The sequence below is a fragment of the Collinsella sp. CLA-SR-H006 genome (assembly GCF_040097075.1).
Lineage (GTDB): Bacteria > Actinomycetota > Coriobacteriia > Coriobacteriales > Coriobacteriaceae > Collinsella.
Genome location: NZ_JBBNPD010000009.1, coordinates 57672 through 111459, shown reverse-complemented (window position 1 = coordinate 111459; position 53788 = coordinate 57672). Strand labels below are relative to the sequence as shown.

42 protein-coding genes, 4 tRNA genes and 1 pseudogene (1 of these 47 running past the window's edge) are annotated in these 53788 nt (G+C 59.2%); 20 read left to right on the top strand and 27 right to left on the bottom strand.

The genetic code is table 11. The features are described 5' to 3' along the window. The 3 genes and pseudogenes from AAA069_RS06620 to AAA069_RS06610 form a co-directional block, all read right to left on the bottom strand. Positions 1-485 (bottom strand): annotated as a pseudogene (locus AAA069_RS06620) (hypothetical protein); the annotation flags it as partial. 566 nt (positions 486-1051) lie between these two features. Then, positions 1052-1738 carry a hypothetical protein gene (locus AAA069_RS06615; protein ID WP_349127890.1) on the bottom strand — a complete coding sequence of 229 codons (687 nt, stop codon included), beginning with the start codon at positions 1736-1738 and terminating at the stop codon, positions 1052-1054. 397 nt (positions 1739-2135) lie between these two features. Continuing rightward, positions 2136-3104 carry a DUF2971 domain-containing protein gene (locus AAA069_RS06610; protein WP_349127889.1) on the bottom strand — a complete coding sequence of 323 codons (969 nt, stop codon included), beginning with the start codon at positions 3102-3104 and terminating at the stop codon, positions 2136-2138. Positions 3105-3928: 824 nt separating this feature from the next. On the opposite strand from AAA069_RS06610, the gene AAA069_RS06605 reads away from it, so the two are divergent. From AAA069_RS06605 to AAA069_RS06595, 3 genes are all read left to right on the top strand, one after another. Further along, positions 3929-4120 carry a type II toxin-antitoxin system RelB/DinJ family antitoxin gene (locus tag AAA069_RS06605; protein ID WP_195568782.1) on the top strand — a complete coding sequence of 64 codons (192 nt, stop codon included), beginning with the start codon at positions 3929-3931 and terminating at the stop codon, positions 4118-4120. 487 nt (positions 4121-4607) lie between these two features. After that, entirely contained in the window at positions 4608-5432 is an 825-nt protein-coding gene (locus AAA069_RS06600; protein ID WP_349127888.1) for a SatD family protein, read from the top strand. Next, on the top strand, positions 5426-6160 hold the full coding sequence (locus AAA069_RS06595) for a DUF3307 domain-containing protein (RefSeq protein WP_349127887.1): 735 nt from the start codon (positions 5426-5428) through the stop codon (positions 6158-6160). The genes AAA069_RS06600 and AAA069_RS06595 overlap by 7 nt, the downstream gene beginning before the upstream one ends. Positions 6161-6452: 292 nt before the next feature. Here AAA069_RS06595 and AAA069_RS06590 read toward each other — a convergent pair whose 3' ends face one another. The 6 genes from AAA069_RS06590 to AAA069_RS06565 form a co-directional block, all read right to left on the bottom strand. After that, positions 6453-6734, bottom strand: coding sequence for a hypothetical protein (locus AAA069_RS06590; protein WP_349127886.1), 282 nt, complete (start codon positions 6732-6734; stop codon positions 6453-6455). A gap of 381 nt (positions 6735-7115) precedes the next feature. Next, positions 7116-9602, bottom strand: coding sequence for a glycosyltransferase family 2 protein (locus AAA069_RS06585; RefSeq protein WP_349127885.1), 2487 nt, complete (start codon positions 9600-9602; stop codon positions 7116-7118). Beyond that, positions 9603-10670, bottom strand: coding sequence for a glycosyltransferase (locus tag AAA069_RS06580; RefSeq protein ID WP_349127884.1), 1068 nt, complete (start codon positions 10668-10670; stop codon positions 9603-9605). It lies immediately after the preceding gene. Between the two features lie 12 nt (positions 10671-10682). Then, complete coding sequence (locus tag AAA069_RS06575) at positions 10683-11801, bottom strand: glycosyltransferase family 2 protein (protein ID WP_349127883.1); 1119 nt, start codon at positions 11799-11801, stop codon at positions 10683-10685. A gap of 74 nt (positions 11802-11875) precedes the next feature. Further along, positions 11876-12916: a glycosyltransferase family 2 protein gene (locus tag AAA069_RS06570; protein ID WP_349127882.1), complete on the bottom strand. Its 1041-nt coding sequence runs from the start codon at positions 12914-12916 to the stop codon at positions 11876-11878. Positions 12917-12922: 6 nt separating this feature from the next. Continuing rightward, positions 12923-14026, bottom strand: a complete 1104-nt coding sequence (locus AAA069_RS06565; protein ID WP_349127881.1) for a glycosyltransferase — start codon at positions 14024-14026, stop codon at positions 12923-12925. A 256-nt stretch (positions 14027-14282) separates the two neighbouring features. On the opposite strand from AAA069_RS06565, the gene AAA069_RS06560 reads away from it, so the two are divergent. Continuing rightward, positions 14283-15302 (top strand): glycosyltransferase, encoded by a 1020-nt coding sequence (locus tag AAA069_RS06560; protein WP_349127880.1) that lies wholly within the window; start codon positions 14283-14285, stop codon positions 15300-15302. 24 nt (positions 15303-15326) lie between these two features. Here AAA069_RS06560 and AAA069_RS06555 read toward each other — a convergent pair whose 3' ends face one another. From AAA069_RS06555 to AAA069_RS06545, 3 genes are all read right to left on the bottom strand, one after another. Further along, positions 15327-17123, bottom strand: a complete 1797-nt coding sequence (locus AAA069_RS06555) for an AAA family ATPase (protein WP_349127879.1) — start codon at positions 17121-17123, stop codon at positions 15327-15329. Between the two features lie 202 nt (positions 17124-17325). Next, positions 17326-19140, bottom strand: a complete 1815-nt coding sequence (locus AAA069_RS06550; RefSeq protein WP_117746664.1) for a hypothetical protein — start codon at positions 19138-19140, stop codon at positions 17326-17328. Between the two features lie 139 nt (positions 19141-19279). After that, entirely contained in the window at positions 19280-19711 is a 432-nt protein-coding gene (locus AAA069_RS06545) for an Rrf2 family transcriptional regulator (RefSeq protein ID WP_055310594.1), read from the bottom strand. Between the two features lie 219 nt (positions 19712-19930). Between AAA069_RS06545 and sufC the strand changes: the two genes are divergently transcribed. Genes sufC through sufU form a run of 5 tightly spaced genes read left to right on the top strand, consistent with a single transcriptional unit; the run spans position 19931 to position 25176 of the window. Then, positions 19931-20731: a Fe-S cluster assembly ATPase SufC gene (gene sufC, locus AAA069_RS06540; protein WP_349127878.1), complete on the top strand. Its 801-nt coding sequence runs from the start codon at positions 19931-19933 to the stop codon at positions 20729-20731. 12 nt (positions 20732-20743) lie between these two features. Next, entirely contained in the window at positions 20744-22156 is a 1413-nt protein-coding gene (gene sufB, locus AAA069_RS06535) for a Fe-S cluster assembly protein SufB (RefSeq protein ID WP_022094821.1), read from the top strand. Further along, a complete protein-coding gene (locus AAA069_RS06530; RefSeq protein WP_343000587.1) occupies positions 22156-23427 on the top strand; it encodes a SufD family Fe-S cluster assembly protein in 1272 nt (423 codons plus the stop codon). The genes sufB and AAA069_RS06530 overlap by 1 nt, the downstream gene beginning before the upstream one ends. Then, positions 23424-24749 carry a SufS family cysteine desulfurase gene (locus AAA069_RS06525; protein ID WP_230318691.1) on the top strand — a complete coding sequence of 442 codons (1326 nt, stop codon included), beginning with the start codon at positions 23424-23426 and terminating at the stop codon, positions 24747-24749. Before AAA069_RS06530 ends, AAA069_RS06525 begins: the two co-directional genes overlap by 4 nt. Next, positions 24742-25176 carry a Fe-S cluster assembly sulfur transfer protein SufU gene (gene sufU / locus AAA069_RS06520; protein WP_055286548.1) on the top strand — a complete coding sequence of 145 codons (435 nt, stop codon included), beginning with the start codon at positions 24742-24744 and terminating at the stop codon, positions 25174-25176. Before AAA069_RS06525 ends, sufU begins: the two co-directional genes overlap by 8 nt. Positions 25177-25254: 78 nt before the next feature. On the opposite strand, the gene AAA069_RS06515 is transcribed toward sufU, so the two are convergent. Then, positions 25255-26064, bottom strand: a complete 810-nt coding sequence (locus AAA069_RS06515) for a transposase (protein ID WP_196032570.1) — start codon at positions 26062-26064, stop codon at positions 25255-25257. A gap of 403 nt (positions 26065-26467) precedes the next feature. Between AAA069_RS06515 and AAA069_RS06510 the strand changes: the two genes are divergently transcribed. The 4 genes from AAA069_RS06510 to dinD all read left to right on the top strand — a co-directional run bounded on the left by AAA069_RS06510 (position 26468) and on the right by dinD (position 31092). Continuing rightward, positions 26468-27202 carry a hypothetical protein gene (locus AAA069_RS06510; protein ID WP_117816822.1) on the top strand — a complete coding sequence of 245 codons (735 nt, stop codon included), beginning with the start codon at positions 26468-26470 and terminating at the stop codon, positions 27200-27202. An 18-nt stretch (positions 27203-27220) separates the two neighbouring features. After that, positions 27221-28225: a GGGtGRT protein gene (locus AAA069_RS06505; protein ID WP_006235553.1), complete on the top strand. Its 1005-nt coding sequence runs from the start codon at positions 27221-27223 to the stop codon at positions 28223-28225. Between the two features lie 321 nt (positions 28226-28546). Next, positions 28547-30073, top strand: coding sequence for an FAD-binding protein (locus tag AAA069_RS06500; protein ID WP_349127877.1), 1527 nt, complete (start codon positions 28547-28549; stop codon positions 30071-30073). A gap of 158 nt (positions 30074-30231) precedes the next feature. Continuing rightward, positions 30232-31092: a DNA damage-inducible protein D gene (gene dinD, locus AAA069_RS06495; RefSeq protein WP_349127876.1), complete on the top strand. Its 861-nt coding sequence runs from the start codon at positions 30232-30234 to the stop codon at positions 31090-31092. 259 nt (positions 31093-31351) lie between these two features. Here the strand turns inward: dinD and AAA069_RS06490 are convergent. The 3 genes from AAA069_RS06490 to AAA069_RS06480 form a co-directional block, all read right to left on the bottom strand. Further along, positions 31352-31427 (bottom strand) — tRNA-Lys (locus tag AAA069_RS06490). A gap of 43 nt (positions 31428-31470) precedes the next feature. Next, a tRNA-Lys gene (locus tag AAA069_RS06485) sits at positions 31471-31546 on the bottom strand. A gap of 22 nt (positions 31547-31568) precedes the next feature. After that, positions 31569-31645 (bottom strand) — tRNA-His (locus tag AAA069_RS06480). Positions 31646-31811: 166 nt separating this feature from the next. Here AAA069_RS06480 and AAA069_RS06475 point away from each other — a divergent pair. Beyond that, on the top strand, positions 31812-32993 hold the full coding sequence (locus AAA069_RS06475; RefSeq protein WP_349127875.1) for an aminotransferase class I/II-fold pyridoxal phosphate-dependent enzyme: 1182 nt from the start codon (positions 31812-31814) through the stop codon (positions 32991-32993). 141 nt (positions 32994-33134) lie between these two features. Next, a complete protein-coding gene (locus AAA069_RS06470) occupies positions 33135-34028 on the top strand; it encodes an ROK family protein (protein WP_349127874.1) in 894 nt (297 codons plus the stop codon). A 113-nt stretch (positions 34029-34141) separates the two neighbouring features. Here the strand turns inward: AAA069_RS06470 and AAA069_RS06465 are convergent, their stop codons facing one another. The 4 genes from AAA069_RS06465 to argS all read right to left on the bottom strand — a co-directional run bounded on the left by AAA069_RS06465 (position 34142) and on the right by argS (position 41269). After that, on the bottom strand, positions 34142-34591 hold the full coding sequence (locus tag AAA069_RS06465) for a VanZ family protein (RefSeq protein WP_349127873.1): 450 nt from the start codon (positions 34589-34591) through the stop codon (positions 34142-34144). Between the two features lie 7 nt (positions 34592-34598). Next, complete coding sequence (locus tag AAA069_RS06460; RefSeq protein WP_349127872.1) at positions 34599-35999, bottom strand: hypothetical protein; 1401 nt, start codon at positions 35997-35999, stop codon at positions 34599-34601. Positions 36000-36312: 313 nt separating this feature from the next. Further along, positions 36313-38616, bottom strand: coding sequence for a transcription termination factor Rho (gene rho, locus AAA069_RS06455; protein WP_349127891.1), 2304 nt, complete (start codon positions 38614-38616; stop codon positions 36313-36315). A gap of 799 nt (positions 38617-39415) precedes the next feature. After that, positions 39416-41269, bottom strand: a complete 1854-nt coding sequence (gene argS, locus AAA069_RS06450; protein WP_196032812.1) for an arginine--tRNA ligase — start codon at positions 41267-41269, stop codon at positions 39416-39418. Positions 41270-41611: 342 nt separating this feature from the next. On the opposite strand from argS, the gene AAA069_RS06445 reads away from it, so the two are divergent. Both AAA069_RS06445 and AAA069_RS06440 read left to right on the top strand, forming a co-directional pair. Further along, positions 41612-42097: a CarD family transcriptional regulator gene (locus AAA069_RS06445; RefSeq protein WP_006235480.1), complete on the top strand. Its 486-nt coding sequence runs from the start codon at positions 41612-41614 to the stop codon at positions 42095-42097. A 108-nt stretch (positions 42098-42205) separates the two neighbouring features. Beyond that, the gene (locus tag AAA069_RS06440; protein WP_161145052.1) at positions 42206-42805 is read left to right on the top strand and encodes an HD domain-containing protein; all 600 of its coding nucleotides are present in this window, start codon (positions 42206-42208) and stop codon (positions 42803-42805) included. A 70-nt stretch (positions 42806-42875) separates the two neighbouring features. On the opposite strand, the gene AAA069_RS06435 is transcribed toward AAA069_RS06440, so the two are convergent. Next, positions 42876-44162 carry a glutamate-5-semialdehyde dehydrogenase gene (locus AAA069_RS06435; RefSeq protein ID WP_349127871.1) on the bottom strand — a complete coding sequence of 429 codons (1287 nt, stop codon included), beginning with the start codon at positions 44160-44162 and terminating at the stop codon, positions 42876-42878. 112 nt (positions 44163-44274) lie between these two features. Between AAA069_RS06435 and AAA069_RS06430 the strand changes: the two genes are divergently transcribed. Then, a complete protein-coding gene (locus AAA069_RS06430) occupies positions 44275-45693 on the top strand; it encodes an alpha/beta fold hydrolase (protein ID WP_349127870.1) in 1419 nt (472 codons plus the stop codon). Positions 45694-45792: 99 nt separating this feature from the next. On the opposite strand, the gene proB is transcribed toward AAA069_RS06430, so the two are convergent. The 5 genes from proB to AAA069_RS06405 form a co-directional block, all read right to left on the bottom strand. Further along, positions 45793-46920, bottom strand: coding sequence for a glutamate 5-kinase (gene proB / locus AAA069_RS06425; protein ID WP_035137237.1), 1128 nt, complete (start codon positions 46918-46920; stop codon positions 45793-45795). A 103-nt stretch (positions 46921-47023) separates the two neighbouring features. Then, a complete protein-coding gene (locus tag AAA069_RS06420) occupies positions 47024-48529 on the bottom strand; it encodes a nicotinate phosphoribosyltransferase (protein ID WP_226790524.1) in 1506 nt (501 codons plus the stop codon). 84 nt (positions 48530-48613) lie between these two features. Then, on the bottom strand, positions 48614-49072 hold the full coding sequence (locus AAA069_RS06415; protein ID WP_006235473.1) for a hypothetical protein: 459 nt from the start codon (positions 49070-49072) through the stop codon (positions 48614-48616). A 64-nt stretch (positions 49073-49136) separates the two neighbouring features. Next, positions 49137-49209: transfer RNA gene (locus AAA069_RS06410), tRNA-Ala, on the bottom strand. Positions 49210-49360: 151 nt separating this feature from the next. Then, complete coding sequence (locus tag AAA069_RS06405; RefSeq protein WP_006235472.1) at positions 49361-50299, bottom strand: radical SAM protein; 939 nt, start codon at positions 50297-50299, stop codon at positions 49361-49363. Positions 50300-50823: 524 nt separating this feature from the next. Here AAA069_RS06405 and AAA069_RS06400 point away from each other — a divergent pair. Both AAA069_RS06400 and trpS read left to right on the top strand, forming a co-directional pair. Further along, positions 50824-52023 carry an MraY family glycosyltransferase gene (locus AAA069_RS06400; RefSeq protein WP_055310678.1) on the top strand — a complete coding sequence of 400 codons (1200 nt, stop codon included), beginning with the start codon at positions 50824-50826 and terminating at the stop codon, positions 52021-52023. Positions 52024-52182: 159 nt separating this feature from the next. After that, positions 52183-53232, top strand: a complete 1050-nt coding sequence (gene trpS / locus AAA069_RS06395; RefSeq protein ID WP_349127869.1) for a tryptophan--tRNA ligase — start codon at positions 52183-52185, stop codon at positions 53230-53232. 393 nt (positions 53233-53625) lie between these two features. On the opposite strand, the gene AAA069_RS06390 is transcribed toward trpS, so the two are convergent. Beyond that, a protein-coding gene (locus tag AAA069_RS06390; RefSeq protein WP_217107928.1) for an MGMT family protein crosses the window boundary here: on the bottom strand, positions 53626-53788 show its 3' portion. Its footprint extends 158 nt past the window's final position; 163 of the gene's 321 nt are visible here — the last part of the coding sequence; its start codon lies beyond the right edge, outside the window; it ends in the stop codon at positions 53626-53628.

Below are 53788 nucleotides of genomic sequence, written 5' to 3'. Positions count from 1 at the left end.
GTCGTGCCGGCGGTGCCGCCGTTGCCGACGGCGGCCTGCCAGCCGACGTTGGAGACGTGGGCCTCGACGGATATGGCGTCGGCGCCGAGGGGCTCGCCGGTCGAGGCGTCGGACAGGACGAGGCGCAGCGCCTCGAGGGGGAGCCCCCTGCCGGTCGTGCCGGCGACCTCGCCGCCGGCGACGGCGCCCATCCAGCCGATATTGGAGACGTGGGCCGAGTATGAGAGCGAGACGGGCGCGGCCGCCTCGGACCGGGCGGGCTCCGCCTGGGCGCCGTCGGCCTGCGAGGCCTCGGGCTGGGAGGCGTCGGCCTGCGCGGGCTGGGCGCCGGGGCCCCCGTCGGCGGGCTGGGCCCCGGCGGCCGGGGCCTGCGCGTCGCCCGGGGCGGCGGGGGCGGCGTAGGCCGCGGGCCCGCACAGGGCCAGGGCGGCCGCGACCGCCAGCGCGGCGGCGGCCCCGGAAACTCGTTTCGTGGAGCGTCTCATGGAAAATCCCCCTAATCTAGCAACGGTTTAGAGTCTACTAGATTGGGGGGACGGGAGCCAAGCCATGGTGCGCCGAACTGTTAGCCACAAGATCACCTTAGGCGCCAATGGCCTCATCCGTATAACCTTTGAGTTCCAGATGACCGACATCAATCCACGCTCAGTCGACGCCCGAAACACCTGGCTCGCAGCACTCAACGTTGCCTACAAACATGCTCTCCGGGTCCGCGGTAAAAGAAGGCCCGCCCAGCAAAACGCACGGACAGACCATAGCAGCAGGCAATTCGACGCAAATCGTTTGAGCAGGCGGCGCGCGGAAGGAGCGTATAGGGCGGTTTTCTGTTGGCTGTCAGCCGCGATATCCTCATGGAAACCTAATTGTCGCCGGAATTAAAGCCCCAGGCGCGGGCTCGATATCCTCTCGGATATCTAATCGTCTTGGACTTTTACCTGCCCAAACACAGTACAGCTTTTACGTGCTGTCACACGGAGCAAGGCTCAAAAAGTGTTATCTACAACTCAAGCCTCTAAAGCAGGCTACGCACGGGCCTGAAGGAAATTGAGGTCTAAATAGGACCCTTATCAGTCTTGCTGCGCATCAGGTTCACAAAACTGACAGCAGATTTGCTGGCCTTATATAGCTGATCATCAGATTTCTGAAGGTCATTCTCGCTTAATGAATCAAATTCAAGAACTTCTTGCCCGGCGTATATCAGCCAGCCGTTCTGCGCGAGAGATTCTTTCTCGACATCATTGAGATGTATGTCACCACGTAAATCTAAGGAGCAAAGCGCCTGCAAATCAGTAGAAGGAGTATTTGCAACCAAACCAGCAAGCCTCAAATACTCGTTGTATCCTATGCTTTCCTCAATGAAGGCCGAGAACAGCTTACTTAGATAATCCACCTTTCGTCTGTCTTCAACTTTATTGATCAAATTCAAGGTAGTTTCAAAATTTTCGATCAACTTCTTCTCGTTCTTAGCAAAGAACGAACGACGCTGTTCGTCATCGACGGAATCCAGTCCGACAAGAAAGCGTTCAACCTTATTAAAAAAGAGCTGATCAGGGATTGAAGCCACCGCTTTGACGGCCCTGAAGAATGAAATGCCGTCCAACGTTTCATCAAACACGATGCTTACTGCATCCATCGGCAGCCCCAATGAATCTCCGATACTTTTACAGTTTTCCAAAATAGTCACGATATTTGAAACAATAGATTCCATATCATAATGCGCTCGACTCAACTCATCCATACGCCGCTCCTATAAGTCCAAAAATTTATATCCATTAGATTTCACTGAAGATATGGTTTATTGAAAATCATCCATCCATCGGGGAGCGCCGCCAGCTTTGACGCCCTACAGCCCTATGAATTAAATTCAAACAGATATAACACCACCAAAAACCAATAACGAGGCTAAACCTTCCACCGCACTCGCGGCTCTTGAGCGTACTATGCCGGATCTTGGGATTGCTTCGCGCCGAAGCGAGAAGTACTCGCTCTCGGAGGATAGGTTTGCCCCAAGCCACGGATCAACCCAAATTATCTTTCGAAATGCCCCAGTAGATATAGCAATCGCCAACTCAGGAGTCTACTAGTACACGATTCAGCTGACAAACAAATGTCTATACGGCACTATTAACGGATAACTAGCACTGTTCATCTACAGGAATATCCAGTTTATTCGCCGCGCAAATGCAAAGCTCTTTATCCTCTTGAGTCATCCTGCTCCCAAGAATAACTCGCAACGGCTTGCATGGGCGTTGTACATAATTCATCTCAAGCTCATCTGGCTCTGGTACAAGACGGGCACGATATTCGTTCTCCCGCTCAAACACACTGCCCTTTCTGTAAATTGCCCGTAGATCACTAAGCATGTCATCACTGCTCACATTAAGACCAAGCATCCTAGCAGCAGTCCAAGCAATTTGAGGGTCGCAATTAAATGGTTCGTCATCATATAAAATTGGTAATAATTCAGTGCGCATTCCGTTAGCTATGTTGCAATTGCGAATAGCTTCTCTGTCGTAAGCAAGAACGAAACCCGCTTGGCTTTCGGAATATACATTCCACATATTCGAATCGCTAGGATTGTCCGTTAGGCACAAAATACGACAACAATTTCGGCAGCTATTCTGATGAACTGGGGCAACAAATCCTCCAACAAATAAGCGCAAATTTTTAACAGCCGAGCGAAAAAGACTAACTTTTCCCTCATCGGATAGTATCTCGAACTCATCTATTTTTGCTGGATTAAAAGGAGCCCCCAGAACCCCTAAAACAAACGCAAGTCGTCTAAAATCAATTTGATTTATTATCTTTAACGCTTGTTCATCATCATTGAGATTACTTTCGATTTCATCTATACCATTCCAGTTATAAATCGGTACCGAGTCGCACTGATCGCTGAAAACCTTTGGATGAGAAAATGTAACAGTCGCGTTTTCTAGATCGGCAAAAGCGTATTCACTTGGAGGTCGATAGCGGTAAAGCATTCGCGGGACGAGAGAAGTCGATAGCGCTTCCAGCTCCTTCTTTGCGGAAACAATGGAGGCGCCATCGTTTTGCTTGACAACGAGATTAGCCAGCGTCTCCCGATATGTTTCTTTCTGTGTCAAGCTTAGCACCATGCAATATCGCTTCCCGATCTAGCTAAATTAGATGCAGTTGATTTTATCCAGTGCAAAGATACTGAATGCACATACGAAGCAGAAGTCATGTCTATCAACTACCAAAAAATGATTCCGATTGGAACGTACCGGAAATCGTAAAAGCTGCCAACGGATATATTTATAATAGCCTGAGATGACTAGAGATGAAAACATATAGCTATCAAGCAATCTTATCCTCCGATGAAGACGCCAGCTATGCCATCAAATTCCCTCCCTGTCAGGTCGTTTTACCAATGACGGAGCGCCGCAGAGGCTGCAGAAGCAGTCGAGTATGCAGAAAAGATTTATATGAGCGCGTCAATTAAAAAAGCTCTGTTAGACCAGGATTGACACACATCTGTCCTCACGGCGCCATATCGTTAGCCTCGTAGACCGCGGGGCAGCATGAACGCCGAGGACCTGGCAATCGCCTTCAAACGGGACATGGCGAAGCTGAGCGGGACCGAGCGCCGCCGCGCGATTGAGTCCGTCAGGGGCGTAATCCGCACGGCGGCGTTCGACGACGCGGCCGGCTCTGCCTACGAGGTCGAGCGCAGCCGCGTCTGCCTCAAGACCGCCTACACCATGCGCCATAGGCTGATCGAGTGCCTCTCGGCCCACTGCCCCCATTCAGGGTCAGGCGGGGCTGCGGCGGCGAGCTCGATGAGATCCACTTCCCCGAGTCGTTCAAGGGCAAGGGCAGCCGCGCGAAGGGGTTGTTCGCGATGCCGCATCGGCAGCGTAGAGACGGTAGAATGGTCGCACCGCGATATACGAGGAGGGATGCAGCCATGCCGTCGAACATACCGGCCACGACGATCCGGGTCGACCCGGAGGTCAAGAGGGAGGCCACCGTCATCCTTGACGAGCTCGGCCTGTCCATGTCCACCGCCGTCAACGCGTTCCTCAGGGCGCTCGTCCGGGAAGGCGGGATGCTGTTCGAGATGAAGGTAAAGGCGCCGGCAATCGACTTGAAACGGTAGACCCTTCACGATTAACCCGACCGATCTTGAGCACATCGCCCCCCCCTGCCGGATTCAAACCCTGCAAGGGGGCGATAACTTTGCATTTTCAAAATACGATTGGGCTGAATGTCGATACTGGTCTAACAGAGCCTTAGTTTTTTAGATATTGCGTCAATGTCCATTTCGTCTCTTTTAGCGCTGAATACGATGTATCGGGTTCATTTTCTCATGCCTTATAAGGAATATATGAGACGGCTGAATTCGTAGATGCCTGTTGTAAATGAATGTATGTGAGAAAGCTAACAACTACTTAATAAGAGTTGCGTTTGGCATCAGACAACGAAAACCGTTGCATTTTGTCTCTTGCAACTAAAAGGGTTGCGTTTGGTATATGGCAACGAAAACAGTTGCATTATGTCTCATGCAACTAAAAGGGTTGCTTTTGGTGTCTAGCAACGAAAACAGTTGTTATAATGCGTAAAAAGTAGCAATTGAGGAGCGACAGATGACGGATTATTCAGTGCTGATGCTGGACATAAAGCAATCGAGAAAGCTAAACGAGGCTCAGAGGCAGAGCGCTCAAGATGACCTTCTTGGAGCGTTGAATTGTGCGAACGCTTTGTTCTACGACTCGTTGGAAAAGCCGCTCATGTTTAGCGCGGGGGATGAGATTCAGGGTATGTTTCGAGACCTCCCTAGCGCATTTCTTGCCTATCGCTATTTACGGATTCTCGTGCAAACGGTTGAGTTGCGCGGGGGGATAGGGATTGGCTCCTGGACGACTCGAACGGAATCCTCTCTTTCAACTGAGCAAGATGGAACGGCCTATCATCGGGCTCGGGCTGCGATCGACGCCGCAGAGAAGGATAGATTTAAATCGCTCAAAATATTTGACGAAAAAGGGTGCTCAAATTTATATGAAGCTGCAACAGCTAGCAGCATTGGGATAATCGAGAGACGAAACAAGCCTCAGAAGAGAACGTGTGAAATCGTTGAGTTGACTTGTCCTTTAATATTTGATTTGTGGGCGAGAAAACCAGGACAAACCAATCGCTACAAAGAGGCAATAGCTCAACGGCTGGCGAATACGGGACTCGATTTTCAAAATGATATCGAACCAAGAATAACCGGCATGGAAAAGCCTTTCGACGCGGTGCAGGTGGAGCTTGAAAAGAGCCTTATGGGGATTCCTGGGCTGCTTGAGATTGCGACGGGCGCGTCACGCCAGGGAATCGAAAAAAGCATGCGGAATGCGAGCATCCAACTGGAGAGAGAGCAAGCTGCACTTGCTGTATACGTTTTGAGCAGGGAGGGTGCAGAAAAATGCTGACTCTAGGAATTGTGCTCATCGCTCATTGCATCTTTGATTTCTATCTACAGTCCACAGGGATGGCTGTTCAAAAAGAGACCGATAATAAAGTACTGGTTCTGCACTGCGTGATTTACTGTGTCGGAATTAGCTTGGTTGTTAACGCGATTTACGAAATTGGATGTTTGCAGAACTTAATTATCTTTGGGGTGCTGATAGCCTCGCATTATTTTATGGATGGTCCAGCGAGGCTCTATTTGTGTAAAGGCGGACGATCGCCAATTGCTCGTTTTGCTATTGACCAGATAGCTCACGTTCTAATTTTGACTGCGCTCGATTTCTTCCTATTATTTTGCGCAAGGACGAGAGGCTTCACAGTGGAATTAATCCAAGTTCATTCAGTCGAACTTGCTTGGACGGGAAGCTTTGTTGCGGTCTGCCGTCCTGCGGGGATAGCCGTTTCGAAAATGCTTGAATCTGCAAGAGGACAAAATAGCGATGAAAAAGGCGATACCGTTCATTCAGGAAAGTGGATTGGAATTTTTGAGAGACTGATAGCGGTCGCTTTATCGTTACTAGCTCAATATTCGGCGATCGCATTTGTTTTTACAGCAAAGAGTATCGCTCGGTTCAAGGAGATTGAGAACAACCAGGGATTTGCTGAAGTATATCTTCTGGGAACACTAGCCAGCGTTGTTTTTGCAATGGGCTCAGCGCTTTTATTCAGCTATTTGTTTAGTCTCTGTTAGACCAAGATTCACACGGACGAGTCGTCGCCCCTCCCAATAATCCCAGAAGGGCTGCGGGGCGACCTCCAGGGCGTCCCGCGTGCTCTCGTATGTGCCGCCCGGGAGCTGGGCCTCCGGCGATCCTGAGCACATCGCCCCCTTGCCGGATTCAAACCCGGCAAGGGGGCGATTATTTTGCAATTGAAAGAAGATGGCTGGGCAGAATGTCAATCCTGGTCTAACAGAGCCAATCAAAACCTAATAACAACTCGACCTAGAACCGTTCGAGAATTTCGTCGGCATTCTCTCGCAGCTAGATATCTAGGTCCGGCACGGCAAACTGCACGTAGCCCCTCTGTGGCGCCTGAATAACCTCTCTTTGTAGCAATTTTGCCCTAATGGAGCTGACCTCATTGGTCTTTTTACCCATGCGCCTAGCAATCTCGGATGATTTGGACTGTCGTTTGTCCTCGCACATCGCCAAAAGGTATTTGATATCGTTAGGCCCCAGTCCAGAAATCACGGGCTCGTGAACAACATCGTGAAAACGAGCCTCTGCCAGCGCAATGCCTTCGGCAACATCGCGCTCGCTCACAATGGCACTTTTGGCACGATGCAAGTTGGCGCGCTACCAAATGGAATAACCGACCAGTTGCACCAGATAGACATACCCCTTAGTGGCCTTAGCGGCTCTCGACAGAAGATTGTCCTCTATGGTCAAAACAGTCGCGACAAAGCTATCGCCCATAGAGAGCGCTACCTTCACTTGTTTGCCTTTCTAGGGAATCGATTAATGGTCAATCATCGTTTAAGTTATTATCGCGGACTATATCGAATAATATCGAACTGTATAAGCGTGTATAAACTTATCGCGAAAGTATCGATCTTTCGTAATTTGTCTTAATAAGTAGTCCAACGTTGCTTTCTTCCAAGCTCATAGCGAAAGAAAGTTAAGGACTTCCTAAAAACCATTGCCTTAGACCGAGAAATACTCGCTTTCAGCGGATAAGTTCGGCCCCAACCACGGATCGCCCGTCAAGAAGAACTCCGGCCAGCGCTGCATGAACAGCGCCTGCTCGCGCTTCCAGCGGCGCAGCTTTTCCTCGTTGGCCTCTTCCCTGCCGCGCGAGGTGAACTCGTAGTGGTACAGCTCGGCATAGGGCGTAAAGATGGTGCGGTAGCCCGCCTCCCATACGCGCAGGCAAAAGTCTGCGTCGTTAAAGCCAACGGCGAATTCCTCGTTGTAGCCGCCGACGCGCTCAAATACGTCGCGTCGCACCATCTGGCAGGCACCCGTTACGGCGCTAAAGTTGCCCGGGCGCACAGCGCGGGCAAGATAGCCCTCGCGCTTTGCCGAGAAGTCCTGGTTGGCATGGGCAAGTGCGCCACGCACGCCAACCAAAATGCCGGCATGCTGCACCAGATGATCGGCAAAGTAGAGTTTGGCGCCCACCACGCCCGCATCGGGACGCTGCAGATAACCCATCATCTCTTCGATAAAGTCGGGGCTTATGACCTCGGTATCGTTGTTGAGCAGCAGCAGATAGTCGCCCTTGGCATGCTCCACGCCAAAGTTAATGATCTGGGAGTAATTGAACTCGCCCGGCCAGTACACAACGCGCGCGATGCCCCTGCCTTCGGATGCCGCAGCCACGCGCTCTGGCAGGGTTTCGTAATACGCAAACGTCTCCGGGTCTTCGCTGTTGTTCTCCACCAAAACGATCTCGTAATTGGTATACGTTGCCTTCTGGGCAATCGACATCACGCAGGCGTCGAGCGTCTCAATGTGATCCTTGGTCGGAATCACAATGCTCACCAGCGGCGCAGGCTTCGGCAGCGCATAGTGCATGCGGTAGACAAACGGCGTCTCGGTATCCTCAACCGTTCCGCAAATACCCAGCGCGTTAAAGTGGCGCTGCAGCGCAAGACGACCGGCTTCAATAGCATACGGCTTGCTATCGGCAGAGCCATCGGCGGTCGATCCCGGATGCACGCGCCAGTGATACAGTACGTGCGCAACATGTTCAAACCGCGCGCCCGCCGCAAGGCAGCGGAGCGTCAGGTCGTAATCTTGGGCGCCCGCGACGTCTTCCGGCGACATGCCAATGCGATCAATAAGCGCCTTCTGCACCATCAGGAAATGCGTCACGCAGTTATGGCTATAGAGCAGGTCGACGTTGAGCTTGGTCTTAAAGACCGGCTGGCCCCACTCCCCCGTTTTCTGGAACATGTCCTCGTCGCAGAACAGGACCTGGGGACGCTCGTCCTCGGCAGCCTTGTTCAGCGCGGCAACATAGTGGAACAACGCGTCCGGTTCCAAGATGTCATCGTGGTCCAAGAACGCGATGTAGTCGCCCATCGCTTGCTCAATACCTGCGTTGGTGTTGACCACAATGCCGCCGTTGCCGGGCAGCCCAATGCGACGAACGCGCTCGTCGTGGGTGCCTGCCGCAAGGTCGGCAACCGCATCCCATTCAGGTGAGGCATCCATAAGGAGCAATTCCCAGTTGTCATAGCTCTGGGCTAGCACCGAGTCCAGTAGCTCGTGCAGGTAGACCCGATCAGTCTTGTAGCACGGCACCACAATGCTCACGAGCGGCCTATAGGCAAAGGCCGCCGAAGCGACACGCTGGCACGCCAGATCGCCCGGCTTTGCGCGATGCTGCTCAAACCAACGTCGATAAGCTGCGTCGTCAGCGCGTGCATCCTTCATGCGGTTCCAGCTGTCGTCGACCATGCCGTTGTACAGGCGACCATCCATGGCGCAAAACCCGCTCTGGATCTGCTCCGTAGGATCGCTCACAATCGAGACAAAATCTCGTATATCCCGAGGCATCTCAACGCTCAGATACGTTTTATTGACGCGGCATCCGTTGCACTGCGGTACATCGACCTGCGATTCAAACACATGCATGGTGGCATCGATGGCGTTCATATGCGTATCGAAGACCTGGAGCTCAGGTGCGCACTGGGGGTCTCCCACCCACGTAACCTCATAGCGCCACACCGCGCCGGCGTCTGCCGGTAAATAACGAACGGCATCGATCTCATAGCGACCGCAGCACTCGCCGCGCTGTGCATCGCGAACGAGCGCGCACATCGCAGCCTTTGCTTTGTAGTTAATCTTGGATTCCAGCTTGGCCACGCGGCTATCGAGGCGAATGGAGCCCAACCTTTGACCACCGGATGCAAAGACGACATCCATCGACGAGCCATCCAAAAACGGAAGCACCAGGACGGCGAGCTCGCGCTCGTAATCGGAAACGGAAGGGCAAAGCGCCAGCACACGGTCATGATCGACCGGGAGCACCAGCGACGGCACACAAGAACCGCTCGTCGTCGCGCGGGCAAACGCTTGAGAACCCTCCCGCTCAATAAGCGCGGCGACATCCTGACCGGCAAAACGAAGCAGCACAAAAAGACGGCCCTGACTGCGGCAAAGTGCCAAACGCTTGATACTCATCTACACTTCTCGCTTTCCCAGGGCGTTCGCTGCCATGCGTTTGTAGGCACCCAGGCGCCCAAACCTCAAGACGTCGTAATCGAACATGAGCTTTTTGCACCCACGGGCATTGGGGGCCTTGCTGGTAAGCGCCGCACGCACCATGGCAGCAACAGAAGGAGCGCATTGTGCGAGCGCAGCATCGCTGCCCACGGCAGAACCGGCAAGTGCCGTGGCAACGGCAGCAAACACCTTGCCGCAATCCGAACCCAGCAACCTGAGCGCATCGTACAGCACCAGGTCGCATAGGAAGTACGCCAGGTCATCGGCATACTGGACATCGAGACCGTCGCGCTGCCAGTCAGCCAGCACAGCGGAGTAAATCTTCACATGCTCCAGCAGACGCGTCTCGTCGTCATAGCGCATGGTATCCATGAGCGAACCCTTGCGCGCCACGCGGTAGTCATACAGCTTGCTCGAGATAAGCGCGGTCTTGTGCGAACGACCGTACACGGCAAAATCGAAGACCTGGTCCTCGCCATACTTAACGGTTTCGTCGAACACGATCCCGTTGCCCAGCAAAAACTCACGCTTGCAGGCAGTGCGCCATGCAAAGGGGCGAGAAGCTTCCTTAAACAGCAGGTCGGAGCTATAGCCTTCAAACGACACATCGCGCGGGCTCAGCACATAGTTAAGCCACGGATATCCCGCCTCCAGCGGATACGGATTCGCACCAAAGGTCAACACGTCGCAGCCCTCGCGCTCAAAGGCATCGACGATCACGCGGCATGCATCGGGCGTAAAACGGTCGTCTGAATCCAAAAATGCAACGATAGGCGCCGTGGACGCAGCGATGCCCGCATTGCGGGCGCTCGACAGGCCGCCGTTCGGCTTATCGACCAGCGTAAAACGCGCGTCCTTTTCGCAATAAGCGGCCGCAATATCGCGCGAACCATCCGGCGAGCCGTCGTTGACCAGCACGCCTTCCCAATCGGGCATATCCTGCGCAAGCAAGGAGTCCAGGCACCAGGCCAGACACTCCTCCACCTTGTAGATGGGAACGACAACGGAAATCTTAGGGGTAGCCATAATCACGTGCTCCTACTGCGCCGCCGGCACGTCGTCGGGATGCGGGTTATCGCCGTAGGCGCGCTGATACGTCAGCACGCGCCAAACCAGCGGCAGGCCGCCGATCTTAAAGTAGTGTTTAAACGTATTGAGCTTGCCCGGCTTCTTAAAGTCAAAGCGCGAATCGATATAGGCGCGGGGCGACTTGACCATCAGGCGCAAGTCGGTCTCGCCACGCGGATCAAACAGCGACAGGTCAAAGCGACCGGCATCCCAATCGGCCTTGAGCTCGGACGAGGCTTTCTTCCAAAACTGCTCGCGCAACTCATCGACCAGACGCTCATCATTCCAGCGGTACGTATCGACCTTCATGCGCATTAAAATGCCCTGGAGCTGAGCCTTGAGCTCAGGACGCTCGTCCAAAAAACGTTGCATCTCGGCATATTCGTCGCACACGCAAAACACCTTGTTGGGCGAATTAACGGAGCTCTTCTCGTTATCCTGGCGATAGCACAAAATGGGGTCCGCAATAAACGCGGCGCGCTCGGCGCAAGCCCAAACCTTAAAGTTAAAGCCTGCGTCCTGATACGAGGCACCCGGCGTGGGAAGGAACCGAATCTGATTGTCGTTGAGGAACTCGCGCCGATAGATAGCCGACCAAATGGAAGGTTTGCGGTAGAAGATGCCCGGGCGATCGACAGGGCGATACGCGGCGCCCGTCATATGCTCGTCGATGATCCCAAACAGCTCACGGCGCTCGCTGGGCGTGGACCAATACAGGTAAAAGTCGCCCTTCACCACATCGGCATGCTCAGCATCGGCCTTGGCGACCAGCTTTTGGAGCGAATCCTCAAACATAAAGTCGTCGGACTCAAGGATGCCCACGTACTCGCCGCGCGCCATCTCCAGGCCGCGGTTCATCGAGTCACCGTAGCCGCTGTTGGCTTTGTCGATCATCTTTACACGGGGGTCGCGCTCCATGTACTCGCGAATGATATCCGGCGAGCTATCGGTGGAACCGTCATTGATGCAGATGATCTCGATGTCCTTGAGCGTCTGAGTCACGGCAGAATCGAGGCACTCGCGCAGGTAGCGTTCGACATTGCAAATGGGAACAAGCAGCGAAACTTTAGGGGTATCAGAGTTCTGCAAGAGAACCTCCTGTTGAATAGCGTGTAACAGGGTTATTTTAGCAGCCGGGTTGCGGCGGGCGGCAACGCTTGGAATTATATAAAGCGCTCCAGGCAGGCTTTGAGACCGCGAGTCGAAAGATAGAACAGCGTGGCATCTGCCATCGAAACGCCCGAGGTCGCCGCAACGAGCTTGTGGGCAACACGGCGAACGGCGCCCTTAGCAGGCATATCCGCCCACTCCGTTCCCAAAAACGTCGTGAGGTCCATGTTGACGCGAGCCGCCACGTGATGGAAGTCATCGGCATCCAAGCGCGCCAGGTCGAACACAATTAGGTCCAAAAACCAAGTTATCAGCTCGCCGGGGCACAGGTCCAAAAGACCGTAGGCCGCCCAGTCCTCCAAGACCTCCTCGAGCATCCTCATGTGGGCGTCAAGCTTTTTGGCGCGAGCCTCGGCACTGTTGAACTCGTGCGTCGCCGATTCACTCTCCATCACGTAGTGGTAGAACTTGTCCGGCATGACGACGGTCTTGTGGGCAAGCGCATAAGCCGCAAATTGGAAGACGACGTCCTCGCCCAAAGCCAGACCGGGGGCGAAGCGAATGCCTTCGCGATTGAGCAGCTCGCGCGAAAAAGCCGCACGGCAGGCATAGGGCTGCGCATTCGAATGGAACAGCAGTTGGGGATCACGGGCGCCGAAGGTGCCAGCTTTGGGGCTCATGAGTTGCTGGACGCGTTTGGGGGCAGCATCGGCAGGTTCACAGACGCCGCCAAAAACGGCGGCCTCGGCATCCGCAGACTCCATGGCATGCAGCACGCGCTCGACCGTCTGGGCATCGATGTAATCGTCGGCGTCCACAAAAAAGACGGTCTCGCCCTCGGCAGCATCGATACCGGCATTTCGAGCACACGAGACGCCCGCGTTTTCCTGGTCAATCACCAGTACACGATCGTCGGCCTGCGCGATCTGGCGCAACGCGTTCAACGAATCATCAGTCGAACCGTCGTTGACGCAGACAACCTGAATCGAGCGCTCGGACTGGGCCAACAGCGAATCGAGGCATCGCTGAATCGAGCGCGCAGAGTTGTAAACGGGGACGACAATGGTAGCTTTAGGACACGAGGCCTCTCCCATGCCGACCTACCCCCTCAGCGATTCGATGAGGAAGGCAGCAACCACGCCTGGGCCTCCAACCGAGGCGTAATACTTAGCACGCCCCAAGGCACCATCCGTCGCAAAACTCGGATGCTCGTCAACCCAGCCCTCAGGATCTTTGAGGATGGCAGCGAGATTTGCGCGCTTCCACGGCTTGAGGTCGTCAAGCGAAAACTCCCCCGCGTCCAAGGCCGCTTGGAACTCCTTGGTCATCTGAACCAGGAACTCCTTATAGAACTTAGGCGCCAGGCGCACGTAGTTCCACATGTACGAATCGTACTTAATGAGCTGATTGAACTTGAGCATGCGCGCGACATCGCCGCTTGCGTGGCCGCGGGCATAATCCTCTCGAATCCAACGCTCAATCTCGGCATACTCGGTATTGACGCAAAAGACCTTAGCCGAAGAATTGACCGAGGAATTCTCGTTGTCCTGGCGATACGACAACACGGCATCATGCAGGTAAACAGCCTTATCGGCACACGCGATAACCTTAAAGGCGAATGACGTGTCCTGAAAGGATGCCCCTGGAGTCGGCAAGAACTTGATGCCGTTGCGCTCAAGAAAATCGCGACGGTACACGGCCGACCAAATCGACGGCTTTTGCTTAAAGAACTGCGTCGTGTCGCTCGGGTGCACCGGCTTGTCGCAGTCCTTGGCCTTAAACATCTCGTGCAGCGAACGGCGCTCCTCGGGCTTAGACCAGTAGAAATCAAAGTTCGCCTTCGCAAAGTCGGCATTATTGCTATCGGCGGCCGAGACAAGCTTTTCGAGTGCGTCGGGCGCCATAAAGTCATCGGACTCCAAGATGCCAACGTACTTGCCACGCGCCATCTCCAGGCCGTGGTTCATCGAGTCGCCGTAGCCGCTGTTGGCCTTGTCGATCATCTTGACGCGCCCATCGCGCTCCATATACTCGCGGATAATCGCCGGCGAGTTGTCGGTCGACCCGTCGTTAATGCAGATGATCTCAATATCCTTGAGCGTCTGCGCCAGGGCGGAATCGAGGCACTCGCGCAGGTAGCGCTGAACATTGTAAATGGGAATAAGCAGCGACAGAACAGGGCTGCCAGAGGCGTTAGTAGACAAATGTGCTCCTTAGGAAATACCTGTCGTTTCATGGTATCAAAGGGTCAGCGCGCCAGCAGGCGTTTATATAATCTATGGAGCCTCTTGCGGGCAAAGCAGCCCCACGTCATGCGGCGGGCCCATGGCAGGTTCCTGCGTTTTATTCAAAGCTTGCCGCTAAGGTGCGCCGAGCCTTTACAATAGGACAGTCCCAAGGACGTATTCGATAGCTTCCGTGCAGCGCTCGCCCGCCGCGCGTGAAAGGATATATTGCCCCATGCCTTCAACCCTTCCCGCTCCCATCGATAAGCTCGCCATCGTCGTCGTTACGTACAAGCGTCAGGAACTCCTGGCCAACTTGTTCGACTCCATGACCGAGCTCACGGCAACGCCCTGGCGCATCGTGATTGTCGATAACGAGAATTCGCGCGAGACCGAGGCCATGTGCACCGCATTCAACGAGCGCCTGGCCAACCTATGGGGCATCGACACCGATCAGCCCGATTCACAGGGTAACACCGACCGTGTCATCTACGCCCCGCAGCTCGAAAACGGCGGCGGTGCGGGTGGCTTCTCCGCCGGCACCAAATGCGCCTACGACCTGGGCGCCCAGTGGTTCTGGGTCATGGACGACGACGTGCTCGTCATCCCCGAAGGTATCGAGCGTCTTGCCAAGTGGACCGACCGCTACGATGTCATCCAGGGTTCGCGCCTGGACTTTGACGGCGGCGCCTTCTTTTGGCAGTACCAGCTCATCCTCTCGCTCGGCATCCCCAACCCTGTCGCCAAGTGGGACTTGGGCCCCGAGGGCTACCGCGCCATGAACCAGCTGTGCTTTGAGGGCGGCATGTTCTCACGCCGCGTAGTCGACAAGATCGGCCTGCCCGATGCGCGCTTCTTTATCTACGGCGACGATGCCTGCTACGGCTACGTAGCCAGCCAACACTTCCCCGCCGCCGTGGTCGCCGACGTGGTGCTCAAGCGCGCCCGCGCCGTCTCCAACTGGGATATCGCCGGCAAGCGCCAGCTCAACTCCACGAGCGACACCAACCGCTACTACATCATGCGCAACCGCGGTTATCTGGCCCGCTACATGCAGATCTATGGCGACTATCACCCCATGCTGTTCCGTCTGGGCAACGCCGCGACCTTCTGCAAGGAGTTCATTCGCCTGGCCGCCGTTGACAAGTGCTTTAAGACCGGTATTCCGGCGCTGCGCCGTGGCATGAAGGACGCCCGCAAGATCGTCAAGGATCCTAACTGGAAGCCCATGCCGCCTATGAAGAACACCGAGTAACGGAAGCCGGAAACACCTCGGCGCTTAAAGCCGCTGGCACACCGCCGTCACGCGCCGCCCATCAAAACCGAACCCCCAGCGCATGCGACCCACGCCGGGGCGCGGCACACGGATATCGTCGATGCCGTCGCGCTCTATGTCGAGTAGCGACTGCACGGCCAGCAATTCCAACCCCAGCGCATCCACATCGGGGTCATACATCATATTGATCGTTATAAGCGGGCGCTCGTCCAGCATGCCAATCGTGTCTGCTACGTCGAGCACAGTGCCCGTAGGGAAAACCTGGATGTCCCAGCGACTCGCGCCACACTTTCGCCTCGAGGCAGGATTGGCATAGCCCGGCAAGCCAAAGCAGAGCCCCTGCAAGAGCAGATGATATGGCAGCGGCGTATCCGGGTCGATCTCACCGATTCCCGCATCCCCCAGGATGCGACTTAGCGCCCGCCTCACGGTATCCTCGTTCCCACGGCACAGCCCGTCGCGAAACGCATCGACGTCTCGAATGTCTTCGGCAGCGCACTCAAACCACTCAACAATCACTAGACGCAAGGCCTGGCGAAGCTCGTTATTGGGCAATCGCAAAGCACGGAGCCGATCGCCATGCTCTGGCTCCTCAGTCATATCCGTCGTGAGAAAACCGGACAGATACAGCGCTGTCCACATGCCATCGTCAGGCGAGACATCTGGCTCTGCAGTGCCCAAACAAAGCGGGACCTCAGCACACCCATGGGCCTCGAGCAAATCAAACAAGACCGAAAGGCGGTCGAGATTCCACCCGGCAACTACCCTACTCAGGCAATCCGCATACCCATACAGATCGGCGCGCACAGGCGCCGTGCAACCTCGGTCCAGAAAACCGATCACACGCGCTGGACTCGAGCAATAGGCCCTACCAAACCGATATCCCTCGAGCCATTCACGCGCATCATCCAGGCATTCCTCGCGTCCAGCATGACTCAACAGAGCCTGGACCTCGGCATCCGAAAAGCCGAACCAACGGTCACACCACGCCGACAGCGGCGTCGTCAGACAATACGAGCAGCCGCGCGAAGAAAGCGCCGCTTCGGCAGGACCGGGGCACTCCCCCATCAGACACGTCAGCCGCAACGAATCGCGCGCAGTGGCAATGGCGTCGAACAGCACGCGATCGAATAGCCCTGCCGGATCGGCGTCGGAAGCGTCCCTCGCGCTCGCACGGCGAGACCACGCCGCATCGTACCCATCAACGAGCAATACAACCTGCTCATCGCAGGCCATCTCCAGCAGCTCAATGAGCACGCCAAGCACCGAGGTGACCTCGTCCTCGCTCGCCACGCCACGCGCAACGCGTTCGATGTGACGCACCTTGTCTCGAGCTAAATCCGGAGCCTCCAAAAGCGCCAGCAGACGGGCGCACTCGCCCGAAAGGGCATCGCGCACGACGCCGGCAATAGCGGCGCCACGCCTCGCAGCGCCAGAAAAGTCCAGCGATATCACCGGATAGCAAGCGTACTCATCCCGATAGCGCCCGCCGTCTGCATCCCAAATCTGAGCATCGGCAAACAAACGCTGACCAGCGCGACCGACCGCTGGACGCTCCAGAAAAGCCCTGAGCATCGACAAGTTCATGCTCTTGCCAAAACCCACGGGTCGACAGCACACCACAGCGGACGCGTCGCAGTCCAACACATCGGCAATAAACATGGTCTTGTCGACCAGCGTGCAGCAACCAAGAGCCTCCGCATAGTCGTGCATGCCAATGGGCAAAACCGCATCGTCGGCACAGCCGATCAAACGCACGCCAAAGCCGGCAGCACAACCATTATTTGCCTGTTCAGACACCAAAACGTTCCCCCTAAATCGCAGCACGATGCCAATTGTAATGACCGCATCGCATGTACCGATGTCGCCGCGCAAACATATCGGGCAACGGTAGTAACAAGAGGTATGAGGGGGCACAATTAATCGTTGCACAACAAAACGGGGCCCGATACATTCGCACCGGACCCCGTCCCGACTATTTAGTTATCTGGCAACTGAGAGCCTACTCCCCCGAGTCGTCCTCCCCAGAAGCCTTCTTCTGCTGATCGAGCTTATGCTTACCACTTACGATAGACGTAGCGCCCAGTGTGGCCAAGCTCGCGCTGGCAAGGCTCGCCATAACGATAAGGTCGCCCGTCTTGGGCATATTACCGCCCGAAGTCTTAGTCGTTGTAGTGGTGGTTGTAGTGGTCACCGTCTTGGAGTCATTTTGCTCCTGGTTCTGTTTGTCGGTGTTGCCCTTACTGCTGTCCTCGCCCTGCTGCTTTCCGTCCTCGGTCTTGTCCTTGTTTTTGTCCTTCCCCTCAGATTCAGACTTCTTACCCTCGTCCTTCTTCTGAGTGGACTTGTCGTCCTTCTCCTCAGAGCTAGAACCCTTATCAGATTCGGTCTTCTCGGAAGCCTCATCCTTGGAGTCGCCCTTTGCGGCCTCGGTCTTTTCCGTGGAAACCTGATCAGAGTTGTCCTTGTTCTGAGTCGAGCCATTATTGACGCCAGCCATCAGCGAAGAGCCCAGCGTAGAACCAAGCTGCACGGAGAAAGAGGGCTTCTTATCCGGCGAAGCAACGGGAGCGTCCGGCGCCTTATTCGAGTCGTCCTTGGAAGCATCGGAATCAGGGGTTGCGTCAGAGCCAGAGCCGTTGTTAGAGCCAGTGTCAATGGACGAATCACTCGAGCCGGTAGATGAGTTAGAGGTGTCAGCGTCGGTCGAACCAGAAGCGTCGCTGCCCGTATTGCCGGCAGAGCTTGAAGACGAATCGCCCGCAGCAGAGCCGTTCGAATCGGAGCCGTTCGAGGTAGAGCCGTCGTTGGTAGTGCCACCAGCAGAGCCATTACCGTCAGCATCGGTCGAGGGCGCATCCATCCTATCATCGTTGGCATCGTCACTCGAGTCGTCATTCGAATCAGGTGTCGGCGAGGGCGCCGGCGTAGGCTCGGGCTGCACGGGCGTCGCAGCGGCAGCCTCATCCTCGGCGATAAAAACCAAGCAGTCCTTCAGCTCATTCTTATAACGATTCTTCCAGCCCTCATGATACTGGGGCTGACTCGAAAACTTAGTGGCGACATTGTTGACCACACTATTGGAGAGCGCCGTCACAAACTCGCGGTCGGACATATCGTTGGAAAGATTCGCCCAGCGGAAAAAGTCCCTGCAGCCACCAGTGCCGCACATGTTGGTAATGCTCCACACCATGCCCTTGACGCAATCGGCGCGGCCCGAAATATCAATACCCAGGCCGCTCTTGAGCCACGCCTCGGTCACCGCATAGTACGAGTTGTACGCATACGCATCCTGCAGAGCCGAAAACTCAGCAGGATCGGTGTTATAAGCACCCTGGAAGGCCTCCTGTGCAATACGGCCCAGCTCGGTAAGCTGGCCGTTCTCGTACATGGCATTGCTCGCGTTGGAAATCTCGCTGCCGCGATCAATCGCATCCTTGAGCATGCCGTACTTGGCAGAATCGTAGTTGTAGACCTGCTTCATAAACGGAATGAGCGACCAACGACGGTCGAACTGGTAATAGCCCAGCGCGTTGTAGCCGTCACCATACGAAAAGCCCTGGTTATAGTTGCCATGGCTCTCGTACTTGGTAAAGTACTTCATCTCGGGAGTCACGTTGACAAACGAAACGCCCTGGACCGACCTCAGCACGCCCGAGAAGGACTGCTGGGTGTAGAGACCTTTGTCGATATCGGTGGCATCCGAGGCAACGCCCGGCGTGGGCTCCTCGGCGGCGGCGGGTGCCGGCGCGGAAACGGCGCCAAACGAAAGCGCCAGCGTCAGGCCCGCGACAATCGCGGAATGCTTGGGCTGCATAAAATCCTCCCTGCATTGGTGTAGTTAAAGTTCAGTTTGCAAAGATAAAAATAAGTATTGCAGCTCGCCCGTTGTTACACAACAACCCCTCGGTAAACGGCAACAACCCTCCGCGAAATCTTAAGGAATTGCGCTCAACCTACAGCTTAATGTCAAAGTTGATTTCGGGGACGGCGGCCAGGTCGGCCAACGTCACGCCGTCGACGTACTTTTCGATCACGTCGTCCAGGCCGCGCCAGAACTTGACGGTCGAGCACAAATCGCTGCGGGTGCAGCTGTTGTCGATGCCGTCGCACGCCACGGGCGCCGTGCTGCCCTCGACGGCGCGCAGGATGTCGCCGGCACGCACCTCGGCTGGATCCTTGGCCATCATGTAGCCGCCGCCCTTGCCGCGCACGCTCTTAAGCAGGCCCGCCTTCATAAGCGGACGAACCAGCTGCTCCAAATACTTTTGTGAGATATGCTCACGGTCGGCAACCTCGCGCAAGGCAATCTTGCCCTCGGCGTCGCCCAGCGCCGCGATATAGATCATCAGCCGGAGGGCATAGCGGCCCTTAGAAGAAATGAGCATACCTACCCTCCCATCGTTACTGGGACAAAACCAGGCTTGTTTGTCCCAAATCCTATGCACGCGGGGCAAACAAACCTGGTTTTATGTCCCTCATCTAAAAAGTCGAGTGGATTAGTCGGGTTTTCCCTTGACTAACGCCGAACCCATAGTAACTTTATTCCGAGAAGATTCCTAGGGTTTAGTACACCTATGAGTACACCATATACAGAGAGGGACAGCATGAGCGCAAATCCGCTGCTTTCCATCGAAGGTCTGACCGCCTCCGTGGACGAGAAGACCATCCTCCACAACGTCAACCTCAACGTCGCCGCCGGCGAGACCCACGTGCTGATGGGACCCAACGGCGCCGGCAAGTCCACCCTCGGCCACCTGGTCATGGGCGACCCCATCTACACGGTCAACGACGGCCGCATCGTCTTTGATGGCCAGGACATCACCGAGCTCACCACCGACAAGCGCTCGCGCGCCGGCCTGTTCCTGAGCTTCCAGGCCCCGGTCGAGATTCCGGGCGTGCCGCTGTCGAGCTTTTTGCGCGCCAGCATCGCCGGCCGCCCCGGCCTGGAGATGAAGGGTAAGGAGTTCCGCCGCCGCGTGAAGGAGCTCGCGGCCGAGCTCAACATGGATACCGCCTATCTCAACCGCGAGCTGGGCGTGGGCTTCTCGGGCGGCGAGAAGAAGAAGGTCGAGATGCTCCAGCTTTTGCTGTTGCAGCCCAAGCTCGCCATCCTGGACGAAACCGACTCCGGCCTGGACGTCGACGCCCTTTCCACCGTCAGCCATGGCATGGACGCCTACCGCAAGAGCTGCGACGGCTCCATGCTCATCATCACGCACAACACGCGCATCCTGGAGCACCTGGATGTCGACCGCGTCCACGTTATGGTCAAGGGCCACATCGTGCGCGAGGACGACGCCTCGCTGATCCCCTGGATCGACAAGAACGGCTTTGAGACCTTCGAGCGCGAGGCCGCCGAGCAGCGCGCCCAGGCCGAGGCCGCCGCTGCCGAGCAGCAGGCGTAAAGGGGCAACGCAATGACCAAGAACCGCACCGAGGTCGCGGACATCGACCGCAGCCTCTACGACTTCACCTATGGCGAGGAGGGATTCGAGCGCCTCGACGCCGGCATCACGCCCGACATCGTGCGCGAGATCAGCGCCAAGAAGGACGAGCCGCAGTGGATGCTCGACCTGCGCCTCAAGTCCCTCGAGATCTTCAACCGCTTCCCCGACCCGACGTGGGGTCCCTCCATCGAGGGCCTGGACATGGACAACATCGTCACCTACGTCAAGCCCAACACCGACCAAAAGCACGACTGGGAGTCGGTGCCCGACGACATCAAGAACACCTTTGAGCGCCTGGGCATCCCCGAGGCCGAGCGCAGCTACCTGGCGGGCGTTGGCGCGCAGTACGACTCCGAGCTGGTCTACCACAACATGCAGGACACGGCGTCCAAGATGGGCATCGTCTACTCCGGCATCGAGGAGGCCCTGCACGATCCGCAGTGGGAGCCGCTCATCCACGAGAAGTTTATGACGCTCATCCCGCCCACCGACCACAAGTTTGCGGCCCTGCACGGCGCCGTGTGGTCGGGCGGCTCTTTTGTCTACGTGCCCAAGGGCACCAAGCTCGATTTTCCGCTGCAGAGCTACTTCCGCCTCAACGCCAAGGGCGCCGGCCAGTTTGAGCACACGCTCATCATTGTCGAAGACGACGCCGACCTGCACTTTATCGAGGGCTGCTCCGCGCCCAAGTACAACGTGGCCAACCTCCACGCCGGCGCCGTCGAACTCTTTGTGGGCAAGCGTGCGCACCTGCGCTACTCGACCATCGAAAACTGGTCCAAGAACATGTACAACCTCAACACCAAGCGTGCGCGCGTGGACGAGGACGGCGACATCGAGTGGATCAGTGGCTCCTTCGGCAGCCACGTGGGCTACCTCTACCCCATGAGCGTGCTCAATGGCCGCCGCGCCCGCTCGAGCTTTACCGGCATCACCTTTGCCGGCGCCGGTCAGAACCTCGACACCGGCTGCAAGGTCGTGCTCAACGCGCCCGAGACCTCGGCAACGGTCGAGACCAAGGGCATCTCCAAGAGCGGCGGCATCCAGACGTTCCGCAGCTCCATCGTGGCCACGCCCAAGGCCGAGGGCTCCAAGGCAACCGTGAGCTGCCAGTCACTGATGCTCGACGACCAGAGCCGCTCCGACACTATCCCCGCCATGGACATCCGCGCCAAGAACGTCGACATCGGCCACGAGGCCACCATCGGCCGCATCGGCGACGACAAGGTGTTCTACCTGATGAGCCGCGGCATCTCGGAGGAAGAGGCCCGCACCATGATCGTCAACGGCTTTGCCAACCCGGTCTCCAAGGAGTTGCCGCTGGAGTACGCCGTCGAGATGAACAACCTGATCAAGCTCGAGATGGAAGGAGCGATCGGATAATGAATCAGACCACGAACACCGCTGCTACCACCCTTGAGCAGGTCAATGCGATGCCGGCTGCCACATGGGGCTGGCTGAAGATGAATCAGACCAAGCTCGAGCTCTCTGACGAGCTTGCTGCCGCTCCCGCCGAGACCATTGAGGTTGAGGGCTTGGACGAGCAGTTTGCTGGCGTGGCAGACGCGTTCGACGCCGCCATGGACGCCATGGCCGAGCGCTTCCCCGAGCGGCGCGCCTCCGCCCCCGGCGACGCCGCCGACCGCGCCCGCATCACGCCCGAGACCGAGCTTGACGTGCCCGCCACCTCTGTCTACCAGGCCGGTGCCATCAAGCTCGAGGAGGAGCTCTCCCCTGCTGAAGCCTTCGAGACCGGCATGGGCGAGGCTGCCTACGCCTACTTGGCCGAGCACGCCACCAAGCGCATCGTCATCGATGTGCCCGCATACAAGCACGCCACGGTTACCGTGCGCGTGAGCGGTGTCGATGCAGCCGCGGCCATCGCCGCCATCGACGTCGTCGCCCGTCCCCAGTCGACGTTCGATCTGCTTATTGCCCTGGACTCCCCCGTTGCCGGCCAAGGCGTCGTGGGATCCGTGCTACGCGTGTGCGCCCATGAGTACGCCACCGTCAACGTGACCTGCACGCAGACGCTCGACGATAGCTGGATCGCGCTCGACGACACCGGCCTGTTCCTGGACGAGGGCGCGCGCGTCAACGTGCAGCACACCGTCCTGGGTGCCGGCGCCAGCGCCACCGGCCTTGCCGGCGACCTGCTGGGCGATACCGCCAAGGTCACCATCGATACTGACTACCTGGGCGCCCGCGAGCAGGTGCGCGACTTTAACTACGAGCTGCGCCACCGCGGTCGCAAGACCGAGTGCGAGATCGACGCCAACGGCGTGCTGACCGGCACGTCCAAGAAGGTCTACCGCGGCACCATCGACCTCGTGCACGGTTGCAAGGGTGCAACCGGCACCGAGCGCGAGACGGTGCTTTTGGCCAACAAGGGCGTCGACAACAAGACCGTCCCCGTCATTCTCTGCGACGAGGACGACGTCGCCGGCAACCACGGAGCCACCATCGGCCACGTCCGCGACGAGCAGCTGTTCTATCTCGCCTGCCGCGGCCTTGACCAAAATGCCGCCGAGGACCTGTTCATCCGCGCCAAGCTGGAGGACGCCGCGCTTTCCGCGACCGACGAGCGCACCCGCGCCGCCGTCGTCCGCTTGGGCAACAACCTGATCGACAACTTTGAAGAGGAGCTCGCATGATCGACACCGAGCACGTTAAATGCGATACCTGCACTGCCCCCGAGCCCATGGAGCTCGACGCCAGCGACGAGGCTTCGCGCGGCTGGCCCACCGTAGACATCGAGACCAACCCCTACAAGGCGCAGTTCCCGCTCTTCCAGCAGCACCCCGAGATCGCCTTCCTCGATAGCGCCGCCACCGCGCAGCGCCCTGCCTGTGTGCTCGACGCCGAGCGCGACTTCTATCAGCGCATGAACGCCAACCCCCTGCGCGGCCTGTACTCGCTGTCCGTCGAGGCAACCGACGCCATCGCGAAGGTCCGCCAGCAGATCGCCGACCTCATCGGCGCCTCACAGGCCAACGAGGTCGTCTTCACCCGCAACACGAGCGAGTCGCTCAACCTGGTCGCCAAGAGCTTTGCACCCACGGTGCTCGAGCCCGGTGACGAGGTCGTCATCACCATCATGGAGCACCACTCCAACCTGATTCCGTGGCAGCAGGTCTGCCGCGAGACCGGCGCCAAGCTCGTCTACCTCTACCCCACCAAGACCGGTCAACTCACCACCGAGGAGGTTCTGTCCAAGGTGGGCCCCAAGACCAAAATCTTGGCCGTGGGTCAGGTGTCTAACGTGCTGGGCGTCGAGAACCCGGTCAAGAATCTCGGCAAGCTCGTGCACAAGTACGGCGGCTATCTGGTCGTCGACGGCGCGCAGTCGCTGCCGCACATGCCGGTCGATGTGGCCGATCTGGGCGCCGATTTCTTTGCCTTTAGCGCGCACAAGGCCATGGGCCCCATGGGCATCGGCGTGCTGTGGGGCAAGATGGACCTGCTCAACGCCATGCCGCCCATGCTCACCGGCGGCGAAATGATCGACTCTGTCACCGAGCAGGAAGCCGTCTGGGCGCCCGTCCCCGAGAAGTTCGAGGCCGGCACGCAGGACGCCGCCGGCATCTTCGCCACGGGCGCCGCCCTTGATTACCTGGTCAACACGGTGGGTTACGAGAACATCCAGGCCCGCGAGCAGGCACTCGTCCACTACCTGATGGGCGAGCTCATGCAGCTCGACTTTGTCCAGATCATCGGCTCCATCTATTGGGACAACCACCACGGCGTTGTGAGCTTTAACGTCAAGGGCATCCACCCGCACGACGTCGCGAGCATCATGGACATGGACGGCGTCTGCATTCGCGCCGGCCACCACTGTGCACAGCCGCTGCTCACCTGGCTGGGCGTCGAGAACCTCGCCTGCTGCCGCGCCAGCGTGGCCTTCTACAACGACAAGGCCGACATCGACAAGTTCATCGCCGGCCTACATCACGTTTGGAGCACGTTCAATGGGTAATCTGTACACCTCCACCACATTTATGGAGCACAACTCGCACCCCGACTATAAGTACGAGATGGATGCTCCCACGCACGAGCACGACGGCATCAACCCCAGCTGCGGCGACGAGCTCACCTTGCAGCTGCGCGTCGAGAACGGCGTGATCGAGGAGGCCTCCTTTACCGGCCACGGCTGCGCCATCAGTCAGGCCAGTGCCGACATCATGGCCGACCTCATCACCGGCGAGACCGTCGAGGAAGCTCACCGCCTGGCAGAGCTCTTCCTCGCCATGATCCGCGGCGAGCAGCTCTCCGAGGAGGACCTGGAAGACCTGGACGAGGCCGCCCAGCTCCAGGACATCTCGCACATGCCCGCCCGCGTCAAATGCGCCGAGCTCGCCTGGCGCACCCTCGACGGCATGCTCGAGGGGCAAAATAATCAGTAGTATTTATCCCAAATCTTAAGAATTTCGTTGGCCGAATCGCTTGACTAAGAGCGGTTCGGCCATTTTTCTTTTCTGCCTTTATTTCGATCCCTCGACCTGCGCGTCCACCTGAGCATAAGCGCGCACGATACGAGAGACGGTACTTTTGCCAATCCCGGTATACCGCTCAATCTGGCGCACCGTAAAGCCGGCATTGTTCAATCCAACAATAACGGTATCGCGCTGCGCCGGCGGTTCAGTTTTAACCCCATTGAGCGGAACCCCGAGGCTCTTCGCCAACTTGTCGGCAAAGGCGTGGCGTTCCCACTCTGTATCTTTCATATCGCACAGCGCCGGCTCGCTGCCGTCGGGCGTCGAAAGCGAATAGGCAATAAAGCCCTCGGCAGAACCAAAAAGTTCAAGCACGCAAGAAGGATCAGAAAATCCCCTCGCGGCATCGGCCGCATCACAGTCGTAAGAGCGTAGATGTTCCGCAAAGCTGCTCCAGGGATAACGCTCAATGAGACCGATGCCCGCCTCCTGCGGATCGGCGTGTACGGAGCGAATAGCCTCCATCACCTGCCAGTCGGTATCGAGCGAGCGCCGGTCAAAACGGTTCTGGAACAGATGCCCTGTGCGCCCCGTGCGTTTATTGAACCGCCGCGCGTACGTCAAAAGCAACCGGTGCATCGCCGCGCTCATCCTGTCCTCGTAATCTGTAAGCACCAAATGCACGTGATTGCCCATAAGGCACCAGGCGATAACCGTCACACCCTCCTCGCAGCAGCACTCGCGCATCAGCTCCAAAAACTCCCACCGGTCTTCATCGCCCTCAAAGATGAGCTGCCTGCCCGTACCGCGGGCACAGACATGGTAAAAGCCGGTAACCGTTCTCCAAACGCGCTGCATGGCGCTCCCTTCGCCGGGATCTGCTTGCCATCCAATACAGCACGATTGAAGCGTGCCATCAAAACATTCACGCAAAACAATACACTCGCGCGGCCAAAGGCAGAAATCAGGCGGCGAACGGCACCGTTGCAACAGGTCAACCCCCGCAATGCTTACAAGAGCTGACCAATAGCTTGCCCAAGACGGACCCCCTCTACGGAAGTTCGCGACCACAGAACATAGAGTTAAACCGTTTCAATTAAAACTTCCGGACTTCTCGCTACGAAAACTGAGCCGTTCGCCGAATATTCCGTGCATTTCGCGGTATTATAGGGGCTGCATGTCATGTCCCTTTCGAAGGGTCGCCCGGCAATCGCCAGCCACGACCCCCAGACGGGACGCCAACACGATAGAGAGGAGAGGCATGCAGTACTCACAGGAAGTGGAGAACATGTGCCCCGTTGCCAAGGGTGCATACCACGGCCCCGCACCCATCCCCGAGGAGGGCAAGTGGGTCCAGGCTAAGGAGATTACCGACATCTCCGGTCTTACGCACGGTGTGGGTTGGTGCGCACCTCAGCAGGGCGCCTGCAAGCTCACGCTGAACGTCAAGGACGGCATCATCGAGGAGGCCCTCGTTGAGACCATCGGCTGCTCGGGCATGACCCACTCTGCCGCCATGGCTTCCGAGATCCTTCCCGGTAAGACCATCCTCGAGGCCCTCAACACCGACCTCGTCTGCGACGCCATCAACGTTGCTATGCGCGAGATCTTCCTGCAGATCGTTTACGGCCGCAGCCAGACCGCGTTCTCCGAGGGCGGCCTGCCCGTGGGCGCCTCCCTCGACGACCTCGGCAAGGGCCTTCGCTCCCAGGTCGGCACCATGTTCGGCACCAAGGCCAAGGGCGCCCGTTACCTCGAGCTCGCTCAGGGCTACGTCACCCGCATGGCTCTCAACGACAAGAACGAGATCATCGCGTTCGAGTTCCTGAACCTCGGTAAGTTCACCGACGCCGTCAAGGCCGGCAAGACCCCCGAGGAGGCCATCGCTGGCGCTATGGGCCACTATGGTCAGTGGGAGAACGCTGCCAAGTACATCGACCCGCGCACCGACGAGGAGACTCACTCCGTCGCCAGCGTGTTCCCGGTTCACGAGTAGAAAGGGAGGGAAATAACTATGACTGTTACGTTCGAAGGTTACGAGCGCCGCGCTGACAAGATCAACAAGTGCCTCGCCGACAACGGCATCGCCTCCCTCGAGGAAGCTCTGCAGATCTGCACCGACAAGGGCTTCAACCCGCGTGAGATCGTCAACAACACCCAGTCCATCGCCTTCCAGAACGCCGAGTGGGCCTACACCCTCGGTTGCGCTCTCGCTGTCAAGCGTGGCGCCAAGTCCGCTTCTGAGGCTGCCGCCATCATCGGCGAGGGCATCCAGGCCTTCACCGTTCCCGGCTCCGTCGCCGAGGACCGCAAGGTCGGTCTGGGCCACGGCAACCTGGGCGCTATGCTGCTCTCCGACGACACCGAGTGCTTCGCCTTCCTGGCCGGTCACGAGTCCTTCGCTGCCGCTGAGGGTGCTATCGGCCTGGCTCTGAACGCCAACAAGGCTCGCAAGAAGCCGCTGCGCGTCATCCTCAACGGTCTGGGCAAGGACGCTGCTCAGATCATCGCCCGCATCAACGGCTTCACCTACGTGAAGACCCAGTTCGACTACTTCACGGGCGAGCTCAAGGTCGTCGAGACCATCCCCTACTCCGATGGTCCCCGCGCCGCCGTCAACTGCTACGGCGCCGACGACGTCCGCGAGGGCGTTGCCATCATGTGGCACGAGAACGTCGACATCTCGATCACCGGTAACTCCACCAACCCCACGCGCTTCCAGCACCCCGTCGCTGGCACCTACAAGAAGGAGCGCCTCGAGGCTGGCAAGAAGTACTTCTCCGTCGCTTCTGGTGGCGGCACTGGCCGTACCCTGCACCCGGACAACATGGGCGCCGGCCCTGCCTCTTACGGCATGACCGACACCATGGGCCGCATGCACTCCGACGCCCAGTTCGCCGGTTCTTCCTCCGTGCCTGCGCACGTCGACATGATGGGTCTCATCGGCATGGGCAACAACCCCATGGTCGGTGCCACCGTCGCCTGCGCTGTCGCCGTCGAAGAGGCCCTCAAGGCCTAATCGCGCCCGCGCGATGCTCAGATAGTTGAGCTTTGGAGCCGCTACCCACCCGGGTAGCGGCTCTTTTTGTTTGCCCCGTCTCAAATTGGTTACTCTTATTAGAAGGTCCGATGTATCAGTTGCGGTGAAATACGGACTGAATTGCATCCATACAGGCCCAAACAGTCCGTATTCCACCGCAACTTATCAAATGGGCCGACCGAAGTGGCCGAGTCCACCTGACGCCCACCCGCCATATTTGCCCTTTACCGATTTGCCGAGTCTTTGCGGTACCATTGCCGATCACCCGTGCGACAATGCGCCGGACGAGAAAGGAATCCGATGGAATCGACTGATGTACTGGTAATTGGATCTGGCATTGCGGGCCTTTGCGCCGCCATCGAAGCGGCACGCACGGGTGCAACCGTCACTGTGGCAAGCGCCGGCAAGACTATGAGTGGATCGAGCTTCTTCCCCGGAACCTGGGGCCTGGGGCTTATCGGACCCGTTAACGAAGACGATGAACAGGACCTCATCGACACCATTCAGACCGTTGGTGGCGGCGTCGCCGACCCCGAGCTTGTCCAGACGTTTGTCCACGGCATTCCCCAAGCAATTGAATGGCTCGAGCAAGACCTGGGCGTTGAGCTCCAGCGTCCACAAAGCGCCGAGAGCGCCCAGCAAAAGCAATTTATCCCCTGCTTTGACCACAAAACGCGCATGTGGCGCGGCCTCACCCGCAAGCCCCTTGAGGACGCTCTGACGACCCAGATCGAGTCGCTCGGCATTCGCCTGCTCCCCCGCCATGAGCTTATCGACCTTATTGAGGACACGAACGGCAGAATCACCGGAACCGTGCTCTACGACCTCACCGAAAATCGAATCGTGCCCTTTGCTGCCAAGGCCACGATCATCGCAGCCGGTGGCACAGGCGGCCTGTTCGAGCGCAGCCTTACGTCGGCTGATGTGCTCAGCTCCTCGCAGGCCATCACACTCGCGCACGGCGCAACACTTACTAATATAGAGTTCATGCAGATGATGCCCGGCTTCATCGAGCCCAAGCGCAACCTTGTCTTTAACGAGAAGACCTGGCGCTACGTGCATGTAGACCAGCCGGTAGATATTGCCGACGACAAGCTGGACGACCTGCTCGAGCAGCGCTCTGGATATGGTCCCTTCACTTCGCGCCTGAATTCACGTGCAATCGATCTTGCCATCGATCAAGCAGGCGCCGAAGGCCTGGCGGTCCACTACGACTTCCCCCGCGAGGAAGTCCCTGAGTTTGTGCAGACCTTTGCCACCTGGCTGCAAGACGAGCACGGCATCGCGCCGACCGACGAGATGCGCGTGGCGATGTATGCCCACGCCGCCAACGGCGGTATCAAAATCAACAATACCGCGTATACGGGCGTTGAGGGCCTCTACGCTTGCGGCGAGGCGACAGGCGGCATGCACGGCGCCGACCGCATTGGTGGCTTGTCAAGCGCCAACGGCATCGTGTTCGGACGCATCGCGGGCGCATCGGCAGCCCTTGCAGCGCAGAAAGAGCCTGAGGCAACCCTGAAGGAGGATATCGCCCTCCCCCAGTACGGCATTGGCACAACAGATGCCGAACGCCTGACACGCAGCCTTAAGCACACGATGAGTACCCATTGCATGATCAACCGCACCGAGACCGGCCTATCCGAGGCACTACACGAGCTTGAGGGCTTGAAGACGGAGGCAACGACCTTGAGCACACAGAAAGCCCAGGACAGCGAAGTCGCAGCCCTCGCCCGCTTGCAATCGCAGATTCAACTAGCACAGGAAATGGTCAAAGCCATGCGTAAGCGAACAGAAAGTCTCGGATCGCACTATCGAGCAGACTAAGCTGAGCACCCATCTAGAGCAGAACACAACTAATCGATATCTATGGGCCCCGTGAGCTCAAAGCGACACGGGGCCCATTCGTGTCCGCGCGGGCAAATATACTCATTCTGAATACGGAGTCGGCATAGTCCTAGACGAACGAACAGAAAGGAAGAGATATGAACAGCAGGGATATCGAAAAATGGCGTGTCGAACTTGACAGCTACGCCCATGTAGAAGACGGCGTTGAGTATTGGCTTGCACGCGATTTAATGGAACCCATGGGGTACACTCGATGGGAGAACTTCGCCGAAGTTGTTAAGAGGGCAAAAGTCTCGTGCGAAACAAACAAAACTCCAGTTGATTCCCATTTTCGTGACACCACGAAAATGGTAACTGCCGGTGTCGCCGCTCGCGCGGTTAAAGACTACAAACTTACGCGCTATGCATGCTATTTAATCGCCCAGAACGGAGATTCAAACAAGCCAGAAATCGCGCTCGCCCAGGCATACTTTGCTGTGCAGACGCGCCGCCAAGAGCTCATAGAGCAGCGCTTCACAGAGATTCAGCGCTTGCAGGCGCGCCACTCGCTATCCGATTCAGAGAAACAGCTCTCGGGTATTGCGTTCAAACGCGGTGTGGACTCCAAAGGATTTGCGATCATCAAGTCGAAGGGCGATGAGGCGTTATTCGGCGGCAGAAGCACGGCGGACATGAAGCGGCAGCTTGGTGTGCCCAAGAGCGCGGCATTGGCGGACAGGTTAGCCGATGTTCTCATCAAAGCAAAGGACCTTACGAACTCGATGACGGCCTTCAACGCCGAGGAACACGATCTGTATGGTCTGGACCAGATCAAGCAAGAGCACATCGAGAACAACACAAGCGTGCGTGGTAGCCTCATCGACCGTGGAATTGTCCCCGAGAATCTACCGCCTGCCGAGGATACAAAGAAGCTCGAACGTCGCGTGAAAGCAGACGAGAAAAAGCTCAAAGAGGGCACAGACGGATTCACCGACCCCCAGGACAGGCTCGACTTGTAAAGCGTCTGTGCCCTTTCGGGTTCGGCCCCAAGCGAGGTCAACAAAAAAAGCGACCAGCCGAAGCCAGTCGCTTTAAGATGCTTTGGTGGGCCGTCAGGGGGTCAGCCTGCTGCGCAGGCGGCCGCTGCGGCGCTTCGCGCCTTGCGCGCTGCGCTGGTAAATGCTTACGCATTTCCTCAGCTCCGCGCCCTTTCGGGTTCGACCCCATGTGAGGCCAACAAAAAAGCGACCAGCCGAAGCCAGTCGCTTTAACATGCTTTGGTGGGCCGTCAGGGGGTCGAACCCTGGACCTTGGGATTAAGAGTCCCCTGCTCTACCAACTGAGCTAACGACCCAAAGCTAAAGTCCGCTGTGGCGGACTTTAGAGGAGATATCGTGTGGTGGGCCGTCAGGGGTTCGAACCCTGGACCTTGGGATTAAGAGTCCCCTGCTCTACCAACTGAGCTAACGACCCGATATCAACACGAAGCAAGAACTGGGGTGGGTAAAGGGACTCGAACCCTCGACCTACGGGACCACAACCCGTCGCTCTAGCCAACTGAGCTACACCCACCGTGTCCTGTGCGCTTCGCGCTCGACTATTATTGCAAGGAACGCCACACGATGCAAGCCCCAATTTTCAAGAATTTTGAAAAGAGTTTTTCGAGCGCGTTTCGAGCAATTCCCACCGGTTTCATAGGAGTAAACTTGCCCCACTGCAAATGCTCGAAAGGACAAGCATGAAAGAACTCTCCAACCGTACGGCGACATTTACCGATTCGGTCATCCGCCGCATGACGCGCATCTCTAATAAGTACGGTGCCGTCAACCTCTCGCAGGGCTTCCCTGACTTCGATCCTCCGGCACAGCTGCTCGAGAGCCTCAGCACCATCGCGACCGACCCCAAGCCGCTCTATCACCAGTACTCCATCACTTGGGGCTCCCAGGCCATGCGCGAGGCGCTCGCGGCCAAGCAGGAGCACTTTATGGGCATGCCGATCAACCCCAACGAGAACATCGTAGTCACCTGCGGCTCCACCGAGGCCATGATGGCCGCCATGATGACGGTTACGAACCCCGGAGACAAGGTCGTCATCTTCTCGCCGTTCTACGAGAACTACGGCGCCGACACGATTCTTTCGGGTGCCGAGCCCATCTACGTGCCGCTCAACCCGCCCACGTTCGACTTCGATCGCGAGGTCCTCGAGGCGGCCTTCCGCGACGACGAGCCCAAGGCCATCGTCCTGTGCAACCCGTCCAACCCCTGCGGCAAAGTCTTTACGCGCGAGGAGCTCACTTTTATCGCCGACCTCTGCAAAAAGTACGATGCCTACTGCATCACCGACGAGGTCTACGAGCACATCGTCTATGCGCCCCACGAACATGTCTATATGGCAACGCTGCCCGGCATGTTCGAGCGCACCATCAGCTGCAGCTCGCTGTCCAAGACCTACTCCATCACCGGTTGGCGCCTGGGCTACACCATCGCCCCGGCCGAGATTACCGAGCGCATCAAGAAGGTCCACGACTTCCTCACCGTGGGTGCCGCCGCCCCCCTGCAGGAAGCCGTCGTTACCGCCCTTAACTTCGACGACAGCTATTACGATGAGGTCCTCGACCTCTACACCGCCAAGCGCGACCTGTTCTGTCAGGGACTCGACAACATCGGTCTTGAGCATAACGTGCCGCAGGGCGCCTACTACGTCATGATGGACATCTCTGAGTTTGGCTATGACAGCGACCTCGACTTCTGCGAGGATCTCGCGTCTAAGGTGGGCGTGGGCGCCGTTCCCGGTTCGAGCTTCTTCCGCGAGCCCGTCAACCATCTGATCCGCTTCCACTTTGCCAAGCGAGACGAGACGCTTAACGCGGCGCTGGAGAACCTCAAGTCGCTACGTGATAAAATCAAGCCGCGCGGGTAAGGACGGCCCGGCAGCTAAAGTAACCAAAGAAGCCCCGCACCGCCCGCCGCGTTGCAGGGCTCCTTTTTATAGCGCTTTCTTAAATGGTTCAGAGCTCTATACTTTAGTCACGGAGCAACTCGTCCCAGAGAGAGGAATACTATGGCAGAGCAGCAGCTTATCGGAGCACTCGAGGCCGGCGGCACCAAGATGGTCTGCGCCACGGGCTATGCGGACGGTACGGTCCTAGAGCGCGAGCAGATCGCGACCACGACCCCGCAGGAGACCGTCGAGGCCGTCAACGCATGGTTTGCAGACAAGGGCATCGCCGCCCTGGGCATCGGCGCCTTTGGCCCCACTGCGGTCAACCCTGCCTCGCCCCAGTACGGCAAGATCTTGGAGACGCCCAAGACCGCATGGCGTTACTTTGACCTACTGGGCACCATCCAAAACGAGCTCAATATTCCCTGCGGCTACGATACCGACGTCAACGTCGCCTGCTTGGGCGAGGTCACCTTTGGTTGCGCGCAGGGCCTCACCGACGTGGTGTACCTGACGATCGGTACCGGTGTGGGCGCCGGCGTGCTCTCGGGCGGCCAGCTCGTGCATGGCATGATGCATCCCGAGGCCGGCCACATCCTGGTCACGCGCGACCCGCGCGACACCATTGGCGAGCATAGCGCCTGCCCCTTCCACGTCAACTGCCTCGAGGGCCTCATCGCCGGTCCCGGCGTTAAAAAGCGCTGGGACGGCAAGAGCGCCGGAGACATGGCCGATGACCCGGAGGCCATGGACCTGCTCGCAGGCTATCTGGCACAGGCGCTCATGACCTACACGCTGTGCTATGCCCCGCAGAAGATCATCATCGGCGGCGGCGTGGCCGACCACACCCCCATCGTGCCGCTCGCCCGCAAAAAGTGCGCCGAGATGCTCAACGGCTACATCGTCACGCCCGAGGTCAACGATATCGACACCTACATTGTCAACAATAGCCTCGAGGGCAAGCAGGGCATCATGGGCTGCCTGGCCCTGGGTGCCGCCACGCTTCAGCAGTAGGCGCGCCAAAGGGGCGCCGCAACGTCCAGCAATCCCATCCTACGGGATAACGCCGCCAAGCCCCGCATAAGCCCCCAAACAAAGAAAGGCCGCCTAGGACCAAGCAATGTGTCCTAGGCGGCCTTTTTGGCACATATGAGCGATCGTAGTAGATATCGGAGCACAACGCCCGTTACCGCTCCACAGCAGTCGATCATCACATCGGTGATCATGCCGGCGCGTCCCGGCACAAAGAGCTGAATCGTCTCGTCGATCGAAGGAATCAGCAGCAGGAACACCGCCGTGGGCAGCAGCACGTCAAAGGTGCGCCGGCCCTCAAAATCAAAGGCGTGCGTTGCCAAGATGCCGAGCACCATATACTCGGTAAAATGCGCGCACTTGCGAACAACAAAGTTGGTCACCCATTCATATGGAAGTCCCACGCCGTGCAGGAAACCGCGGATAGCTTCCATGACCGTTAGGCTCAGCGAGCCCGACCCCGAGCCGGGAACCAGCGAATTGCCCCAGATCAAGAGCGCCATCAGGCAGGTCACGACCGCCCATTTTCGATTGATCTTAACCATGCAGAAGTTATGCCTCCGCGCAGAGCGGCGCGAAGCTGGCGGTACCGCCCTCGATAACGCTCAGGTAGGCACGGCCCGTACGCTTGGCGGTAGAGGACTGCAGGCGCTCGATCTCTTCCTCGAGGATCTGATTGACGCGCTCGTGACGACGGTTTTCCATAATGCCGGCGGCAATAGCCTCGGCCCGCTCGATGCTCTCGCGCGAGATACGGGCAGTATCCTCGGGGAACACAGCGCTGTGACGGCCGACATAGGCGGGGGCAGCAGGCTGAGGGGCAGCGACGGGAGCGGGGGCTGCAACAGGAGCAGGCTCGTCAATCTCATCCAGAATCGCGGTGGCGGCGGCCCACATGTCCTCGTGGCCCGAGTAATCAGCCATGGGGACATCAACCTCGAGTGAGGCATCCGGAAGGTCGCCGGTGTCGATGCGATCTTGGGCATCAATCGATGCAGTGATGGCTGCAGGCTCATCGAGGTCATCGAAATCGATATCCGCGGCACCGGAGATGATAGGCATGCTGGCGAGGTTTACATTGTACGGCGCAGCCTCAGCCGCCTGCTGCTGGGCAGGAGCACCCCACAGCGAGCTTTCGGCGGCACGGCGGGCGGCAACGGCCTCCTCGTCCGCGGCCATGGCTTCATCAACGTACGAATTGTCGGCAGAAGCGTTCGCGTCCGCCGAGGTAGCGCTGTAGGCGTTATTGGCTGCCGCGTTGGCGACGAGTGCCACGAAAGCCGCCGTGCTGCCCGCAGGGGCGGCCTGGGAGCCAGACACGGCGCGTGCCGCGGCGGCGATGTCGTCGCGATTGAAGGAGCCGGTCTGCCCGCCGTTGGTGAGCTCGTCGATGGCGACTTGATAGACGTCGCGCGAGTGTGCAGGGTCGCAGCTCACCGGCGAATCGTCGTCAAGCATACTGTCGATCATGGACCAAGCCTCGTCCTCGTCCATAGCATCTGCGGCTCGAGCGATGGTAGGGACACCATCATCGGCATGACGGCGCTGGAACGCACCAGTCAGGCCGGAAAGGAATGCCGAGGTAGACTGCTCCGCCTGAGCCTGAGAATCAGAAGCCGCAGCGTAAGGAGTCGCATCCTGCTGCTGAGCTGAAATCGAGGCGGTCTTGAACTCGCTTTGATGCTGATTGAGATTGGCGGCACCGCCCATGGCATCGGGCTGGAACAGACGCTCTTCACGCTGCGCACGATACTCGGAGATGCCCAGCGAGGCGGCATAGATGCCCACGCCCGCCACCGCGCCCACGGCGAAGGGAACCGCACCCGCCACGACCGTCTCGTTCACAGACGAAAACGGCAGCGTCGCGGCATACATAACCACGGGAGCGGCAAGGCCGATCCCGCACGAAAGTCCGGCAAGGACTGCTCGTTGTGTTGCATCAGAAGAAGCCATGAGCTCTCCCCATCTTCCAGCACCCAAATCGCATCATTCAGTTGGCTGCGCGAGAGAAGATGAAGCGGGGCTATGCCCCAAAGCAACGGTATATGGTTCGTTTCATCTGCGTTATCCGTCGCGAAGCTTAAAAGCTATTATGCGAAACCGCCCTGTCGATTGCAAGCGACGATGTCGGATTGAAACGGGAAACCTGCTGCTTGCCAGTCTTATGGTCAAAAATAAGCGCGGAGCGGCGATATAGAAAAGGGCCGAGGCTCAAAGCCCCGACCCTTTATTGCATTGATGACTATCGCTGCGTGTGGATGACAACCTAGAACGTCTGCTCGTAGTCGCTGTGCTTTTTGGCCGAACGCACCAGGAACTCCTGGTTGGTGTTGGTGCCCTTAAGACCCTTGATAAACGACGCAGCTGCGCGCTCGGTGTTGTTCATGCCGGCAAGAATGCGACGCAGGCCAAAGACAAACGGACGCATCTGCTCGTCAACCAACAGGTCCTCGTTACGCGTACCGGAGGCAACGGGGTCGATAGCCGGGAAGATGCGGCGGTCGGCCAGGTCGCGGTCGAGCTTGAGCTCCATGTTGCCGGTGCCCTTGAACTCCTCAAAGATGACCTCGTCCATCTTGGAGCCGGTGTCGATGAGGGCAGAGGCCAGGATGGTGAGCGAGCCACCGTTCTCGATATTGCGGGCTGCGCCCAGGAAGCGCTTGGGCGGATACAGTGCCGCCGAATCGACGCCGCCCGAAAGGATGCGGCCTGAGGCGGGCGCCGCCAAGTTGTAGGCGCGGGCAAGACGCGTGATGGAGTCGAGCACCACCACGACATCGCCGCCCAGCTCCACGATGCGCTTGGCGCGCTCGATGACGAGCTCTGCCACACGAGTGTGGTTGTCGGCGGGCATATCGAAGGTCGACGCCACAACCTCGCCCTTGATGGAACGCTGCATATCGGTAACCTCTTCGGGGCGCTCGTCGACGAGCAGGCAGATGAGGTGCACCTCGGGGTTGTTAATCGAGATAGACTGGCAGATCTTCTTGAGGATTGTGGTCTTGCCGGCCTTGGGCGGGGACACGATCAAGCCACGCTGACCCTTGCCGATCGGCGACACGATGTCGATGGCGCGACCGGTAATGGAGTCCTTGCCATGCTCCATGCGCAGCGGCTCGTTGGGATAGACCGGGGTGAGGTCACCGAACTTGGGGCGGTTGCGAATCTGCTCGGGGTCTAGACCGTTGACGGTCGTGATTTTGGCGAGGCCGGCGCGCTTGTCGCCGCCGCGCGAAGGACGAAGCGAGCCCTCGATGACGTCGCCCGTGCGCAGACGCGCGGAGCGGATGAGGTAGGCGGGCACGAAGGCGTCGTCGTTGGACTTCATGTAGCCATGGGCATGGATGATACCGGAGCTGTCCGGACGAATCTGCAGGATGCCCTTGATGTCGCGGAAGCCCTCGGCCTTCGCGGCGGTGACGTAGATCTCCTCGACGAGCTCGGCTTTCTTCTTGCCGGTCGTCTCAATCTCGAACTCCTTGGCCTTCTCGCGCAGCTCGGCGACCTTCATGGCCGCGAGCTCCTCGCGCGAAAGCGTGGGCTCGGTGGGAGCGGCATTACGCTCCTTGTTGCGCTGCTTGCGATCGCGCTGGCGGTTGCGGCGGTCGTTGTTGCGCTCGTCCTTGCGCTCGTTGCGCTCGTCGTTGCGCTTGTGCTGGCGACGGTTGGAGCGAGCGCCGTCTTCGGCCTCGGCGGGCGCGGCGCCATCGGTTGCGGCGGCATCGGCGTTAGCCGCAGTATCATCGCTGGCCTCGGCCTTGGAATCGCCCTGCAGCTCGGCCTCGGCCTGCTGCTCGGACGCCTTGGCCTTAGCGGACTTCTTACGACCGCGCTTGGGCTTCTCGGACGCAGACTGTTCGACGTCTTGGGGCTCGGCGGCATCAGTCGATGCATCGGCGGTCGTCTCGGCGGAATCCTCGGACGCACCCTTCTTGGCAGTCTTGGCCTTGGACGTGCGCTTAGCAGCAGTACGATGGCTGCGACCAGGACGGACGTCGGCGGGCTCGACATCGGCGGGAGCGGCCTCGGAAGTCGTAGCATCCTGGACGGGTGCATCGGCAGCGGTTGCAGACTCGGCGGTCGCCGCAGCATCCCGAGCGGCTGCAGCTGCGGCTGCGGCCTTCTCTGCCTCGACGAAGGCCTTGGGCTTGCGACCGCGACGGTGCGGGCGCAAAGCCGGATCGACAACGGGAACTTCGCTGGCCTCGACAGGCGCAGCGGACTCAGCAGGCGATGCGCCCTCCCCTGCCGCGGAACGAACCGAAGCCTCGGTGAGCTCGAGGGTTACCTGATCGGCAACCTGCTCGGCCTTAGCAGCCGTGCGACGGCGTGTGCGCGGTGCCGGCTTCTCGGTCGGCTGGTCGGCGGCAGGGGTCTCGGTGGCGGCAGGCGTCTCGGGCACAGACGGAGCTGCAAGCTCGGTCAGAGCCGCGGCCTCGCGCTCGGCAGCACGACGGCGGGCGCGCACCACCTGAGCCTCGCTAATCTGCGCCAACGCACGTGCCTGCGCGACCTCATCGGAAATCGGCGCCGAGGAGTCAGCTGCAACGGTGCGCTTGACGCGCGTCATGCGCGTGGTACGGCGCTTGGGCTTGGTGACCTCCTCGCCGTCAGCAGCAGGCTTGGCCGTGCGGCGCGTACGCTTGGGCTTTGCCGGAGCAGCCTCCTCACCAGTTGCAGGCACGGCCTTCTCAGCCGTTGCAGGCGTAGGCGTCGAAGCAGCCTTAGGCGTCTCAGGAGCCGAGGCATGCGCGGGCGCCGCGACCTGGTCCGACGCAACCGGTGCAGCGGGAGCGGCTTGCGTCGTCGTTATTTCGTTTTCTTGCTGTTGATCAGACACAGTGTTTGCTCAACTTTCTTTTCAAGCCCTGTGATCACATGCTCCCTGCATAAACCTTCAGGGCGGCTAAACAGTCTAGTTCCGTTCAAAACGACGGACATCATTGATCTGTATCGAGATGATTGCGTCATATACGCAGCGTTAGTGTAACACAACCGCCGCCACCTGCAACTTAGTCATTGGGAACGCTCTTAAACGACTAGTCAAAAGGGGCACTCTTTGGTTTAACACCCACAAATCTGACTGCCTCCGCCAAAACTATGGCGGTTTACTACGATGAATCGCTCAACCGCGACCACTCCGAAACTTGTTGAACTAAAACCGCAGGTAGATGCCCTGCACTTTTTTGCGAAAAGCTGGCGTGGTTGGAATTTCTCATATTCATCGTAGTGAACCGGCATAGTTTCGTATTTCCAGCAGTTCCAAATTCGTCAATACGTCGGCGTTTGCAAAAAACCCGACCTCCGCATGGAGATCGGGCTTATAGGGCTCAGCAAAGCCGAACCTACACGGTTAAATGACCCGCAGCTTACATCTGCTCGGGAGCGGAGACACCAACAAGGGTGAGCACCAGGGCGAGCGTCACGCGGACGGCATCGCAAGCGGCCAGACGGGCACGCGAAAGCTCGGGGTCGACGGGACGGCCCTCGCTCGGCAGCACCTGGCAGGCAGCGTAGAAGCTGTGGAAGTCGCCGGCAAGCTCCTCGGCAAAGTGCGTCAGACGGAACGGGGCGCGGTCGCGAGCGCAGCTGGCGATGAGGTCGGTGAGCTCGTTGAGCTTACGCGAAAGGGCAAGCTCGGTCGGGTCGGTCAGCAGCGAGTAATCGACGTTCTCGCCGATGGCCTTCTCGGCGACGGCCTTCATGCCCATCTCGTCAGCCTGCTCGGGCGTAACGTCGGCGGCACGGCGCAGGATGGAGCACACGCGGGCGTGAGCATACTGCACGTAATAGACCGGGTTGGAGTTGTCGCGCTTCTTAACGGCCTCAATATCGAAGTCGACCATCTGGTTGGAGCTCTTGGAGATGAGCGTGTAGCGAGCGGCATCGGAGCCGACCTCGTCGACGAGCTCCTGCAGGGTCACCATGGTGCCCTTGCGCTTGGACATTCGGACGGGCTTGCCGTTACGCAGCAGGTTGACGAGCTGGCCCAGCAGAACCTCGAACTTGCCGGGATAGCCAAGAGCGTCGCAGACGCAGCGGACGCGCTCGATGTAGCCGTGGTGGTCGGCGCCCCAGATGTCGATGACGTGGTCGACGCGCTGGAACTTATCCCAGTGATAGGCAACGTCGGAGGCGAAGTAGGTGTACTCGCCGTCGGACTTGATCAGAACGCGGTCCTTGTCATCGCCCAGGTCGGTGGAGCGGAACCACAGGGCGCCGTCCTTGGTGTAGAGATAGCCCATCTTGTCGAGCTTCTCAAAAGCGCGGTCGACGGCGGAGGTGCCGGCGGTCTCGCCCTCGGTGTCCTTCACATACAGCGAGCGCTCGGAGAACCAACGATCGAAGTCGCAGTTAACGGCATGGCAAAGGTCGCGCATGTTGTCGACCATCTTTACATAGCCGCGCTCGCGGAAGCTCTCCATGCGCTCCTGCGGATCGGCGTTGACCCACTTATCGCCGTCGGTGCGCCAGAACTCGGCGGCCTCGTCGATGATGTAGTCGCCGCCGTAGGAGTCCTTGCCCAGGGTCTCGGCAAAGTTGTCCTGATACGGATGGGTCTCGGGATGCTCGTCGTTCTCGTCGGCAACAAAGGCGTCGCGGTCGGCGATCAGCAGCTTGTGAGCCTCGTCGATATCCACGCCCTGCTTGGCGATGATGTCGGCAAGCTGCATATAGCGCGTGCTGATGGAGTTGCCGAAGGTGTTCATCTGAGAGCCGTGGTCGTTGATGTAGAACTCACGCTGGATGTCGTAACCGGCGTGATCCATAACGCGGCAGAGCGAGTCGCCCAGCGCGGCCCAGCGGCCGTGGCCGATGTGCATGGGGCCGACGGGGTTGGCGGAAACGAACTCGACCTGGGTCTTCAGGCCACCACCGACGTTGGACTTAGCGAAGTCCATACCCTTCTCGCGAGCCTCGCCAAAGATGGCATTCTTGACGGCAACGGAGAGGTAGAAGTTGATGAAGCCGGGGCCTGCGATCTCGACCTTCTCGATCGCGGGGTCCTCGGGCATATGGGCAACGATGGCCTCGGCGATCTTGCGCGGGGCGCAGTGGGCCAGCTTGGCGGACTTCAGGGCCATGGTAGAGGTCCACTCGCCATGAGAAGTGTCAGCCGGTCGCTCGATAGCGCAATCGTCAAGTTCAAATGCGGAAAGGTCGCCGGCCTCCTGGGCCGCAGCAAGCGCAGCGCGTACCAGCTCTTCAATCTTCTCGGGCATAGATCCTCCTTGTGTTAAAGCCCCCGAGCTCTTGGTCACTCGTAGGGCAAAAGCCAGAGTTTGTAGCACTCTATCACAAGCGACGGGCACTGTCGCAGGGTAAAGCTAATAGATATTGCATATGCACAAAAATGACTACAGCTTGTATGGAGTCACTCAAAGATGCCGGTCTGCCTGCAGATTATGCAGGCGTTGAAAATGCATAAAGGTGTGAATGAGCTGCGTCTGTTATCGAATACTCTTACCTATCAGAGTTGTGTGCTTTTCCTGCATAAAGTACGGGTTTGCGCACGTCAGCGTGTTATTCTAGACATACGTAAATTCGTATAAGTTGGAGGTAGCATGTTCTCAATCGGTCAACACGTCATTCATCCGGGCCAGGGAGTCTGCACCGTCGTCGGTTTTAGGGACGACACACCGCAGCCCATGCTGCTGCTCGAGACCAAGCAGGGACATGCGCAGACGATCCTCATGTACCCCGTGGCGCAGGCCGACCGTCTGCACGCCGCCATCTCTCAGCAAGATGCCGAGCACCTGCTGAGCCACTATGACGAGCTGGAGTGCGACACCTTTACCGAGCGCAACAGCTCACTTGAGGAGACACACTTTAAGCAGCAGCTCAAGCTGGGCGCGCCCGAGACGGTCCGCGTGGCAAAGACCATGATGCACCGCATTCGCCAGGCCGAGGAAGCTGATAAAAAACCCAGCTCCTACTACATGCGCGTACTCAAGGAGGCCAAACGCCGCTCCATCGAGGAGTTCGCCGTGGCCCTTGGCGTCACCGAGGAGGCCGCCGAAGCCCGCCTAGCCCAAGCCGCCCTCAACTAACCCATCCGCGCCAAAAACCACCACAAAGGGAACAGGCACCTTTGTGGTGGTTTTCTTGTTCTAGTAGTATTCATTCTTATCGATACCCACGAGCACAAGGAGTCTCTTATGGCAGAGCCGCTTACCGCCGGAATCACCCGCGACCGCGCGTTCGAACTGCTCAATGAGCACAACAAGGACCCGTTCCATATCACCCATGGCGAGACGGTCGAGGGCACTATGCGCTACTTTGCGCGCGAGTTCGACCCCGAGAACGAGGAGTTTTGGGGCATCGTCGGTCTGCTGCACGACCTGGATTGGGAGGAGCATGAGGACGACCCCATTAACCACACCATCTATGCTGCCGAGATTCTTGAGGGCGAAGGTGCGTCTCCCGAGCTCATTCGCGCCATCCAGACGCACACGTCGGACTTCAACACCTCACTACCCAAGCCCGAGCTGCAGATGGAAAAGATCCTGTTTGCCTGCGATGAGCTCACCGGCCTGATCGGCGCTGCCGTCATCATGCGCCCGAGCAAGAGCGTTATGGACTTTACGACTAAGTCGCTCAAGAAGAAGTTCAAGGACAAACGCTTTGCCGCCGGCTGCTCGCGCGACGTGATTTCGCAGGGCGCCGAGATGTTGGGCTGGGAGCTCCCCGAGCTCTTTGACCGCACCATCGCGGCCATGCAGTCCTTCGCCCCCGACCGAGATACCTTCCAGGCCTAACCGTCAACGCCACCTAAAACCACCACAAAGGGGACAGGCACCTTTGTGGTGGTTTTTGTTTGCGCGGGCGTTAGGGACGGACCTGGCCGGTGCCGCGGAGCTTGTATTTGTAGGTGGTGAGGGCCTCGGCGGCAAAGGGGCCACGGGCGTGGAGCTTTTGGGTCGAGATGCCGATCTCGGCGCCCAGGCCAAACTCGCCGCCGTCGGTGAAGCGCGTGCTGGCGTTGGCGTACACGGCCGAGGCATCGACCGCATCCAGGAAGCGCTCGCAAGCATCCGTGTCCTCGGCAACGATGGCCTCGGAGTGCATCGTGCCGTAGCGGTTGATGTGTGCGATGGCCTCGTCCTCGTTTGCCACGACCTTCACGCTCATCTCGAGCGCCAGGTACTCGCGACCCCAGTCCTCCTCAGTCGCGGCGACGTAGTCATCGCCCTCCACAAAGCCGGCGTCGGCGCACGCGGCGCACGTGGCCTCGTCGCCGTGAATGAGCACGCCGTGGTCGTGCAGCACGGCAACGACCGCAGGCAAAAACGCATTGACCACAGCATGGTCGACCAGCAGCGACTCGGCAGCATTGCACACGCCTACGCGCTGGGTCTTGGCATTAACGATAATGTTGAGCGCCTTATCAAAGTCGGCGGATTCATGCACGTAGATGTGGCAGTTGCCCGTGCCCGTCTCGATCACCGGCACAAGCGACTCGCGCACGCAGCGCTGGATCAGGCCTGCACCGCCGCGCGGAATGAGTACGTCGACAATACCGCGGAGCTTCATGAGCTCGCCGGTGGCCTCGCGGTCGGTGGACTCGATCATCGACACGGCCTCGCGCGGGAAGCCCTTGGCCTCGAGCGCATCGGCCAGCAGCTCGGCGATCATGGCACACGAGTGATAGGCCAGCGAGCCGCCGCGCAGAATGCAGGCGTTGCCGGTACGGATGCAGATGCCTGCGGCGTCGGCCGTCACGTTGGGGCGCGCCTCGTAGACCATAGCGACCAGGCCCAACGGCACACTCACACGGGTCAGGTCCACGCCGCTTGCAAGCACGCGGTGGTCGAGCACGCAGCCCACGGGATCGGGCAGCTCGGCGAGCTTTTCCAGGCCGGCGGCCATGCCCTCGACGCGCTCGGGCGTCAGCAGCAGGCGATCGAGCAGTCCGGCCGAGGTACCCGCATCGCGCGCGGCGGACATATCGAGCTCGTTGGCGGCGACGATGGAGTCGACACCGTTGCGCAGTGCTGCGGCCATGGCGCGCACGGCCTCCTGGCGCTGCTCATCGCTCGCCGTGGCAAGCGAGGCCGACGCTGCCTTGGCGGCAACGGCAAGATCGTGGACATACGTGGCTATATCGACCGACATGGGCGGCCCTTTCTCCTAGAAGTTTGCAACCATGGTAGCCGATTTGCGCATGACCTCGCCCGCGGCGGTAGAATTGGTCAACCCGAAACACCGCAACGAACGGAAGACTCACATGGCCCTCATCACTTCGTACCACGTCCCCGGCCTTTACGTCGAGGACCACAGCATCGACGTCCCCCTTGACTGGCGCGGCCTGGAGCCGATGCTCCTGGCCGTCGGCAGCACCATGCGCCGCGGCGCTATGCCGGCACCAATCGCCGGCGCGCCCGAGAGCATCAAGCTCTTCTACCGCGTGGTTTGCGCGCCCGACCGCATCAACGACGATCTGCCGCTGCTCCTGTTTTTGCAGGGCGGCCCCGGCGGCGAGAGCCCGCGTCCGCTGTCGCCTACAAGCGACGGCTGGATCGAGGAGGCCGTCAAGCACTTCCGTGTGGTCCTTCCCGACCAGCGCGGCACCGGACGCAGTAGCTGCGTGGACGGACGCACGATCAAGGCACTGGGTGATCGCGCAACGGCCGCCGGCGCCGATACAGCACGCTCGCAGGCCGACTTCCTCAAGCGCCACCTCGCCAGCTCCATCGTGCGCGATTTTGAGTACCTGCGTCTGGTGGGCTTTGGCGGCAAGCCCTGGGTCACGCTCGGCCAGAGCTACGGCGGCTTTTTGACGTTGAGCTATCTGTCGCTCTTCCCCGAAGGCGTGGCGGCAAGCTTTACCTGCGGCGGCATTCCACACGTGCCAGCGAGCGCCAGCGAGGTCTACGCGCACACCTTCCCGCGCATGGCAGCTAAAACTCAGCAGTATTACGACCGCTACCCCGCCGACGTCGAACGCGTGGCGGCCCTGGCCGATACGCTCGAAGCCCAGAAGCCCGTGCTGCCCGACGGCTCGCCGATGACGGTCGAGCGCCTACAGCTCATGGGCAGCGACTTTGGCATGAAGCCGAGCTTTGAGCGCATGCATTGGATTATCGATCACGCGTTTGTTACTGGCGACGGTACGCTTAGCTGCGGCTCCTCGGTATCCGACAGCTTTTTGATGCGCGCCTTCGAGCGCACCAACACGCGTACAAACCCGCTGTACTGGACGCTGCAGGAGTTTATCTACGCCGACGGCGACACCATGCCCATTCGCTGGGCCGCAGCAGAGGAGAAGGCCCATCGTGCCGAGTTCGACACACTCGCGCGCCCGCTCATGTTTACCGGCGAGGCCATGTTCCCGTGGATGTTTGAGCAGATGCCCGAGCTTATGCCGTTTAAGCCCGCCATGGACCTGCTGATGGAAGACACCAGCTGGGACAAGATCTACGACCCGCAGCGCCTAGCCTGCAACGAGGTGCCACTCCAGGCCGCGGTGTATTTCGACGATATGTACGTCGATTCGGGCATGCAGCTCGATACGCTCAGCCGCGTGGGCAACTCGCATGCCTGGGTGACCAACGAGTTCGAGCACGACGGCCTGCACGGCAGCGCGGTGTTCAAGCACCTCTTCGACGAAGCGCTCAACCGCGGAGACCTGCGCCGGATCTTCTAGCTAAGGAGTGTCCCAAAGTGCCGGCACAAAAGGAACGTCCCCAAGTGCCGGCACGAGAAAGACAGCGCTGCGGGAAACGATCCGCAGCGCTGTCTTTCTTTATGCAAATACAATCAAGTTGTCTCGATGGATCGCAGGCTTCTCGGCCAGGTTAGCGAGCAGGCGGTTGCTGGCGATCTGGTCCTGGCGGCGGCCGGCAGCAAGCTCCAGCACGTCCGAATCGGCCTCGGCGATACCGCGGGCGACGACCATACCGCTCGGATCGCACACATCGAGCACATCGCCCTCGGCAAACTGGCCATCGACCTCGCGAATACCCACCGCAAGCAAGGAAGAGCCACGGCTAACCAGCGCCTTCGCAGCACCATCATCGACCGTCACCGAGCCATGCGCCTTGTCGCCCAGTGCGATCCACAGCTTGCGGGGTGCGATGTCCAGACGCTCCGCCGGCGGATCGAACAGCGTGCCCACGCTCTCGCCGCGGGCGAGGCGCACGAGCGCATCGGGCTCCTCGCCTGAGCAAATCACGCTCTGAATGCCCGCCGTCATCAGGATGCGGCTCGCGCGGATCTTGGTAATCATGCCGCCCGTTCCCACCGATGTGGAAGAATCGCCCGCCGAGGCAATAATCTTGGCATCGATCTTATGCACGACAGGAACAAACTCGGCCGTGGGGTCCTCATGCGGATTGGCAGTATAGAGACCATCGATGTCCGAGAGCGTCACGCACAGATCGGCAGAAACCAGGCAGCTCACAAGCGCCGCCAGTGTGTCGTTGTCGCCAAACTTGATCTCATCGACAGTAACGGTATCGTTCTCGTTGACGACCGGCACCACGCCAAGCTCCACCAGGCGCAGCAGGGCGTCGCGCGCGTGCAGGTAGGACGTACGGCGCGCCGTGTCGTGACGCGTGAGCAGCACGAGCGAGGTGAGCAGGTCGCGCGCATGAAACTCCTCGTCGTAGGCCGACGAGATGATGCACTGGCCGGCCGAAGCGCAGGCCTGCAGGCTCGGCAGGTCGCCGACCGGCTTACGGTCGAAGCCCAGCACGGGATAGCCACAGGCGATAGCGCCCGAGCTCACCACGACCAGACGCCAGCCGAGCTTGCGCAGCGCTGCGGCCTGATCGGCAAGCCCGCCGATAAAGGCGCGGTTGACCTTGCCGTCGGCGCCCACCACCGTGGACGAGCCGATCTTTACCACCATCGTTTTATAAGAAGTCGTCATACGTCAAACCAATCGAGTGTTGAGCAGGCGGGCGAGCTGGAGCAGCCGGGGCACCCGGTGCGGGACGGACGAAAATGATCCGTTTTCCTCCGTCCCCTTCGGATCATTTTGCCCAGGGGAAGGCCGAAGCCGCGGCCATGTTCTTGCGCACGAGCTCGTCGCGCACCTGAGCCAGGCCCTGCTCCATGCCCACCACATAGGTCTGCGGGTACAGGAAGCGCTTGAAAGCTGCGTCCAGATGATCGAGCGCCCAAGCACAGCGCTCGCGCGCGTCCTGGATGCTCTCACGCGGAGCCACCGCACTGCCATCGCGCACGATCGGCACCAGCAGCTCGCGATACTCAAGTTCGGACACGTCGGTCACCAGGGCGGCATCATTCACGGCCACGAGGGTATTGCCGCGCGCGGCGCCCTCCCCCGCCAGATGGTCCTCGTCGTAGATCATATCGCAGACTGGGCCGCCAAAGCCGTCGTAATAACGGCGCACGCGTTGCACACCCGGGATCGTGCGCTTATAGGGCTGCTCGGAGAGCTTGACCACCGGCGTCCATGGATCTGTCTCGCTCGCACGGCGGGCGGAAAGCTTGTACACGCCACCCAGCGCCGGCTGGTCATAGCAGGTCGCGAGCTTGGTACCCACGCCAAAGCTATCGATGGGCGCGCCCTGGTCCAGCAGCGACTGAATCGTGTACTCGTCAAGATCGTTGGAAACCGAGATCCCCACATAGGGCAGGCCCTCGGCATCAAAACGGCCGCGAACATACTTGGAGAGCTTGGCGAGGTCGCCGGAGTCGATGCGAATAGCCGACAGACGCTCGCCCACCGCCTCCATCTCCTTGGCAACCGTAATGGCATGCTCGCAGCCCTCGCGCACGTCATAGGTGTCGATGAGCAGCGTACAGTTCTTGGGGCTCGACTTGGCAAAGGCGCGGAAGGCCTCGAGCTCGGAATCGAAGCTCATCACCCAGCTGTGCGCATGCGTGCCAAAGACGGGAATACCATAGCGGCGGCCGGCGAGCACATTGGACGTAGAGGAGCAGCCGGCAACGTAGCTCGCGCGCGCAACGGCCAGGCCGCCATCGGGACCCTGGGCGCGGCGCAGGCCAAACTCCGCCACGGGGCGACCGTCGGCGGCGAGCACCACGCGCGCCGTCTTGGTGGCGACAAGCGTCTGGAACCCGACGATGTTGAGCAGCGCCGTCTCAAGCAGCTGGCACTCGAGCGCAGGACCGGTGACGCGCACCATGGGCTCGCGCGGAAAGACGAGCTCGCCCTCGGGGACGGCGTCGATATTTACATGCGCACGAAAATCGCGCAGGTAGTCGAGGAATGCGGACTTGAACATCGCGCCGCCGGCAGGGGCCTCAAGCGAGGCGAGGTAGTCGATATCCTCGGGCGTAAAGCGCAGGTTCTCGACGAGCTCGGGCAGCTCGGCGGTGCCACACATGACGGCATAGGCGCTGCCAAAGGGATGGTCGCGGTAAAACGCGGTAAAACAACCCTGCTCATTGGCCTTGCCGCTCTCCCACAGGCCCTGGGCCATAGTGAGCTCGTACAGATCGGTGAGCATTGCAATGTCGGTGGGATGCGAGATGTCGGTCAAAGCCATGGGGCGACCTTTCGGATGTGTGGTGCAGAATTTGAGGGTTGGACGAGAGCAGAGCATGCGGACATGACGCCCGATGCGAGTCGGTTAGAGCAGGCCCATGCTGGTCAGGATCGTGTAGCCCATAAAGATGACAAACGCGATGAGGGCAAGGACAATGATGATTTTTTGAGCCGGCGCCATGCCAGGGATCTCGTTCTCGCCCATAGGCTCCTTGGAGGTAACCATGCGCTGGGCAAAGGTCATCTCGTCACGGCTCGGCTTGGGCTCGACGGACTTGGGACGGGCGGCCTTTTTAGGCTGAGGTTTGGGCGCGGCAGGTGCAGGCTTCGCAGCAGCGGGCTTGGGTGCGGGCGCGGGCGCCGATGCGGATGCGGCGTTCGCGGCGGCCTCCTCGGCCTTCGCACGCTCGGCACGCAGGGCAGCCAGCTCCTCACGCTCGCGACGGGCCTCTTCCCGAGCCTCGCGGCGGGCCTTCTCAGCGCGGAGCTCTTCCAACTCGGCGCGCTCCTCGTCGGACAATGGTTGGGACTCAAGCTCGGCCATGATATAGCCCTTTCTTTTAAAAAAAGCCGCCGACACAATGTCAGCGGCTTATCAAATCCATGGGTGGAGACGAAGGGAGTCGAACCCTCGGCCTCTGCCATGCGACGGCAGCGCTCTCCCAACTGAGCTACGTCCCCAGGACAAGTCGATATTTTACCTACGGCTCGCCAACTGTCAACGCCCAATAACCAGTCTTTTTGGGACGCGGCTATTTTGACAACTTTTCGAACAGGCGATCCTCTCGATGATTTTTTAATCCCCGTCCCAGAAAAATCATCAGCGTGCGCTCTACTTTGCGCTGGTAAGAACACCGGTGGTGTCGAAGGCCGGGGTGAAGCTCTCGTCTACCGCGCCGCCCTCTTGCCAGAACATCGTCGTAAACCCCAGGTCGTCGGCATGGTCGAGCACCTGCTCGTACTCCTCACGCGTCACGGCGCGTGCCAGGTCGCCGCCCTGCTCGCGCATGAGCGCATTGGGCGTGTACTGGTTCATAACCGAGATCGGCACGTCGCCCACCGTCTGCCACACCAGGTCCAGCACGCGACACGAATCGTCTGCATGCCCCGGAAGCACCAGGTGACGCACGATCATGCCACGCTTCATAAGCCCGTCCTCGTCCACCAACTCTCCCCCGCGGCGCTCGATCTCGCGCGCCATCTGGGCCAGACCCGACACGGCCACACGCGGGTAATCCTTTATATGGGAGAGCGACTGCGCAAGCCCGGCATCGGCATATTTAAAGTCGGTGAGCCACACATCGACCAGGTCGCCCAGCGCCGCCACGGCACTCGCGCGCTCGTAACCACTCGTGTTGTAGACGATTGGGATAACCAGTCCGCGCGCCCGTGCCGCGGCAATCGCGGCAGGCAACAGGTGCGCATAGTGCGTCGCCGTCACCAAATTGATGTTGTTGGCACCCTGGTCCTGCAGTTCCAGCATAATCTCGACCAGGCGCTCAGGCGAAATCTCAAGGCCAAAATTGCCGGTCGAGATCTCGTGGTTCTGGCAGTAGATACATTTGAGCGAGCAGCCGCTAAAGAAGATCGTGCCCGAACCGGCCTCGCCCGAGATAGGCGGCTCCTCCCACATATGAAGCGCGGCGCGGGCCACCTTGAGCGTGTCGTTAGCACCGCAGACGCCGTGCGCGCCCTCATCGCGCGCCGCGCCGCAACGGCGCGGACACAAATGGCAGGCGGGCGAAAAAAGTTCGGTCAACGACGTCGGCATAAAACCATGCTCCAAAACAACGATTCAGCAGCTCAAACGTAAAGGGATCAACCCCACAGACGGCTCGAGCCCAAGGCGCCGTAATCGTCCGACACGATTTTTGTAATGTCAAGACTGGAATCCACAAAGTGCGGCTTTATGATGTAGTTATTCCGCCCCCCGCGGAGCAACTGGGTGAACCGTCGCGTTTATTTAGGGAGCCCACACAGTCGTACCTAGTACAGGTATCCTTCGTTGTTAAGGACGCTGGAACAGTCGATGAGGGCACCCACCTGTTTTAGGTGGGTTCATTTTCGTAACGTGGGGGGTGGTTTTCTTTTGCCGAAAATCACCATACAGTCCATATGGATCCCCGCCGGCATCCCGACAAGCCATCGACAACATCCCAATATCTGGTAAGCGCGTGATTATCGCTGCGTGCAATTACATGCACCCCCCTTGGTCGAGTATCATGGTTCGGCTATGCCCTTTGCGCATGGCGTTCTTCTGACCTTTTCCTTCGACGCTTGGCGGTTTTTAGATTCATGGCTTCATCCCCGAGCTACATACCGTACCTATGCGTGGCAGCGGCGGCTTTTATCACGACCTTCCTCGCGGTGCCCCTGGTCAAGCGCTTGGCAATTAAGCTCGATGCCGTCGACTATCCTTCTAAGCGCCGCATCAACACCAAGCCCATCCCGCGTTTGGGCGGAACGGCGGTGTTTTTGGGCCTGGTCGTTGCCTGCATTGTGCAAATCCTAGGCACCTGGTACCTAGGCTGGCCACCCGTCCTGGTGCCGCACCCGCGCCTTCACATTAGCTATCCCATGCTGGCGCTCTCCTTTACCGTCATCTTTGCGACCGGCGCTATCGACGACGTCTTCCAGCTCACGCCCAAGCAAAAGCTGGCCGGACAAGTCCTCGCCGCGCTTATCGCCTGCATGGGCGGCCTAAAAATCGGCGTCATCGTCAACCCGTTTGCTCCCGGCGAGATCATGCTCGGATGGCTCGCCTACCCCATCACCGTGATCTATCTGGTGGCATTCACCAACATCATTAACCTCATCGACGGCCTCGACGGCTTGGCCACGGGCATCTGCGGCATCGCGTCGTTCACCATGTTTTCGATGGCCGTTCTCTCGGGCCGCATCGACGCCGCCGCGCTCTCCATTGCGCTCTTTGGCGCCTGTCTGGCCTTTTTGCGCTACAACTTCAACCCCGCAAGCATCTTCTTGGGCGACTCGGGGTCGCTGCTTCTGGGCTTTGCGCTGGGCTCCATCTCGCTGCTCAACGTGAGCCGCACCGCCGCACTCACCTCGCTTATCATCCCGCTCATCGTTGCCGGCGTGCCTATCATCGACACGTTTAGCGCCATCGTGCGCCGCAAGCGCGCCCACATTAGCATCGGGCAGGCCGACAAGGGCCACATCCACCATCGCCTGATCCAAGAAGGCTACAACCAAAAACAGGCTGTGCTGCTCATCTATGCCTGGTGCATCATGCTTTCGGCCGGCGCCGCCGCGATTAACCAGGTCGAGGTGCCCATGCGTGTGCTCATCTTTACCGTGCTCGCCATTGGCTCGGCGGCCTTTGCCAAGCATCTACATCTGTTTGAGCCCGTGCTGCGCCACCATTACAACAAGCGCACGCACGAGGACGAGCTGGTCACCCCCGACGACCCCGCTTTTAAGCAGGAGGAGCAAGCAGCCGAGGAACGTAAAGAAGAGCGCCACCACAAGCTCTAGGGTAAGCCGCCGAGAATGTGCCAAGGCACCGTTGGCCAAGCGCGGCCGCGCCGCGCCCATCGCACAAGCCACCCCTCTCCCGCCCCTCGCCTACTTACGCCCCGCCCCTCCAATAAACGCGTTATCATCTTGACCCATGAAGAAACGTTAGGAGCAATCATGCCAAACGAGAACAGCTACGAAGTCGCGCTGCAAAAGAGCAACGCCATTCGCGAGGGCTTGGCCAATACGCCCGAGAAGTTCACCATGCTCACCGGTGATCGCCCCACCGGCCGTCTGCACCTGGGCCACTACTTTGGCACCCTCAAGGGCCGCGTTGAGCTGCAGAACATGGGCGCCAAGACCAACGTGCTCATCGCCGACTACCAGGTCATCACCGACCGCGACACGACCGAGCACATCCAGGACAACGTGTACAACATGGTCATGGACTACCTTGCCTGCGGTATCGACCCCAACAAGACCATGATCTACGCGCACTCCGCCGTGCCCGCCGCCAACCAGCTCATGCTGCCGTTCCTGTCGCTGGTGTCCGAGGCCGAGCTGGCGCGCAACCCCACGGTCAAGGCCGAAATGGAGGCCTCGGGCCACGAGCTCACCGGCCTTCTGCTCACCTACCCGGTGCACCAGGCCTGCGACATCCTGTTCTGCAAGGGCAACGTGGTGCCCGTCGGTCGCGACCAGCTACCGCACATCGAGCTTACCCGCACCATCGCCCGCCGCTTTAACAACCGCTACGGCAAGGTGTTCCCCGAGGTCGATGCGCTGCTGTCCGAGACCCCGCTGCTGCCGGGCCTGGACGGTCGCAAGATGAGCAAGAGCTATGGCAACGCCATCAATATTTCGATGACCGCCGAGGAGACGGCCAAACGCATCAAGAAGAGCCAGACCGACTCCGAGCGCATGATCACATTCGATCCCGAGAACCGCCCCGGCGTGTCTGGCCTGCTTTCGACAGCCGCCATCTGCACCGGTCGCTCCGAGGTCGAGATTGCCGAGGAGATTGGCATGGGCGGCTCCGGCCAGCTCAAGAAGTACGTGACCGAGGCCGTCAACGAGTACTTCGCACCGATCCGCGAGCGTCGCCAGCGCTACGAGAACGATCTGGACTATGTGAAGGACGTCCTGCACGAGGGCAACCGTCGCGCCAACGAGATCGCCGATCAGACCCTGGCAGAGGTTCAGGACGCCATGGGCATGGTGTACTAGACCGATTTGCTGGCTTGAGCTTTCGATTGCTTTAGGGCGGGCGCTACGACGTCCGCCTTTTTCGGAGCCGGACTGCTTCGGCTCCGTCCATTGCACTCCCCCGATAAACAGGAACGGGCCCGCCGGCAGTCAGTTGCCGGCGGGCCCGTTCCCGAAGTACACCGTTGAATCGCACAGAGGGGAGGAATGCGAATCAAACTCAACAGGGCAGGCTTTTTCATCGCCTATTGCCTGCTCCGTTGTTGAATACAATATAGTTCACCGTGGTTTACTTTGCAGCATCAATATTCGCCGCCATAGCTTCTCCATAAGTTAGCCCCGGTAAACCTGCAACAGAAAACCACCACAAAGGGGACAGGCACCTTTGTGGTGGTTCTGGCCACGGCAGAGCTGTTAGAGTCCGGCAGGCCAACGACAGACGGCCAGGTCGACGTGCATGTCGTCCTTAAACGCCACACCCTCCCCTAGCAAAAGCTCACGTTGAGCATCGGGACCGCCAAAAGCAAAACCCTCGCATATGCGCCCGTCGGCAAACACCACGCGGTGACAGGGAATC

Excerpts from the sequence above, each read along its gene's own strand:
- AAA069_RS06615 (WP_349127890.1), bottom strand. The coding sequence starts at position 1,738 with ATGGATGAGTTGAGTCGAGCGCATTATGATATGGAATCTATTGTTTCA.
- AAA069_RS06605 (WP_195568782.1), top strand. The coding sequence starts at position 3,929 with ATGCCGTCGAACATACCGGCCACGACGATCCGGGTCGACCCGGAGGTC.
- AAA069_RS06600 (WP_349127888.1), top strand. The coding sequence starts at position 4,608 with ATGACGGATTATTCAGTGCTGATGCTGGACATAAAGCAATCGAGAAAG.
- AAA069_RS06595 (WP_349127887.1), top strand. The coding sequence starts at position 5,426 with ATGCTGACTCTAGGAATTGTGCTCATCGCTCATTGCATCTTTGATTTC.
- AAA069_RS06585 (WP_349127885.1), bottom strand. The coding sequence starts at position 9,602 with ATGAGTATCAAGCGTTTGGCACTTTGCCGCAGTCAGGGCCGTCTTTTT.
- AAA069_RS06580 (WP_349127884.1), bottom strand. The coding sequence starts at position 10,670 with ATGGCTACCCCTAAGATTTCCGTTGTCGTTCCCATCTACAAGGTGGAG.
- AAA069_RS06570 (WP_349127882.1), bottom strand. The coding sequence starts at position 12,916 with ATGGGAGAGGCCTCGTGTCCTAAAGCTACCATTGTCGTCCCCGTTTAC.
- AAA069_RS06560 (WP_349127880.1), top strand. The coding sequence starts at position 14,283 with ATGCCTTCAACCCTTCCCGCTCCCATCGATAAGCTCGCCATCGTCGTC.
- AAA069_RS06550 (WP_117746664.1), bottom strand. The coding sequence starts at position 19,140 with ATGCAGCCCAAGCATTCCGCGATTGTCGCGGGCCTGACGCTGGCGCTT.
- AAA069_RS06545 (WP_055310594.1), bottom strand. The coding sequence starts at position 19,711 with ATGCTCATTTCTTCTAAGGGCCGCTATGCCCTCCGGCTGATGATCTAT.
- sufC (WP_349127878.1), top strand. The coding sequence starts at position 19,931 with ATGAGCGCAAATCCGCTGCTTTCCATCGAAGGTCTGACCGCCTCCGTG.
- sufB (WP_022094821.1), top strand. The coding sequence starts at position 20,744 with ATGACCAAGAACCGCACCGAGGTCGCGGACATCGACCGCAGCCTCTAC.
- AAA069_RS06530 (WP_343000587.1), top strand. The coding sequence starts at position 22,156 with ATGAATCAGACCACGAACACCGCTGCTACCACCCTTGAGCAGGTCAAT.
- AAA069_RS06525 (WP_230318691.1), top strand. The coding sequence starts at position 23,424 with ATGATCGACACCGAGCACGTTAAATGCGATACCTGCACTGCCCCCGAG.
- sufU (WP_055286548.1), top strand. The coding sequence starts at position 24,742 with ATGGGTAATCTGTACACCTCCACCACATTTATGGAGCACAACTCGCAC.
- AAA069_RS06515 (WP_196032570.1), bottom strand. The coding sequence starts at position 26,064 with ATGCAGCGCGTTTGGAGAACGGTTACCGGCTTTTACCATGTCTGTGCC.
- AAA069_RS06510 (WP_117816822.1), top strand. The coding sequence starts at position 26,468 with ATGCAGTACTCACAGGAAGTGGAGAACATGTGCCCCGTTGCCAAGGGT.
- AAA069_RS06505 (WP_006235553.1), top strand. The coding sequence starts at position 27,221 with ATGACTGTTACGTTCGAAGGTTACGAGCGCCGCGCTGACAAGATCAAC.
- AAA069_RS06500 (WP_349127877.1), top strand. The coding sequence starts at position 28,547 with ATGGAATCGACTGATGTACTGGTAATTGGATCTGGCATTGCGGGCCTT.
- dinD (WP_349127876.1), top strand. The coding sequence starts at position 30,232 with ATGAACAGCAGGGATATCGAAAAATGGCGTGTCGAACTTGACAGCTAC.
- AAA069_RS06475 (WP_349127875.1), top strand. The coding sequence starts at position 31,812 with ATGAAAGAACTCTCCAACCGTACGGCGACATTTACCGATTCGGTCATC.
- AAA069_RS06470 (WP_349127874.1), top strand. The coding sequence starts at position 33,135 with ATGGCAGAGCAGCAGCTTATCGGAGCACTCGAGGCCGGCGGCACCAAG.
- AAA069_RS06465 (WP_349127873.1), bottom strand. The coding sequence starts at position 34,591 with ATGGTTAAGATCAATCGAAAATGGGCGGTCGTGACCTGCCTGATGGCG.
- AAA069_RS06460 (WP_349127872.1), bottom strand. The coding sequence starts at position 35,999 with ATGGCTTCTTCTGATGCAACACAACGAGCAGTCCTTGCCGGACTTTCG.
- rho (WP_349127891.1), bottom strand. The coding sequence starts at position 38,616 with ATGACGCGCGTCAAGCGCACCGTTGCAGCTGACTCCTCGGCGCCGATT.
- argS (WP_196032812.1), bottom strand. The coding sequence starts at position 41,269 with ATGCCCGAGAAGATTGAAGAGCTGGTACGCGCTGCGCTTGCTGCGGCC.
- AAA069_RS06445 (WP_006235480.1), top strand. The coding sequence starts at position 41,612 with ATGTTCTCAATCGGTCAACACGTCATTCATCCGGGCCAGGGAGTCTGC.
- AAA069_RS06440 (WP_161145052.1), top strand. The coding sequence starts at position 42,206 with ATGGCAGAGCCGCTTACCGCCGGAATCACCCGCGACCGCGCGTTCGAA.
- AAA069_RS06435 (WP_349127871.1), bottom strand. The coding sequence starts at position 44,162 with ATGTCGGTCGATATAGCCACGTATGTCCACGATCTTGCCGTTGCCGCC.
- AAA069_RS06430 (WP_349127870.1), top strand. The coding sequence starts at position 44,275 with ATGGCCCTCATCACTTCGTACCACGTCCCCGGCCTTTACGTCGAGGAC.
- proB (WP_035137237.1), bottom strand. The coding sequence starts at position 46,920 with ATGACGACTTCTTATAAAACGATGGTGGTAAAGATCGGCTCGTCCACG.
- AAA069_RS06420 (WP_226790524.1), bottom strand. The coding sequence starts at position 48,529 with ATGGCTTTGACCGACATCTCGCATCCCACCGACATTGCAATGCTCACC.
- AAA069_RS06415 (WP_006235473.1), bottom strand. The coding sequence starts at position 49,072 with ATGGCCGAGCTTGAGTCCCAACCATTGTCCGACGAGGAGCGCGCCGAG.
- AAA069_RS06405 (WP_006235472.1), bottom strand. The coding sequence starts at position 50,299 with ATGCCGACGTCGTTGACCGAACTTTTTTCGCCCGCCTGCCATTTGTGT.
- AAA069_RS06400 (WP_055310678.1), top strand. The coding sequence starts at position 50,824 with ATGGCTTCATCCCCGAGCTACATACCGTACCTATGCGTGGCAGCGGCG.
- trpS (WP_349127869.1), top strand. The coding sequence starts at position 52,183 with ATGCCAAACGAGAACAGCTACGAAGTCGCGCTGCAAAAGAGCAACGCC.